Origin of the sequence: Frisingicoccus caecimuris (assembly GCF_004340975.1) — a bacterium.
Taxonomy (GTDB): Bacteria; Bacillota; Clostridia; order Lachnospirales; family Lachnospiraceae; genus Frisingicoccus; species Frisingicoccus caecimuris.
In genome coordinates, this window is sequence record NZ_SLXA01000002.1 from 172,542 (window position 1) to 228,857 (window position 56,316).

Consider the following 56,316-nt stretch of genomic DNA (forward strand, 5'->3'; position numbering starts at 1 on the left):
TCATCAGCGGAACCAGAGGCAATCTCTGGAACACCACATAAAATATACATATGAGACCTGCTGTTGAAAAATCGAGAGTCACCATAATATTTCTTTTATTTACCCGGTCAGCAATAACACCCCCAAAAAAAGAAAATATGACCATTGGTATAAATGAACATGCCGTAACCATGCCAAAGAGTGCTGACGATTCTGTTTCCCTCAAAAGATATAATGGCAATGCAAACCGAAGGATTCCATTGCCAAACAGGGAAATAATCTGTCCGATAACAACCATTGTAAAATCTCGTTGAAATAATTTTGTCTTTTCCATTGTCTTCTCCTCCTTTTCAAACCGACCGTCGGTTTGTATATGTGTTAAATGAAACTGCCCATCACTGAGCAGTTCACTCTACCACATTTCTTATGTTTTATTCCGGGAAGCTATGCCGCATTCGACTGTAATTTACAAAAACTTCTATCATTTCTTCGTCTAATATATCCAGTCCAATAGCATGCGTCATCGTCATAAAGACCCGACATCTTTCCCGCACCTCTTCCGGTGTGGACGGCTGAACCATCGGATTCACCCATATATCGATCATCAACAGAAGTACCTCCGCTGTGGCCCGGGTATTTTCCACCTGTATCGAACCATCCGCCACACCCTCATCTAAAATCGGCTGAATAAATTCCGGTGCGACTAAATTCAGTATGTCACGAATTTCAATCGCCAAAAACCGTGGGTTATCCAGAAGATAAGGGATAATACGAAGTACCGTCTCCTGATTCGGATGAAGCAGGGAAGACCTGAAAATTTCTTTAAGCTTTTCCCGTCCATTCAAGTGTTTGTCATCTCGTATGCCTGCCAGTCTTGCAGAATTTGCCTCACCAATCTGTCCGCAGATACGTTCAAAAATCTCTTCTTTTGACGAAAAATGATGATAGATAGCCCCCTTGGACAATTTTGTTTCATTAATAATATCCTGCAGAGATGTTCCGTCATACCCTTTTTCAACAAATAATTTACTGGCGGCATCCAAAATCAGCTTAACGGTCTCTTCCGGATGTTTATTTCTTGCCATCCAATTTCTCTCCTTTTTACAGACCAACGGTCTGTTTCTATTGTATCAAATGCAAAAGTCTGTGTCAATAATCTTACCATCTGATCTTAACATATTCCCCATCTTTTGTGGTATGCTAGTAATCAACAACCTTAAATTTTTAAAAAAGGAGTTTAAACATGCCCGATATAAATCATACATTCATGAATCTTCGAGAACAGATTTTATCCTGCCGCCAATGCCAATCCGATTTTGGTTTTGAACCCCATCCTATTGTCTTCGGCAATCCCGGCGCTAAAATTATGCAGATCAGCCAGGCGCCTTCCCGGACGGTCCATAATACAGGAAAGCCTTTCAATGATGCCAGCGGTCGAAGGCTCCGCTCCGAATGGTACCGAATCTCCGATGAAATTTTTTATAATCCGGACAACTTTTACATTGTATCCATCGCCCACTGTTATCCCGGTAAAAATCCAAAGGGTGGAGACAACCGCCCACCAAAATGCTGTGCAGACAAATGGCTGTCCCAAGAACTTAGACTTGTACAGAATGAAATATACATTCTCATTGGCAGTTCAGCAGCTTCATACTTTTTCCCAAAGCAAAAACTTACTGACCTTGTTTTTCAGGATCTGACGCTTAATGAAAAAAAAACCTTTGTCCTCCCTCACCCCTCACCACTCAATATGAAATGGTTTCGAGATTATCCTGAGTTTATGGAAAAACGCATCATTGAAATAGAAAAGGCGGTACATAAGACATTGGGAATATCCCGGTTTTCCTGTACCGCTCTATAGATTTGTAATATCTCCTAAATCAATATAAATATTTTTCCTGTTTGTTTCCGGCATTTGACTCCAACCTTGTTAAATATGAATTTCTATGCCTTAATGGCCCACCGCATTTTCGTCGACCGTGCCCGGCTGTTTCTCGCACATTCTTCGGCAGAAGGACGTATAACCTCTTCTGAAATTTCCTGATAAAGTCCTTCCTTTTTCAGACGTTTAAACGATTTTTTGACCAATCGGTCCTCACCGGAATGGAAGGTGAGAATAGCAACCCGACCCCCCGGAACCAGAACATCCGGAAGTTTTTCCAGAAAATCATAAAGCACTTCAAATTCACTGTTCACATCAATACGCAATGCCTGAAAAGTTCTCTGACAGGATTTCTTAACCGCTTCTTTACGCTCACTCGCCGGCAGAAAAGCAAGCGTTTCTTCAATAACGTTTTTTAACTGAGTTGTCGTCTCAATCTTCTGTCCTCGTTTCAATCGGGAGACTACCGATCTTGCAATCTCATCCGCATAAGGTTCATCCGAGTTTTCAACCAGCATCCCCCGAAGTTCTTCCTGGGAAAGTTCTTTTAGCCTCTCGGCCGCACTTGTTCCCTTCTGCGGATTCATTCGAAGATCCAGCGGTCCTTCATTTTTATAAGAAAATCCACGCTCCGGATTGTCAATCTGCATAGATGAGACACCCAGATCTGCCAATACAAAATCAAACTTTCCGGCCTGTTCGGCCACCTGATCAATATTGGCAAAATTTTGTAACAGTACCGTCAAGATATCCTCACCATAGCCCAACCGTTTTAACCGTTCCGTTGTCTTTGCTGATTCAATCGGATCCACATCCAGTGCATAAATATGGCCCTCAGATTTGAGACATTTTAACATCTCCAGGGTATGTCCGCCATAGCCCAGCGTTGCATCCAATCCATTTTGTCCCGGCTGAATCTGTAAAAAATCCAAAATCTCTTTTACACAAATGGAAATATGCATTCCCGCTGGTGTGCTTCCTTTTTGAATAACTTTAGATATCGTATCCGCATATTTTTCCGGCTGAAGCTCCTTATATTTTTCACTATATTTTCTCGGATGGGTACCTGAATACCTCACCCGACGTCTATGTTCTTTCTCTTGAACCATCATTTTCATCCTTTCTCAAAGATTCTATATTAAAAAAATAATTTCCAGATAGTCTACTATTTGATTATAATAGAAATTACATAGATTTAAAAGAGCAATTTCGGCTGTCAATAATCGGTATGTGGGCATTTTCAATATATGCCCGCCTTTCTTTTGAAGTGGGGATTCATTTCCTGCTCTTCTTTCATGAGAAAAGCGGCGGGACAGGTGTCATTCATACACCTGCCTCGCCGCTAGTCTCATTATCTCTTACAGTGTTTTCCTCTATATTTGCGTTTATTGACCAGCAATGCAGCAATCATGCCCATACCAGAAATTCCTAAAAGTGCCGACCACAGAATTAAATTTGTTTCATCCCCTGTCTTTGGAACATTGTCAATCGGCTTACCCGGGTCAATAGGTTCATCTGGATCGGTTGGTTTGTCTGGATCAGTAGGCTTATCATCGTTTATGATAGTAAAGGTCATACCGCTCTGATCCACCTTCGCTATAAAACCGTCCGGCACATTCACTTCGGCCACTGTCCAAGTATACCCGTCGCTGAGTCCAGTCCAAGTGAATGTCCAGTTATTTCGGTCGCTTAGTTCGACTTTCTCATATTCTTTGCCATCTCTCAGCAGGACAACCGGTACAGAATCCGTCGCCTTGCCCCCATCATCCAGTATTCACTCTTTTTTCGCCGTGAGGCTGGAATCATCGGGATCCGGTTCGATCGGCGTTACATCTTTGGTGTTGGTAAACGCTGCTGTCGATGTAGCATCTTTCCCGATCGTTCCGATATCGCCAGTCTTGGTTGTCACGTAGCCGTCACCTGAATAATCCTCCTCGGTCACCGTATATTTTGCGCCCAAGGGCAGACCCGTAATGGTAACTTGCTGGCCGTGCTTCAGCGTAATGGTTCCTTCGCCATTGTCGTTCAGGGTCAGCACATCATTTTCCGGCCCGGTCACACCATCCATAATACTGCCGCCGATATAGGCATATCCGCCTGTCAGCGGCATGTCGCCCTCATCAGTGATCTTTACTGTGAACTGGAATTCTTTGTCCAGATCGATCTGTTCTGCATTATTCCCCGCTACCTCTTTGGAAATGGTGAAGCTGTAGGGGTTTGGCATGTTCAGACGGCCGTTGTTTCCTAAGAACGCGGTCATCTGATTATTCTCCATCCATGGAACAAAAGAATAGGTTGCCGTTTCAGTCGCATTTTGCTCTTTATTCCGGCTGAAATAATCCAAACGTCCAATACGGGCAGCGCCAATTTTCGTATAAACATTTCCGTCAATGGCTTCCACAGCTCCTGTCAGCTGGTCAGCCGTTCTCTCAACAACCGTCTCCGTATAGCCGGTGTGATCGCCGGTATAGCCATGGTCTTTATCATCATCTACATAATAGTCGATCTTTAAATAGTAATTGCCTTCCGGAAGGCTGTTGTCCGTTACCTGATCTGCAGTTACCGGCACTGTACACTCTTCATTCGAATAGATCTGCCGGTTCTTTTGGAAGAAGTAGTACCGGTTATTCGAGTTAGGGGTGAACTGGACAGTGGTATCGCCAATAGCACCATCATCAAATCGGTCATCACCGGTCGGATTCAGCTGCCGCTCATATCGGTTGCTGTAAAACCGGATGTTTCCGTCTGCGGTGATATTCTTAGCCTTGTAAGTAGCATCAATTTTGGACAGATCAAGGGCTCCGCCCTCTTTCTCATCAATCTTGACCCCATTCTGGATACCCACGGTATAGAGTACACGTAAAGGCATTGTTTCAAATCTTGAAGAGATATAGTCCGTCATTTGGCCATTTTCTACCGTAATCTCATCATGGCGCAGCGGCAGGCACGAATTTGGGATTTCCACCACAAGGGTCTCTGTTGTTTTCCCGTTCTTTATCTCTTGTTCGACCTTTACCGTCATCTGACTGATATCAATATCTGCGCCGGTGATGGGATTCTTCGGTGTTGTTTCACCTGCGGCCAAGGTCAAAGAATAAGTTCCATCTTCATTATTTTTGGTGGCATCATACAGTGTTCCGCCCCACAGCACGCCTTTGATGTCCTTGACCTCCATGTACTCACCTATCGGATCACGATAAACTACGGCGCTCTGCTTTCCGCCGGTACTCTCCTCTGTAGCATAAAAGGCGTCACTTTGAACTTCTCCCATGATCTCAGTAAAAATATCATTTAAGTTTTCAGTGGTAGTGTGATAGTAATTATCCACATAATTCAGGTCTGCTTCTGTCACATCATCTGTAGCAGGATGATTGAACATCCGCATGTTTCCGCCTTGATCGGGAAGCGAAACATTCAGTCCTTCTTTATAGATCTCCCACGCATTATATGCATATCCAGCCGCATCATTATAGGTTGGACTGTCCAGAATAGTAATTCCGTTAATCGTGTCATTTTTCTTAAATCCTGTACCCGGATTTAAAACAGCCTGATAATAGAGTCCCTCAGGGTCACCTATATCAGCTCCGATCGTGTATATTTTCGGAGCGATCTGAAAGTTCTTCTGAATCTGTTTTTTCCAATAAGCGCCTGTCAGAACTGTGCTCAGAGCCGAGGCCGGCCTTCCCTTAACGTTTCCCCTCTGATAACCATCAGGCTCCCACCAGTTATCCGCCTGAAACTGCTGAGGCTGTCCATCTGTGACAAGAATCACCACAGGTTGACGCGTAACGTAATTACCCTGGCTGTCCCTGAATTTCGTATCTGATACCTGCGACATTTGCTTCATGCTTTCATACAGACTGCCCTGCGTAAATGTTCCGCTTTGGGTAGAAAAGTTCTTTCCGGCCTTTTTGCCGTCTTGATCCGTACAATTGATCGTTACATCCTAATAAGCCACATCATTGCTTGGCTCAACCAGTGAAGTACTCAACAAATCCCCTTCCCAGGTATACGTGCCAAGCGGAAGAGCCGTCACTACCTGTCTGGAATACGCCACAAGCGCAATACGGGAATCCTTACTATGCTCCTTTACCTGCTGAAACAACCCATTAAGAGCCGTCACTGCGTTTTTCATACGATTATTAGGAGTTGTGTTGTCATTAGCATCATAATCATTAGCCATAGACGAAGAGCGATCCAAAATGACCATGAGATCGACTGGCAAAGGTTCGCTGCCTATGACCGACCGCGTACTGCCCAGAAAAGATGCGGAAACGAGAAAATCCGAATCATTTGTAAATTTTTTGCCATCCCTCTCTATGGTCTCATCCGCAAATACCGACTTATCCGCCCAAATACGCCCGGCATACCGACTTGTTGTGGCGTTGGGATATTCTTCATTTGCCATGAGGTTGGTGTAGCCGTCGCTGGCGTCAATATCCGCTACCTTTGTCGCTGTGGGCTCTCCTTCCGCCGCCATCGCAGTAATAGAGCCGTTTCCGATTCCTGTGCCAAGCAACGCAATACAAAGTGCCGCACTGGCAACTATACGCCAAAAATCAGACCTGTACTTGTGTGATTTCATTGATATAAACCTCCTTTTTTCCCTTTTTCTCTTTTCACTTCCTAAATATAAGCACCATAGCGATAAAAGGAACTAAAAGATAAAAAAGGAGCCCTCGTGTTTTGCATTAAAGCTATAATCAAAAGGTACACTTTCGGCCAGTTTTAACAACCTGAAATTCTCCACCATTTCCAATAACCTCTCTAATTTAGCAAGTTTATTTTGAGTTTCTTTATATTCTTTTACGGATACCAATACTGCTATTGGCTGGTTATAATTCTATGATTCTCTTTATCTCGGAATCTGTTGCCCTTAAAGCGGCATAATAGACAGCCTCCGGTTCAAATATCAACCGCATTTCATATAAGTCTTTCGCATTGACCTTTATTTTTGACAACTGTTCTATATCCTGTTGCTTCTTAAACGCATTCTCTTTTACATACGTTCCTTTTCCCCTTTGAATTTCCAATATATCCAGAGCAACTAAAATTCTGATTGCTTGTCGCAGCGTAGTATCGAAAGAACTCTATCATAAAAATAAAACCTGTCTTATATCATAAACATTACCAGTTATATTGTAATAAGTGAATTTTTTTCCATCGGGTGCAGTCCACTCATTTTTACGATGAAATTTGAACTTTGTATATACAACAACTTTACAATGCTGTTTTTCTAAAAGATTGTCATAAATATTCTTATTTGTAAAATAAATTTCTACTACAATACGTTTGTTCTTTTCTTCCGAGACACTTTCATATTTCAAACAAAATTTCTGTTCCTGATACTCACTTACCGATTTAACAAAACCTACTATACAAATTGGATGATATACTTTTTCATTAGTAAGATATTTCAACAATCGATTATACTCTCCGTCCTTTTCTGAATCAAAATAGAAATTTTTCCACGGAACAACATATGGCATATCTTTCCAATCACGATACTGTAAGTTTATTTTATCCTCTAAATCAGAATTATCCTCAACTATCGCTCTCAGTTTCATAATTTGATTCATAGTCGACAAATATGCTATTTTCTTACCTGATGGGATATAATTATGCTGTCTTTTCCCATGTCCAGATTTTTCAAAAAAAGTAGAACTTTTTTGACTATCAGTTTCCTCTGACGATAGCATCAATCTTACCACATACTTATTGTCTTGCTTTGACATCAACTCATTATCGGCACAAGCTGCATATATATTTGATACTGCACCATCAACAGTATACCTACATCCCTTTTCGTGTTCCTGTCCGCTCTTTAGCCGAAAATATCTTTGTACTATAATTTTTCTTTCACCTAAGTTCTTTTCATAAGAATTAACAAAACTTACATCTGCATTACAATAGTAACATTTCAAACAACCATATGTTTTGTTTGTGTCATATTCAGTAATTTTAAGTTCCTTTCCATCACATCTTACTTTGTCCATTTTAATTCCCATAAACAACACTCCTCTAAATATAACGATTATTTTAATAGAATATGGACAAGGACTTTATTTTCTTGTATCTCCCCACTCTATATCAACCACTACCGATACATTAATATAATCATTAATCTCCCTATTCCTCATTTTCTCACCTTCATCTGTAAACACAATATGTTTATGAAAGTGCCTAAAATAAAGGATTTCTACGAGTCTTTCCTTTGTATCAACACAATACTTTCGACGGTATTACCTTTTTCCCACAAAACATATACAAATCCTACTTTATTTTAAATTCCTCTTTTAATTTCAATTCGTCTACCAACTTATTATTTGCATTCATAAATTCTTCTTTATTTGCTTCATAATCAGTTAAGCGCATTTGAAACCATAACTCAGGACTTACGGAAATTTCCGTGACATCATACTTAATTTGAGTTGCCAATAAAACATATGATGACATCATTCTATACTTATCTAAGGACGTAGTTTTCTCATTTGCAGCATAATTTTCTTTTTGCATTAAGGATACTATCTTTATGGACTTTTCCGTTCCATAAGAATATATCGTATTCATAATCCCTTTAAAATGTTTAAAATTTTGTTCTATTGTTTTCTTCTTTTGAGTTTCATTTTTTATCTTCCCTGACTCTATCATTTCGTCCATTAGAACAAGTACTTCATATGGCATCGTGGACATTTTCTCTAAAGCTACGCTATCTCGTTGCCGCTTTAATTCGTTTTTGAAATTTTTCTTCATAGAAGCATTTGTTACAATAAACCCAACAATTGAAATCATTCCTGTCACCAAAGCGGTAATAATTGCTCCTTTTAAATCATCACTCATGCCACTGCTTTCCTTTGCCAAATAAGCAGTCATGCTTAACAAACCCATATATTTCATGCTACTCCTCTATATTTTCCTGTTTCTTTTGCATCTCCATTCCTAATTTTGGAAAGCTATTTAAACTTACTGTTTCCAATGTTTGTAATTGTTGTACCGCCAACTGCCGTAACAATTCCATACGCTCTTTTTGACTTTTCCCCTGATTAATCAAAACAGCATTATAGCTTTCCAGATTCGCAAGTACCAGTAATTGATTCAGAGTTGCTACGTCCCGCATATTTCCTTTTACCGTTGGATTTTCATCTTTCCATTGCTTCGCCGTCTTTCCAAACAAAACAACATTCAACATATCTGCTTCATTAGCATAGGTATACGCCACCTGTGCGGGCGTTAATTCTGGCGGAATCAGATTTTCTTTAATTGCATCTGTATGTATCCTATAATTCAACTTAGAAATTTCTCTATTTAAATTCCAATTCAAAGACAACCGACTGTTTTCATCTGTCTTTAAACGTCTATAGTCTTTCATGATATATAACTGGAACTCAGGGGAAATCCAGGTTGCAAAGGACATGGCTATATCGCTATGGGCATATGTTCCTCCGTAGCGTCCTGCTTTTGAAACAATACCGATAGCATCTGTCGCTTCAATCCACTTCTTTGGCGACATAGTAAAGGCGTTTGCTCCTGCCTGCTTTTTAAACCCCTCGAATTCGAGGGGTTTAAAATCTGGATTATGCAGCCTTTCCCATAGTCCCAGAAATTCTATCACATCTCGATTTCTCATCCAATTTTGAATAACCGCAGTTGGGTCATCGCTCTTATACCGTGCAATATCTGTCAATGAAATAAATTCATTTTCAAAATCCTGCGTATAAATCCCAATATCTATTCCATTTGCATGAATTGTTTCTTTAATTATTTTCCCCATTGTTCCTCCTACAATCACATCTTAATCCTTTTAAAACACCTTATCCTCTTTCCCATCAAGAATGTTCTGCCGAATAACTATCTTCATCTTCTGACACGGTTCTGCTACGCACATCTTCAACCAATGGCAAATAAACCCCATAGGCTTTTTGATGTATTTCAACTATCTGCTCTGCAATCTGATAAATCCTTGCATCCATTAAATTACCTCAAAATATTTAAGTGCCTCCGTTATCGCTTCCATCTTTTCCTTCGGCGGATGTTTTCTCGGCTGTTTTAACTCTTCCACCACATTAGGAGCATCATACATTGTCAATCCCAAATACCTCTTTACTTCTGCGATATATGCGGTATGTACTTTAAATCCATTTTTCTTCTCGACATATTCCTGTATCATTTTATATGTGATTTTCGGTTTCGGCTGATATTTCTTTGCACGTTCTGCGATTGCATCCAAAGGCACCTTTCCCGCACCTTCTCCAAATTCCACTTTCACATTGATAACACTATCTGGTGATTTGTGGGACAAAAGCACGATACTTTCCACATGAGTATCAAATCAAAACATATCCCCACAAATTCACGAAAATATCAGCAATATTTGTGTAATACCAATACCGTTCGTGCAACCCTTTTCCCACAAAATTACAAGCAATATATTTAGACTACTTGGCAATAAGCAAAAAAGAAAGCACTATGCAACCTGATATTGTTTTAAAAAATCTATTAAACTTTGTGGAGTATCAGCATAATCCTGCATAGTTGATAATATATTAACATTCGGGTCGATATGTACAGACGTATATTTTTGCGAGAAATATCCTCCTGTTTTATTTTTCATTTTCAGTGAATCAATAATTTTTTTCAAAAATTCTACTTCAAATTTTCCTCTAAACCACTGCCCCATGTTACCACTTTTAAAGTAATTCATTTTTTCTTCAATATCACTTTCCTCTATATTGATTGAATCAGGAAATAATTCTTTTAATTTTTCACGATTTATTTCTTCTTTGCAAATAATACTATCAATCGATAGCTCTAAAAATAATTTAGAAATTTTAAAGCCTGATAAAACTATTCTGAGACTTTCCACAGTTTCTTCTTGCAATCTCTGACATGCCAACCATGAATTTATATAGATAGTTTTATCATGAAACTCTTGCTGTCTTTTTGAATAGTCAGAGCAACATTTTAAGAAATCTTTTTCTGTTGTATTAATTCCAAATTCTCTATTTAACATCTTAGAAAAAGCTTCCTTACTTGTGTAAAAGTTTTCTATAGAATAGCATGGCGTTTGATATAATAAATCATTATTATATTTTGTCGTATCATAATCACTATCAATAAAAAATGCCTTCGCTACAAAAATTTCATCTCTATTTTTTTCAACAAGGTTCAATGCTTTCAATACGCCCTTTTTTCCGCCACAATTATAATGAATTATTTTGTTATATTCATAGCCACTATACTTTTCTATTCGTGGGGAATAGTACTTTACATCTTCTCCCTCAAAAAAGCAAAACAAATAGTCTTGGTATTTCTTTTTCTCTTGACAATACCGTGAAAAAGCCACCACGCCCTTGTTTCTTGCATCTTTAACCTTTTGTATATCCATATATTTTCTCCCTCATTCATTCTCAGATAAACAGTTTCCCATATCCTTTGCTAAATCATCAAATTCATTATCAAAAATAAAAGGAGAGTGTGTTACCGCTATTAAAGTTGAGCACTTTCCAGAATTAACAACATCTGGAAGAAACATATTCTGCCACTTTATAGACAACGATAATTCTGGTTCGTCAAACAAGATAATACAATTTTCTATATTTTCAATATATAATTTTGAAAAAACTGAAATAATTTGTTTCTCACCTGATGATAAGTTTTGAATACTAATTGGTTTTTTTGTTTTTTCTTTGTAAATTCCTAGTTCTACATTGGTTTCATCGTATATATATTTCTTGCCATTCAAATAATTGTTACATATTAAAGCAAATGTCTTTACTCTTTCATCGTACTTATTTTGCCGTTCATAACTATCTATCAAATTTTTAATCAGGTTTAAAAGATACCTATTTTCACTATTATAGATATCTAAGCTATTCACTAATTCAATTATTCTTTGTTTGTCCTGATCTTCTATTTCGTCTCCTATTCTTGCCAAAGCAATAACCAATTTATTTTGTTCAACTTTATAATTCTCAACATCAGATAATTCACCATTTAAATATTGTTTTAAAAGGACGCCTGTCATTTTTGCAAAACCCGTAATTGCAACCGACTTTATCGTCTGTAAAAGTGCTTCTATGTTTTTCTCTACATCCGTCATTCCAAACTGTATAAGTCTACTTTTCACACGGTCTTTTTCTATATCAATACCTAAATTAGACATATCCTCTTCAATTCTTCTATATGTAGGAAAGTATAAAATTTCCTCATCGATTTTTTCACTTACGTTTTTCTTAAATGTAATCACCTTATTAAAGTCCGCTTTTGTAGTCATATTTTTTTGAAATTGTTGCACCATATATCGCTCTAACTCTCGTCGAGCCATATATGGTGACATGCCAAACACATCACTTACTCTAAAATAATACTTCTTTAATTCCTCCTCATTCGCTCCTTCCCTAATTAGTTTACTTATATTTTCTAATTCTTTTATCGTAAATAAACTTTCAAATTGTACTTTACGCCTTCTATACGGTGGATTACCATACATATAGTCTTCCACATATGATGAAATATCATTATGATCAATGCTAAATTTTTCGCCATCAACAAATGTCAATGAAATACTATCAAAAATTATACTATTTAACTTTTCAATATTTCCGCTCAATACATAATACAAACAATTCAAAATAGTAGTTTTTCCCATACCATTTTCACCTAAAAATATATTTACTTTTTCATCTAATGGTAGGCTTACATTGAACTGATTAAAAAGATTGGTTATTTCAAATAACTTCAACTTTGATTCCATAAAACTGTCCTCCACTTCCTTATTTGTATTATTTTAGTATATCAAAATATTTCAAAGCATCCTTTATAGCTTCCACTTTCTCCGCTGTCGGATGTTTCCTCGGCTGTTTCAATTCCTCCACCGCATTAGGAACATCATACATCGGCAATCCTAAATCCCGTTTTACCTCTGCGATATATGCGGTATGTACTTTGAAGCCGTATTTTGCTTCTATGTACTCCTTAATCATTTTGTAGGTAACTCGCTCTTTCGGCTTGTATGCTTCGGCTCTTTTGGCGATATTGTCAAGCGGTACTTTACCCTCGCCCTCGCCAAACTCCACTTTTACATTGATTACGCTGTCGGGTTTTTTGTGGGAAAGCATTACAACCGTCTCCACATGCACTGTGGCCGGGAACATATCAACGCACTGGACTCGCTCCACCCGGTAACCGCCGGCCAAAAGGATTTCCAAATCTCTGGCGAGGCTTGAAGGTTTACAGGAAATATACACCATTTTAGGCACCTGATACTGAATGATTTTTTCCAGCGCCTTTGGATGGATACCGTCCCGCGGCGGATCAAGAACGATAAAATCGGGTTTTTCTTCCACATCATCGAGGACTTTAAGGACATCACCCGCAATGAATTCACAATTGTCCAAATGATTCAGCACCGCATTTTCTCTGGCCGCTTCCACAGCTTCCTCGACGATTTCCACGCCAATAACCTTTTTTGAAACATCCGCAAGAATCTGAGCAATGGTACCGGTTCCGCTGTACAAGTCAAAAACGGTCATATCCTTTGTGCTGCCAATATAATTGCGCGCCGCAGAATAGAGGACTTCCGCTCCGAGAGAATTGGTCTGAAAGAAAGAAAAAGGCGTGATTTTAAATTTCAAACCGAGAATGGTCTCATAAAAATAGTCTTTTCCATAGAGAATCCGGGTCTCATCACTTTGGACCACATCCGCCAGAGAATCGTTGATAATATGCAGAATGCCGGTTATATGGCCTTCCAGTTCAAGCTTCAAAAGTTCTTCGACCAGTTCCGTAAAGTCGTGTTCTGCCTGACTGGACGTTACCAGGTTGACGAGGATATCCCCTGTTGTCTGGGCCCGACGTACCAGCAGATGGCGCAGATAGCCCTCATGGCTCATCTTGCGATAATAGCTAAGTTTCTGCTCACGGCAATATTCCAGAACACATTTCAAAATCTTTGTAAAATCCTCATGGACAATTTTACAGTCCCCGGTTGTCAGCACGTCATAGGTACTGCCCTTCTTATGAAGTCCAAGTGTCAGAGGACCGTCTTTGACCGCGTCGCCAAAGGAGAACTCCATTTTATTCCGGTAACCGAATTCCAAAGGACTTCCCTGAATTCCTTCAAATACATAATCAGCCTCTTCCGGTGCATCGGCTTTGACCTGTCCGCCACGAACCAGGGCATCTTCAATCAACGCCCGGACCTGTCCGGCCTTCATAGACAACTGATCTTTATACGCCATTGTCTGATACATGCAGCCGCCGCAGGCCGGAAACGCATCGCACACCGGCTCCCGTACTTCCCTCTCTGATTTTTCGAGCACCTCAAGAAGACGTCCTTCACATCGATTTTTACGTTTTTTATTAATCTGAAACCGGACTTTTTGTCCCGGCATACCATTCTTGACAATCACACGGACAGTCTCTCCGACTGACTCATCTTTAACCCACACGATACCTTTGTTCGGGAATTCTATCGTCTCAATCATTCCCTCATAAATTTCACCTTTTTTCATAATTTCACATTTCCTTCTAAAAATTTGTGGAGTAAAAAAGGGATGCTGAATCTGGATTCAACATCCCCATTTTGCTGGCATTAAAAATATTATTCTGCATCCTCAGCCGCTGCTTCAACAGCATCTTTAACTTTCTCAACAGTTTCATCTACAAAATCTTCACATTCATCTTCGAAATCATCAAAATCATCTTCAAAGTCATCATCAAAATCGTCGAAGTCATCAAAATCATCCATATTATCTTTAGAAAGATATTTATACACTGCAAAAGCTACCACTGCGAGAATAACTACACCAATCAGAGCAATACCCCATTTGCAAATACATTTTTTCTTTTCTTCTTCGTCTTTTTTATGAAGAAGTTCGCCGACCTTTGCGATGTTCTTTAATTCTTCGAGTTTCACTGCACTTACAATATCTTCTATACGATTCATTTTACAATCCGTCCTTTCAATAAATATTTGAATATAGTATACCACCATTTAAATAAAAATACCATCATAAATTTGGCAAATTTAATCTATCAACTTTAACTTTGCAAAGCTGGCAAACATTTTTTTAACACCGGATTTTTCAAAATCCACAGTCACTTCGTAATCCTTGCCGCCATCCACAATGTTAATGACCGTTCCAACTCCAAACTTAATATGGCGTACCATATCTCCTACCGTATAATCCAGTGCGGCCGCCTTGTTGACCTGAAATGCTTTTCCATAAGCCGTCGCCACTTTTGTCGTCTGCTTTCTCGAAAAATCCGAAGGCCGCTGAATACGGGATTCCTGTTTTGTCTTTTCCGGTTTAGCTCCCAGATCAAACAGCTCAGGAGAAATCTCTTTGACAAAACGGGATAGCATATTGTACTGGGTTGACCCCCGAACCATACGGCTTTTAGCATAAGTCATAGTCAATCGTTTTTTTGCGCGGGTAATACCCACATAACAAAGACGCCGCTCCTCTTCGATTTCTTCTGGGTCATCGTTGACAATGGTCATATAACTCGGAAATAAACCATCTTCCATACCACACATATAGACATAAGGAAATTCCAGTCCTTTGGCGCTGTGGAGCGTCATCAGCATAACATAATCTTCTGCCTCATCAAGACTGTCGATATCTGAAACCAGGGCCACATTTTCAAGAAAGCCACTCAGCGTTGGTTCTTCTTCTTCCTCTTCGTAGGCAACAATTTTATTCATCAGTTCATCAATATTTTCAATACGCCCCTGAGCCACTTCCGTATCTTCCTCTTCCAGTTCTTTTATGTAACCCGTTTCCTCTAAAACATTTGTCAGAAGCTCTGCAAGGGTTATGTACTCACTCTGGGCCCGGAAAACTTCGATCATATTGACGAATCCTTTAATCTTCTCTCCGGTCTTTCCGATTCTCGGAATATCATCGCAGCACTCCAGCGCATCAAAAAAACTCATATCCCGCGCTTCACCATACTCTATGACACGATTCAGCGTCGTCATTCCGATCCCCCGCTTCGGTACATTGATGATTCTCCGTACAGCCAAATCATCCCGCCCATTATCGATTGTCTTCAAATAGGCCAGAATATCTTTAATTTCCCGGCGCTGATAGAAATTAATACCGCCCACAATTTTGTAAGGAATACTGCGGGCGACAAACTTTTCTTCCAGTACACGGGACTGGGCATTTGTCCGATAGAGAATCGCATAGTCATTATAATGGGCCTTGCCCTGAGATACGACCCGGCTGATTTCCTCTACCACCTGATAGGCCTCATCATACTCATTCTGATACTGATGAAAAACAATTTTATCGCCGACTTCGTTGGCTGTCCAGAGGGTCTTTTCCTTACGTCCTTTATTATGTCGAATGACCGAGTTGGCCGCATCCAAAATCGTTTGGGTTGAACGATAATTTTGTTCCAGCTTAATAACTTTGGCATCCGAAAATTCCTTTTCAAAATTCAGGATATTATAAATGTTCGCTCCCCGGAATTTATAAATTGACTGATCGTCATCTCCTACGACACAAAGGTTTCGGTATTTTCCCGCCAACAGACTGACCAGGCGGAACTGAACCGTATTTGTGTCCTGATATTCATCTACCATGATATATTTGAAACGCTCCTGATAATAATTCAGGACATCTTCATTATTTCTCAGAACCTCCACGGTTTTCACAAGCAGATCGTCAAAATCCATGGCATTATTCTTGTATAAGACTTTCTCATATTCACCATAAACATCTGCTATCCTCTGTTTTCCAAAATCACCGGAAACATTCAAAGCATACGCTTTTGCATCGATCATTTCATTTTTCGCCGATGAAATAGCAGAAAGAAGCGCCCGCTCTTTATAAATTTTTGTATCAATATTCAGGCGTTTACAGATTTCCTTAATAACACTTTTCTGATCATCTGTATCATAGATGACAAAATTCCGCTCATAACCCAAATGGTCCGCAAATCGCCGCAAAATACGTACACAAGCCGAATGAAAAGTACTTACCCAAATCTGCTCCGAACCAAAACCAACAATATCATCCACCCGTTCCCGCATTTCTCCGGCTGCCTTGTTTGTAAACGTGATCGCCAGAATATTCCACGGATTTACGCCTTTTTCATCAATCAACCAGGCAATGCGGTGGGTCAACACACGGGTTTTTCCCGAACCGGCACCAGCCAGAATAAGCAGCGGTCCCTCCGTATGACAGACCGCCTCTTGCTGCATTGGATTTAACGTTTCATATATACTCATCTACAATAACCTTCCTATCCCAGTTTTGCACCGCAATTCGAGCAAAACTTATCATTAGCAGCAATCGGATTGCCGCACTGAGAGCAAAATTTAGCTCTTCCGCCATTTCCTCCGGCCTGAGAATTGTTTTCCGGCACCGGCGCACTATTCTGAGGCGCCCCGTTCTGCATATTGGTCATTTGAGGCTGTGCCATAGAATTCATCATATTTCCCATCTGTCCGGCCATCGCCATACCAGCAGCCATCTGCATCCCCATTCCGGCCATACTGTTCATGCCGCCGTTTGGATTCTTTGCCATAGACACCATTGCTTCTGTCTGGGCATCCACCTGTTTTTTGAAAGCATATGCCTGCATACCGCCCATGGCTCCCATGGTCGCACGCTCATCAATCGCTTTCAGAACGGCCTCCGGCAGAGCAATCTGAACATTCATAGCCTTCACAGTAATACCATAATCCTTCAGGAATTCGCCAAGCTTGTCCTTCATCCGTTCCGAAGCCTCTCCACAATACCCCTGAATATCAAAAAAGTTCATAGGTACGTCCGTGACGATTTCTTTAAAGATCATGGAAATATGAGAGGTCAAAAATCCCTTTAAATCTTCAACCGTGTAACGGCGTTTTGTCCCCATCAGTTTATTGATAAATGCGGCTGAATCCGTGATCGCAAAGGAATATTTACCATTCGCTCCCAGATTTACCATTCCAAAAGTCTGATCCGGAATGGTCAGCTTTCCGCTTGTTCCCCATGGAATATCTATAATATCATTCTTATTAACAAAGATTGCCTCTACTATAAATGTTTCATCAAAGCCATATTTCCATTCCTTTAACGAGGTCGTGATCGGCATATTTTCTGTTGACAACTCATATCTTCCCGGCTCGAAAATATCCGTTAAAACCCCTTCATTGACAAGTACCGCTTCCTGGCCCGGCTGAACCGTCAATATAGACTCATGCATCATCCGTCGACCTTCACGGTCAAAGACCTGTGCCAGTTCCCAGGCTTCCGTGGCCCGGTAATTAATACTTAATAAACACTGTCCCTTAAATAATTTTCCCAGTCCCATAACGTTCTCCTTATTTACTACAATATATTTATGGTTAATATCCCTTACAGCCAGTAAGGAATTATCCATCTTGTTGCTTAAGCTGTATAATGATGGAGCAATAGGTATGTCGGCTTCCTTTCCTGGACTTCGCGTCCGTAAAAAAGACTGATAACCAGCTCCTCATTCGCAGCGTTCGTTTTATGCAGGTTGAATCGCCATAGGCGCATTCGTGTCACACCACAGTAGATTGAATAGGCAATGAGTAAAACTGGTTTTTAACCATTGCAATAATTCTTAAGGAGTGACAAATTTTATGAACGCAGTAGGTATCGATGTTTCTAAAGGAAAAAGCATGGTGGCAATCATGCGCCCATTTAGCGAGATTGTCTCCCCACCTTTTGAAATCAAACACACAACCAGTGATATCAATTCACTTGTAGATCTCATCAACTCTATTGAGGGCGAATCCCGAATTGTAATGGAGCATACTGGACGTTATTACGAAGTCCTTGCCCATCAGCTTTCCGAGGCAAATCTTTTCGTCAGCGCCATTAACCCAAAGCTTATCAAGGATTTTGATAATGATTCCCTTCGCAAAGTCAAATCTGACAAAGCTGACGCCGTTAAGATTGCCCGATATGCACTTGACAAGTGGCAAAATCTCAAACAATATAGTGTTATGGATGAATTACGTAATCAGCTTAAAACTATGAACCGTCAGTTTGGCTTTTACATGAAACATAAGACGGCTATGAAGAATAACCTCATTGGAATCCTTGACCAAACCTATCCTAGTGTGAATGCTTACTTTGACAGTCCTGCACGCAGTGACGGCAGCCAGAAATGGGTTGATTTTGCATCTACATACTGGCATGTGGACTGTGTCCGTAAAATGTCTCAAAATGCCTTTACCTGCCATTATCAAAACTGGTGCAAACGTAAGAAGTACAACTTCAGCCAGTCAAAGGCTGAAGAAATCTATGGAAAAGCAAAGGAACTTGTTCCTGTACTTCCAAAGGATGACATTACAAAACTTATTATCAGGCAGGCCGTTGACCAACTTAATAGTGCCTCTACAACCGTTGAGTCACTGCGTACCTTAATGAATGAAACCGCATCGAAACTCCCAGAGTATCCTATCGTTATGGCTATGAAAGGGGTTGGACCTTCACTTGGTCCTCAGCTCATGGCTGAGATTGGCGATGTTTCACGATTCACTCATAAAGGTGCTATTACTGCATTTGCCGGTGTAGATCCCGGTGTTAATGGATCCGGTACCTATGAGCAAAAAAGTGTTCCAACTTCAAAGCGTGGTTCTTCTGACCTCAGGAAAACCTTATTTCAGGTAATGGATGCTTTGATTAAAACCAAACCACAGGATGACCCTGTATATCAGTTTTTAGATAAGAAACGTGCTGAAGGTAAGCCTTACTACGTCTATATGACTGCTGGTGCCAACAAGTTTCTAAGAATCTACTATGGTCGAGTGAAAGAATATCTTGCATCTCTTCCAAAATCCTAATTATCCACTACAATTTTCAGGCCAGCACTGACGTGGTGGTCTTATTTTGATACCCAATTTTCAACCTGTATAAAATTTTCAATGTTCTTTCAATTTAGCCTTGACTTTTTATTTGCAGGCTTTATTATTTTGCTCTGTTCACAGTAAGTTCGAAAATACCTCGCTAACTGTTCACAGTATATCATGAACTAAATTTTGACGCAATTATTCCAGCCTTACCGGTATAGGCGAATCTCCCTCCAGGGAATTTTCCGTGACGATACAGTCAAAGGCTAAAATTTCCACGCCTGCCCGGACGGCCATTAAAAGGGCCTCCGCAAACTCAGGATGGGTGATCCGATTGGGTTCAAATACGTGCACACTCTTCATCTGAATTATAAAAATAATACTCGCCAGATATCCCTGACTTCGAGCCTTCACCAGTTCATTGATATGTTTGATTCCCCTTTCCGTCGACGCATCCGGAAACCGGGCGATACCGTCGACTTCCAGTGTCACACCCTTTACCTCGATATAATGCTTTTGCCCGTCATGTTCCACATATAGGTCAAATCGGGAATTACCGAAAGTTTTTTCCCTTTTCACATAAGTAATATCAGAAAAGAGACGGCCCGCCCGGACCATCTCTTCAACAATCTGATTTGGCGCAGTAGAATCCACATTCACCCACTGACCATTTTTTTGAACACAGACAAGGGAATACCGGGTCTTTCGCTCCGGATTCAACGACAGTTCCAACAGCACCCGTGCGTCCGGCACGAGCAGCTCCTTTAACCGTCCCGTATTCCGCACATGGACAGCTTCTGCCGTGCCTTCGATCATCACTTCCGCAACGAAGCGATTGCATCGACGGATAAACCTTCCCTCGGTCATTCTTTCATATTTCATCGGCTTAACCCACCGAACCAATTACAATATTATCCCAAATCGGATCATTTGTAACGGTATATTCACCTTTCCATGTTTCATACATCTCTTCAAAGCTTCTCGCCAGAGCTTCATCTGAGCTATCCTCCGCCGTTTCAGCAAGTCTTTCCAATGCCGTATTATAAACTTTGGTTGAAAGCGCCTGTTTTTCATTTTTAATACGAATGCCCTCTTCTGTCAAAGCAAAATCCTGAGCGATTGCCGCGCCAAGCTCATCCATATAAGCTTTCGCTTCGTCCGCACACTGCCGTTTTTCTTCATCCGATAAAGATACGCCGTATTCTTCGGCCTTACTGTTTAAAATCTCCGTCCGGACTAAGCCGTTATAGAGTTCCTCTTTCGCATACTCATGAAGCTTTCTGCCATCTTCCATTTCCGTGTTCCATGGCGATTCACCGTACTGGGATGTATAGAAATCTCTCAGCTGATACAGATAAACATTTACTTCCTTCATCGTAACTTCACGGTCATTCACCTTTATAACGGCAATATTCATCTCATCTGTCGGAATCGGATCGTTCGCCGTTGAATCATCAAAAGTTTCTCCCGCCGGCTGCGACTCTGCTGCGGTCTCCTGCTTTGTTGACGGCTGAGTTTCTTTTACTCCTGCGCCATTCTTATTCAGCAGTGTCATCACGATCACTGATGCGATCACACCTATCACTATTCCGCATATGATCAATAATACGATCAAACCTGTTTTATTCTTTTTCTTAGCCATTTTAGTCTCCTTTCTTCGTTACATACGACAACAGTATACCACATTTTGAGAAATCTGCATACTATAAGAATATACACATTTTAAAGGAGGATTCTATGAAACCTTTGTTGGATGTCCATGACGTAAGCTACTCTTATCACACATTATCCGGAGAAACAAAGGCATTGAATCGTCTGTCCTTTCAGGTTCAATTTAATGAATTTTTAGGTATTGTAGGACCCAGCGGCTGCGGAAAATCGACAATTCTGTCCTTAATCTTCGGCCTGCTTTCTCCAGAGTCCGGTGAAATTAAAATTCACGAGGCCCTCTGTAAGGATCACACAATGCCTATTGGTTATATGCTGCAAAAAGACCATCTGCTGGAATGGCGGACAATTTATGAAAATGCACTGCTTGGACTGGAAATCAACCATCAGATGACTCCGGCACGTCTCAAAGCCGTGGATCAGATGTTCAGAGATTATGGTCTGGAACACTTTAAAAATGCAAAGCCTTCACAGTTGTCTGGCGGTATGCGCCAGCGCGCTGCTCTGATACGGACCCTTGCCCTAAATCCGGGACTTTTGCTGCTGGATGAGCCCTTTTCGGCACTGGATTATCAGACCCGCTTAAATGTTTCAGAAGATATTTATACCATTTTAAAGAAAAAACACAAGAGTGCTATTCTTGTGACCCATGATATTTCCGAAGCTATCAGTTTTTGTGACCGGATTGTCGTCCTGACAAACCGTCCCGCAACTATAAAGGAAATTGTTCCGATTCATTTGTCCATTGAGGAAAAAACACCGTTGAAAGCCCGCTCCGCTAAAGAATTTCAAGACTATTTTAACCGATTGTGGGGTGATTTAAATGACTGAGCCCGTCAGCACTTATCAACAGGCTTTTATAAATAATGATCGGCGCCGCCGCCGACTTGTTGCCTTCTGTCAGATTCTTATACTTGTACTCTTTGTTTCTCTTTGGGAAGGTACCACCCGGCTTGGCATTCTCAATGATTTTATTTTCAGCAGCCCTTCCAGAATTGTCAAAACCTTTGTTACTATGGCCGGTGACGGAACCGTTTTTTATCATATAGGTATTACCTTGTTTGAAACTTTTCTGAGTTTTTTTATTGTTCTGGTGGCCGGCATCCTGCTCTCGGTTCTTTTGTGGTGGAACCGGAGTATTTCTTCCGTTCTGGAGCCTTATTTGATCACGCTGAACAGCCTTCCCAAAACGGCTCTGGCACCCATTTTTATTGTATGGCTTGGCAATAATATGAAAACCATTATCGTCTGTGCCATCTCTCTGGCCATTTTTGGTACGGTCATCAACCTGACGACCAGCTTTACCCAAATGGACCCGGATAAGCTATTGCTCATAAAAACCCTTGGAGGAAGCCGAAAGGATATGCTCAGCAAGGTGATCATTCCCGGAAGTGTGCCGAATATCATCAGCAACATGAAGGTCAACATCGGCCTTTGTCTGGTCGGCGTTATCATCGGCGAATTTCTCTCCGCCAACGCCGGACTGGGATACCTGATCGTTTATGGCAGTCAGGTTTTCAAGCTGGACTGGGTACTGATGTCTATTGTAATTTTGTGTATTATAGCTACTGCTCTTTACGCCCTGTTGAATTTGATTGAAAAAGTTTACCTGAAACGCCATACCCAATAAAAAGCCGCAGCCCTGTTTCTGCCCAGGCGGACCCGTTTTCTATTGTCCGTCGCCGAAGCAGGGCTGCGGTTATAAATAAAATTCTTATTTATAAAAAACTCTGTTCTACTGTGACCACAGCATAAAAGCTTTGATCAGCATCATGAATCTTTTCTTTCATCCACCGCTCAATTTCCTGTTTTCTGCAAAGTTCTTCCGGCGCTACCACCAGATCAAAAATCAGGTTTGTATGCGAACTTCCCCGGACCATCCGAAAATCATGAATTTGCCATCCGGCATTTTCAGCCGCCACCATATCCTCTACCATTTTCCTGGCTTTATTCATTTCTTCATCGTCGGTTATCACCGGATCCATGTGAATCGTAGCATCGCACTGAAATTTTTTCATTAAATCTCGCTCAATATTATCAATCAAATCATGAGCTTCCAGAATATCTTCTTTATATGACACCTCGGCATGAAGCGAAATCATACGTCTTCCCGGTCCATAGTCATGAATGATCAGATCGTGAACACCGAGAATCTTTTCCTCGCTCAATACCCGCTCCTTAATTTTCTTCACCAGTTCCGGATCCGGCGCCTGACCAAGCAATGGCTGTATCGTATCTCTGGCCGCAGTAAATCCGGCAAAGCATACAAAGAGTGCCACCAGAGCGCCAATCCATCCGTCCGGATTTTTTCCCGTAGCCATAGCAATAAATACACCGATCAAAACAGCGGATGTAGATATACAATCACACAGACTATCAGCAGCCGTCGCTTTCATTGCCTCGGATTGAATCCGTTTTCCAAGTTTAAGATTAAACCTGCACATCCACAATTTCAATAAAATAGAGGCAACCAAAATGACGATGGACGCCACGCCAAAATCGGGAGCTTCGGGATGAAGAATTTTTTCCACCGAGGACTTCATAAGTTCCACCCCTGTCATCAAGATCGCCGCGGCAATAAAGAGCCCTGAAAGATATTCAATCCGGCCGTGCCCGTAAGGATGCCCCGGGTCTGCCGGCTTTCCTGCCATATGAAACCCGATCAATGTCACTACTGACGACGCTGCATCGGACAGATTGTTAAAGGCATCCGCCATGATTGACACGGCCCCCGTCGCCAGCCCGGCAAACAACTTCAATGCAAATAAAATAACATTACAGCAGATTCCAACAAAGCCCGACAATCTTCCATAAGACTGCCGGACTTTCGTATCATTAATATTCTCTTTATCCTTAATAAACCATCTTACTAATAATTCTGTCATCTACAGGTCCCTCCTGTCTCCGTATATATACGGTCGATTATACCTGTATCTTATGCAAAAGTCAAAGCTAACTATTACTGCCGGCCTGTTTCTTTTCAGATACGTCAATTTTCGGAGATTTACTCCGCCGCCTATGGACAGCCGCTCCGCAAACTCGCTGCGCTCAGACAATGCTTCGCGTCTGTCGCTATGCTCGTAAATCTCTGAAAATCTTCCTACCATCTGTAATCGAATAAACAGCACCACGTCAGTGTTTTAATTAAATATCCCCATTTGTTTCATTTGGAAATTCCACCATAATACATGTGCCTTCCCCGGGTTTGCTGTCGATGGTCACCAGGGCCCGGTGGAGGTTCGCTCCGTGTTTAACGATGGCAAGTCCAAGGCCGGTGCCGCCGGTTTCTCTGGAATGGCTTTTATCCACCCGGTAAAACCGTTCGAAGATGCGTTCCTGTTCCTCCTCCGGCACGCCGATGCCCGTATCCCAAACGGACCAGCGGACAGCATAGCCCTCCTTTGGCGAAGGTTCCATAAGTATATGGACCGAACCGCCGTCCCGGTTGTATTTCACCGCGTTGTCGCAGAGATTATAGATCATTTCATAGATGACCTGGCGAACGCCGTTGATCTCTGGAACGTCCCCGTCGATCGTCATGGTGATTTTCCGTTGTCTAGCCACGGCCTGGAGGCTGTCCACAACTTCCTTTGTCACCCGATTCAGATCCACCGGTTCAAAAGGCATCATATCCGACTGTTCATCCAACCGGGACAGTTTTATGATATCTTCAATCAGTGTTGTCATCCGGGTGGCCTCTTTATAGATTCGGCCTGCAAACTCGGGAATATCTTCTTTTTTAACCATATTTCGACTGATGATCTCCGCATAGCCGGAAATGGCCATCAGCGGCGTTTTCAGTTCATGGGAAACATTCGCCGAAAATTCCCGCCGCATTCCTTCAGCCTGCTTCAACTCTTCCAGCTGCATACGGATTCGTTCATTCTGATGATCCATTCGGGTGAGCAGCGGCATAAATTCTTCATATGTCGGCTCTTCCAATGGCTTGTCCAGATTAATCTCATTGATTGGGCGGACCATACGCTCCGTTTCTATATATATGATAACGACAGAAATGCCGATAATCGCCGCAATAAGCAGCGCCATAAAAGGCGCCATAGAAAATATCATCTGATAGATACTGTCCATCGAGCTGCTGACCCTGAGAATATTTCCGTCATCCAGAGTGACCGCATAATAATACACCTTTTTATCAAGCGTATCTGAATCTCTGAGAGAGGCGCCGGTGGACTGATAAAGAGCCTGTGTAATCTCAGGACGTGCTTTATGGTTATCCATCGACGAGGCGTCGGCTACCGAATCATACAACACTTCTCCTTCCCGGTTGACAATCGTAATCCTCCGACTATCCTGAAACAATGTCTCCGTTTCCAGAAAATCCGTCCCCTCCGCATCGATGGCTGCTTTCAGCGTTTCGGCTTCATTTTCTGTTCCCAGTTTCAGTAAGTCCACCGAATGAGTATACATAAGGAAGGTTACCGACAGGAAAGTCAAAATGACTGCGGCCGCAACAATGACCAGCGTATTTCGAATTATTTTTCTTTTCATCTTCAGCCTCCGATACGATAACCTACGCCGCGCACAGTCTCAATATATTTGCCGTACTCCCCAAGCTTCTGCCGAAGCGTCCGTATATGTACATCCACTGTCCGCGTTTCACCGTCAAAATCATAGCCCCACACCCGGCCCAGGATTTGGTTCCGCGTCAGGACAATGTCCTGATTTTCAATTAAATATTTCAGTAATTCATATTCTTTTAAAGTCAATACGATTTCTTCGTCATCTGCAAATACCTGATGACGTTCGGAACGAATACGCAGATTTTTATATATAAGTTCCGAAGGTCCTCCCTTTGGACCGCCCCGCCGTAGTACTGCCCGCACTCTGGCAATAAACTCCATCATACCGAAAGGCTTTGCAATGTAATCATCCGCCCCCATATCAAGCCCGGTCACCTTATCAAATTCGGACCCCTTCGCCGTCACCATAATGACCGGAATATCCTTTGTCACCATGGAGCTTTTCAGTTTCTTTAAGATGGACAGACCATTTTCCTTCGGCAGCATAATATCCAATAATATTAACTCCGGTTTTTCACCGGCGATCGCATTAAAAAGATCCGTACCATTGGAAAAACCAGCGGCGTGAAAGCCACTGGACTCCAGAGTATATACAATAAGCTCCCGAATATTTCTTTCGTCTTCCAGACAATAAATCATAAATTTTCGTCCCCTCTGTGTTTTCCGGTGATGGAAAATTCCACCCATTCGGAAATATTGGTCGCATGATCGCCAATCCGTTCATAATATTTGGCAATCAGTAAAATATCCATTACATGTTCATGTATCTCAGGATCTGAATCCATCTGCCGTATGAGCAGATCTTTTACTTCAAGGAAAAGATTGTCTACCACATCATCATACTCGATCACTTTTTGGGCCGTATCCAAATCCTGCCATACATAGGCGTTCACGCTGTCTGTCACCATCCGTACGGTAGCCTCTGCCATCCGGCCGATCGGTATATCCAGTCCCGGCGCTTTGATATTGGATGTTAAAATAATTTCCGCAATATCCGCAGCCTGGTCGCCAATCCGCTCCATATCCGTGATCATTTTCAACGCAGCGGAAACCTTTCTCAAATCTGAAGCCACCGGCTGCTGCTGAAGCAGAAGTTTCAAACACAGCCCCTCAATATCTCTTTCCTTTAAGTCGATCCGACTGTCCTTTTCGATGAGTTCTCTGGCGGCTTCGTAATCCTCATCCACCAATACTTTATACGTCATCGAGATGACCTGTTCACATAGATTCCCCATCTCAATGAGCTTTTGATGAAGCTGCTCCAACTGAGCGTCAAAACGGTTTCTCATATCAACCAAACCTCCCTGTAATATAATCTTCTGTCCGCTTATCCTTTGGAAGAGAAAAAAGTGTTTCCGTATCATTGTACTCAATCACCTGACCTAAAAGGAAAAAAGCTGTCTTATCTGAAATACGGGCGGCCTGCTGCATATTATGAGTCACCATGATGATAGTATAACTTTTCTTCAGCTCCACTGCAAGGTCTTCGATTTTGGAAGTTGAAATCGGGTCCAGCGCCGACGTCGGCTCATCCATCAAGAGGACCTCCGGCTTTACAGCCAATGCCCTTGCAATACAAAGCCGCTGCTGCTGTCCGCCGGACATGCCGAGGGCGCTCTTTTTCAGCCGGTCCTTTACCTCGTCCCAGATAGCCGCATTCCTAAGCGACGTCTCCACGATTTCGTCCAGTTTGGCTTTCGAATGAATTCCGTGGGTTCTCGGCCCATAGGCGATATTATCATAAATACTCATTGGAAAGGGATTTGGTTTCTGGAATACCATACCGACCCGTTTGCGCAGAAGATTTACATCCATATCGCCGTAAATATCTTCCCCATCCAGGCGGATATCTCCATCAATCTTACACCCCGGAATTAAGTCATTCATCCGGTTAAGGGATTTTAAAAGAGTAGATTTGCCGCAGCCGCTCGGCCCGATGAAAGCCGTAATCTCTCTGGCGCCAATATTTAAATTCACATCTTTCAGAGCATGAAATTCACTATAATGCAAATTCATGTCTTTAATTGTCATTTTATCGTTCATATTAATCATACCTCATGCCTTTGTAAATTTTCCTGCGATCACATTTGACAGGCCATTAATAAGCAACACGAGCACCAGTAATACCACCGCTGTCGCATAAGCTTCATTCACATGAAGCCCTTCATTTGACAAAGCATACATATGCAGTGCCAGAGTACGTCCCGACCCAAAAAGACTGGACGGGATTTGGGCCACCGTTCCTGCCGTAAACAGGAGGGCTGCCGTTTCTCCGACGATACGTCCCGTAGCAAGAATCACTCCGGCCAGAATCCCCGGAACTGCTGCAGGAAGGACGATTTTAAAAATGGTCCGCAGTTTGCCCGCTCCCAATCCAAAACTGGCTTCTCTGTAGGCATCCGGCACAGCCTTGAGTGCTTCCTCTGTTGTCCGCATGATCAATGGTAAAATCATGATGACCATGGTAAAGGCGCCGGATAAAATGCACAGCCCCCACCCCAGTGTTGTCGCAAAAAACATCAGTCCAAAAAGGCCGTAAACAATCGATGGAATACCGGATAAAGTCTCCGCTGTCATACGAATGATCTGAACAATCTTACTCCCTTTTCCCGAATACTCTACCAGAAAAACAGCGGCAAACACGCCGATTGGCACCGCGATCAGCAGGGTGAGAACCGTCATGACTACCGTATTGACTGCCGCCGGAATAAGAGAGACATTTTCTGAAGTATACTCCCACGCAAAAAGACCTGGTTTCAGATAAGCCACACCCTTGACCAGTATAAAGGCAATCAGAAAAACAAGTACTGCAAAGGTAAGAACGGCACATACCATGACCAGGGTCTTTAAAATAGCCGACAAAGCACGGCCGCTATGCATATCACTTTTATTATTCATGGAAAGTCCTCCTGTTCAGCATGGATACGGCCAGATTAATAATCAGAATAAAAACAAAAAGCACAACGCCGGTAGCGATCAGCGCCTCCCTGTGAAGGTCCGCCGCATATCCCATTTCCAGAACGATATTTGCCGTCATTGTCCGCAGTCCCTTAAAGAGTCCGGCCGGCATTCGCGGCTGATTTCCGGCAACCATGACTACGGCCATCGTCTCTCCGATAGCACGGCCAATGCCAAGAACAATTCCCGCGATCACCCCTGATTTTGCCGCCGGAAGCACCACAAAAAACAAACTTCTCTCTTTGGTTGCCCCCAGGGCCAACGAGCCTTCATAATAACTGTCCGGCACACTTCGCAGTGATGTTTCCGCCTGGGCAATGATTGTCGGAAGAATCATGATAGCCAATACAATAGAGGCCGTCAGCATCGTACTTCCGTCCTTCCCGGTCAAAGAATTCATCAACGGTACAATTAACACAAGACCAAAAAAACCATAGACAATGGATGGGATGCCCGCCATCAGATTAATTGCCGCCTGACAGACACGATAAATCTTTTTCGGACAGTAGGCCGCCATAAAAACGGACGTAAACAACCCAACCGGTACGCCGATTGCCAGGGATACTCCGGTCACACAGACACTTCCCATGATCATTGGAAAAATACCGAATATGTTATTTCCCGGTTTCCATTTCCGGCCAAAGATAAAATCTCCAAACCCTATTTTTGCCATGGCCGGCAGCCCTCCTGCAAAAAGGAAGATACAGATGAGGGCTACGGCCAATACAGAGGTCAGAGCAGCCAAAAAGAAAACCAATTTCATTCCATTTTCTTTATTCAGCTTCATATTGGATTATTTTACATCCTCCCAGGTTGTGATTTCTCCAGTGTAAATGGATTTAATCTGTTCGCTTGTCAATTCTTTGATACCGCTGCCATTGTTTACGATAATGGCAATACCGTCCTGAGCAATAACTGTCGCGGTAAGACCTGCTTCTGTTTCACTGTCTTTTAATTCCCGGGAAGCCATACCGATATCACAGAGACCGTCAATAGCAGACTGCATGCCTGTTGTAGAGTCACTCTGCTGAACCTCTATTTCAACGTTTGGATTTACGGCTTCATAAGCTTCTTTTAATTTCTCCATAACCGGTGTTACTGAAGAAGAACCGGCCACAACGATTTTACCTTTAACGTCGGCCGCTTCATATTCCGGCTGATCGCCAACAGCAATATATCCATTTTCCACCACAACAGCCTGGCCTTCTCTGCTCATAATGAAATTAATGAAATCCTGAGCCGCATCACCTGGTGTCCCGTTTGTTGCAATATTAAATGGACGCTGAACCTTATATGTACCTGCAGCAACATTGTCAGCAGTCGCTTCCGCACCATCCACTTTAACAGCTGTAACAGATTCATTTAAAGAACCAAGGGAAATGTAACCAATCGCATTAACGTCTCCCTCGACTGTTGTCATCATGACAGACGTGCTGTTTGTAATTTTCGCATCCTCGGTCGTCATATCCATTTTTTCACCGTCGACTTCTTCTTCAATACCAAGCAATTCGACAAAAGCCCCTCTCGTTCCCGAACCATCTTCTCTGGAAACAACCGTTATTTCCCCCGAAGCGCCTTTCACTGCGCCGGCTGCCGAATCTGTTTCTGTCTGCGTTGTTGTTTCTGCTGATGTCTGTGCCGTTGTTTCTGTTTTTTCTGTTCCGCACCCTGTCAGCATAAGTGTTCCGAGCATCAGTGCAGATAATGTCATTAATAAACTTTTTTTCATCTCTTTAATCTCCTTAGCTTAAAAATGTTGTTTACGTTTGAAATGTTAAACATTCAATGTAAAATCCTTAAGGCAGACTTTGTAAATTTTACGTAAAATATTTTTCTTGTTTTAAAAGAATTTTGAAATGCTTTATTTTACCATTTTCTTGAATATAAGGAAGATTATCGGATTGATTGACACCCCTTTAAAAGGCTGACTAAAATAAATTTCAAAAGGAGGCCGCCTATGAAGAATCCATTGATTGGCGAACGATTAAGATTCTATCGAGAACAGAATAATCTGACAGTAAAACAGGTATCAGAAATATTGTCAGAAACTCATCCTGTTGCTGATAAAACCATTTACGGATGGGAAAACGGCCGTACCCAACCGGATGCGGATACACTTCTGCGTCTTTGCTGTATTTATGAAGTCAATGATATTTTAGAAGGTTTTTACTACAAAACACCAAAGAAAACCGTATTTAAACTGACGCCGCAGGAAAAAACTCTTATTGAAGAATACAGAAAACATCCGGACATGCAGACAGCTATTCAAAAATTGCTTGATATTGAGTGAGACCGCTCATCTGCTCTTTTGAAAAGAATTTTTTCTTTTATTTTCGCTATATTTCTTTTTATACGGGAATATTTTGGGATTCGTTGACATACTTTTATATGGATAGCTAAAATGAGGTTCAAAAGGAGAATGGCCATGAAAAATCCGCTGATCGCCGAGCGACTGAAATTCTATAGAAAAAAGAACAATCTGACCATACCGCAAGTATGTGAATTACTATCGGAAACTCGGCCTGTGGCCGTTAAAACAATCTATGGGTGGGAAAGCGGGCATACGCAGCCCGACGCAGATACATTGATGCGCCTTTGCTGTATTTACCATATTGATAATATCCTGGAAATCTTTGGTTATAAAGCTACCAAAAAATCCGTATTTAATTTAACACCTCAGGAGAAAAATCTTATCGAAGAATACCGTAAACACCCGGATATGCAGAAAGCTGTTCAAAGACTACTGGAAATTGAAAAAGACACCTGAAAAGATGATTGGTCTTTCGGCAGAGGCTCATAAGGAAAAAATTTATAAGTAAAATACGTGTTCTGAGTATGTTGAGATTTTCCTTCAAATCCCGATTCTCCTATTCAGAAAACTGAAATCTATTGTATTAGAGATACCAGACCAAACCATTTTCTGTTACCTGAATCATTGCCCCTTTCGGTACTTTTTGCAATATGATTAATACATCCATATAATCGGGTGCTGGTGAAATTAATCCCATAATCGAAGACACCATGCATATTGTCATCAACCACTTCATCGTAATCGGGCAGACCAAGAATACAGCAAGTAAGACTATCCCCGGAATCAAAGGTGCCAATGACATCATTATATATCGTTCTCTGCTAAGTGCGGCGGAAGATGCAGCATATGCTCTCAACTGTTTTAAAGATACTCCTATATAAACTTTTGCTCCCTTTGGATAAATTATAGCATGAAGAAATTCATGTAACGGCATTGCAACAAAGCATACAATGCAAGAGAGAATCATATATGGTTGAACAACAAAGGCACCACTGAACTAATCAGCTGAATTTGGTTCAATTTGGACTTTTTCTTTTATGTAGGGTATACTTATCATAATACGCCTTATTATCTGTTTTACTCTGTCAACATATTTGGAGGTACTCATTATGCAAGCAACCTATATTCTGAAACCAATCGCCCATATTCACAGTGATTTTCCTGATAAATTCGGTATCCCCCGTCAAAGCGGGCTCATTGATTCTCTGAAGGCAGAAATTATTTTTGAGCCTGAATATCGAAACCCGGACGCGTTCCGGGGTTTGGAGACCTATTCTCATATATGGCTCATATGGGGATTTTCTGAAAGTATCCGCAGTGACTGGTCGCCTACCGTACGCCCGCCCCGTCTCGGCGGCAATACACGTATGGGTGTTTTTGCCACCCGCTCCCCATTCCGGCCAAATCCCATCGGGCTTTCCTCAGTCCGCCTGGAGACCGTCAAGACCCATTCCGAACATGGTCCGGTACTTTATATCTCTGGCGCAGACTTAATGGACGGCACACCGATTTTTGATATCAAACCCTATCTCTCCTACGTGGATAGCCATCCGGAAGCTTCCGAAGGATTCGCCGGCTCACTCAAAAGCTATAAGCCTTAATATTGAATGCCCCGCCAAACTTTCAGAACAAATCCCAAAGGATAAACGCGAGGCCCTTTTTGCCCTTCTGTCCCAGGACCCCAGACCATCTTACCAGAACGATGCAGAACGCATCTATCGCCTTCGTTTTGCCGGAATGGAGATTGAATTTCGAGTAAAGAATGAGACAGCATATATTATTTCGATATGGAAGAATATTTAACCACTTATCACTCTACCATATAAAATCATTATCCAATATGAAATCGAACTTCTTACAGTCTTTAATCTGTCTGACAAGATGATTCTCTGTAATCATAGAATCTATATCCAGAACTATCATCTGAATTTGTCCGTTCTGTTTTTCCGTCATAAAATAAAAATAATCTTCCGAAATTAATATAATAATTATACCATACAAAGGTTGCCTTTTTAATCAGGTAGTGGACATCTAATTACCGTGGCAGACTTTCCCTCACGCAAAGGGTTCCCGAGGATGTCAAGTCATTGTTACAAAATGGGTGGGGAGAATGTTATGTCAGTGTCACAAAACAAATGTGGATTATCTTTGCTTTTTCCAGAACTTCTTCATTCAGCTTATCCTCAAATTTGTTCTTCCTTAGTATCCCTCATTTTTCTCAGCATATTCCTGTTCCAGTTCCTCTGCCAGATACGCGTCACTCATGCAGTGCATATCCGATACACCGTCACGAATCAGCTGATAGGTCTCGGAATGGTAAAAGAAATCCAATGCCGTATCCAGTGAAAATCCCTGCTGTTTAGCAAAGCACTCAATGACACGGCTGTATTTTTTCTGAAGTAAGATCGGATTAGCTGTCATAATATTTCACTCCCTTCAAAATGCATCAGAGACAATGCCTTCTCTGTGCGGAAACAAATTTGCAGGTTCGGCTTTTCATATCGCAGACGGTTGATGGCTTCCATCTTATCAATCAATCCGTCAAAAAACAGTTCTACCGTATTGAATACCTTATCATTGGCAACACCGCCCACAACAAGGTCATAATTTGTCGAATCTTTTCCGCTACGGCAGTTCAGAATGAAATCCAGCCATTCCTCGGAATACGAATCGAATTTCAAAATTTTCAGTTCAACTTTCCGGCTTTCATCATACTCATATCGAGAAATAATACCGTCTTTTCCACGACGTTTGAACTTTCCGCACCACTTTTCAGCCTGCGCATGCAGTGGCGTAACATAGAAGCCACGTCCGAAGTCAACATTATGACGGGAATGGACCAAATCCGGCTTGGCAATCTCTAAAAAGGAACCATGATAAAGAGTCATACTTTCACACCCCTTTCTTTCATCACGTCAAGAATGTCGTCTACGATATATTCCCGGCTCTGAGTATGCAGCACTTCATATTCCGGCACGATATACCCGTTCAGAATATCACTCTTTTCAGTAAATGCTTGATAGACATGCTCTGCATCTACACCCAGCTTTGCCGCCACATTTTCAATGCAAAACACGACGAACTCCAGCTCACTGGAATTTTTTATTTTTTCATCCTGCATCACAAATTCGACCTTCCTTTACTTAATATTTGTTGCAATTTTAGAACGAACTACGTTAATTGATTTTTTCTTTTCTTCCTTACTTAAAACTGTATTTGATAATCTTGAATCAAAAATATTATGTTTCACTTCATTACCTCCTCTATATCCCCTTCTTATTTGCATTGCGTCTTTATCTCTTCTATAAAATCTTTCAATTCACGCATTTTTGTCACAATTTCAAAGTTTTCACCATTTAATTTCCAAATATCAATTGAGCTAATTGTTGTTGCCAACTCTTACAATCTCTTTCGTATCAACTAACTGAGACACAGCTCCAGATATTTGGCCACGTGTAACATCTTTCCCACTATTTACTACTATATACTCTTTAAAATCTGGTGCAGTGTACATACCACCCTGCCTAACACATTCTTTTATTAACATTTTAATCTCAGCTGTTGATATTCTCATTCCACTCTGTCTCCTTTGTTCTGTTTTATTAATTTATTTATTATTTTTATTTATTTTTTTATTTATATTTAATTGATTACATTTTTAATCTTCGTATTAAAATTGTAATACATGTCAATATCTTTTTCAATGCTTTTAAATTATTGTATAATTTCATTTTTTCTAAAGCATTATCCCGTCCACAGCATTTTGTAATTTTTCGTTTCTTTTTAACTTCATTTCTTAGGCAGGCTTTCGCTCACGCATAATGCCCCCCAACCGATCAGCGGATTCGGATATTCCGTAATTCCCGGCAGCGGCTGAGCGCCGTAGCGCAGGTAGGCCTTGACTTTCTCCCCATAGAGAAATGGATCGTTGCCGTCCACAATCCCATATTGCATGAGGAGAGCGCTGCTTCCTGTCACAAAGGGCGCCGCAAAAGAAGTCCCATCCACAGTGACGTACTGATTTCCCGGAGCAGCCGTCCGGATACCAACCCCGGGGGCCGCCAAATCCGGCTTTCCAATACCGTTAATGTTATTTCCACGCCCGGAAAAGTCCGCATACACATTTCTTATACTATCATAAGCAGCCACAGAAATTGCTCTCAGCGCAGTCGAAGGAATGGTCAATGTATGCTCCGGCGACGGATAGAGAAATCGTGTCCCGCTATTCAATATAGTGTGCGTCGGCATCCAGAAGTTGACCCGTCCGTCGGCAATCCGCTCCGGTATGAGACGAAAACGCCACTGTCCGCTGTCCAGATAATTCTGCTTTGGAATAAAATCCACAAAAATTTCCTGATACATACTAAAAGGACTCGGTTCTCCATAATAAATTAAAATCTCCGTCTGTCCCAATGTAAAACGCTGTGGTCCCAATACAGGCTGGAAGTACCCGACTCTCTGCCCCTCCGGACTGATCAGTTCCAACAGGATATTATCGACATAGGATTTCCAGATTTGAATATTCAACGACGTCTCATAGGACTGAATAAGAAACGGAACTTCCGTATCCCTTCCCATTGGAAGAATCACTTCCGTATGTCCTGCTGCATTTCCCTCGTTTCCCGTACCGATGACCAGAACACTTTTCCAAAAATTCGACATATCATCCAGATAAGTTTCCACCAGACTATTTCCGGCATGGGAACCGTAAGTATTGCCAAAACTCAGATTGATCGCCACCGGGCGGCCAATCTCCACCGCCTTCTCAATCACATAATTTACTGCCTGCATAAGTTCCGTTGTTCTCGGGAAAGATTCCGTCCGAGGCTGTCCCAGACGAACAACGATCAGTTCACTCTCATAGGCCACCCCCGAATTGCCCGCGGCAATCGCCGCCACGGCCGTACCATGCCCGGACGTATCTGCAGTGACAGCGTCTCTGTCCTCGGACAAAGACTGATTTAAGTCCTCCTGTGTAAATTCCCGCCCCATTGTATATCCCGTTGGCGGCGTTCCAACCGCCATCTGATCCCACAAATACAAAATTCTGGAAGAACCATCCGGATTCAGAAATTCCTGATGTTTATAATCAATACCAGAATCAATAACGGCAACCAATACGCCCCGTCCGGTCAGACTCAATGGTGGAACCTGCACCAATGAAATACAGGAGGCCCTCTTTCCCTGGGCCACTTGAAAATACAGTCGTTTTGGTTTTTCGATGTATTCGACTTCCGGCCAATCCGACACGGCCTCTACCAGATTTTCCGGCACCGTTATTATGGCATATTCATTATACAGCTCGACAATCTGAACAATGTCACTGGCATATTTCTGCAAACTGCCCGTATACTTTACGATCAAATCCCAGGCCTTTGTTTCCTCAGAATATCCCACATTCAAAATATATGACTTTTCCCGCTCTTTCGGCGTGGCAGAAAGAGCCAGATTTAAAAGATTTTCTATTTTTTGATCTTCCATGAAAAGCTCCCGGTAGTTTTTTACATATCTATTCTGTTTTTTTCATTTCCATGTGCTTTTTCTTTACAAGACCGCAAAAAAGTTCTATGATATTTATATTGAAAAACTCAGGAAAAGGAGCAACCCCTTATGAAACGCATATTGGCCATTATCGGCATTATTCTTCTGGTCGGACTTTATTTATCGACCCTGATTTTCGCTTTAATCGATTCCCCGCTGGCATCTACGCTATTCAAAGCATCTGTATTGCTTACAATTGCTGTTCCATGCCTGCTTTACGCCATGATACTTGTTTATAAATATTTAAAAAAATAAACAAACTATAAATTTCTAAATTTGAAACTTTAGAATTCTTTAATTTTAAGGACAAATTTTGGACACATTTTCTTACTATAATAAAACCATAGTAATTAATCATTACTATAAAGTGATTTGATTTTTTCATAACATCTGCCTGGCAGATTGCCAACTGCCAGGCCCCCTCGTCTTCCCCTATATTCATATATAGTTACAAATAATAAACTCATAAAAAAATCGATATTCAAAAATATCGATTTTTTTATACCCATTCGGGCATACTTTTAATCCATAAAATATTTACAGCATTAAAAAAGAGGCACAGAAACCCTCTTCTGTACCTCAAATTTTATACTCTGTTCCGTTTTTATAAGTCCGAACCCAGAGAAGCCAGTATTGCTTTCAATGCTGTCTCTTCATCTTCGCCGTCACAAATGATTTCAAATTCCGAATTCTGCTTAATTCCCAGACTGAGAATACTTAAAAGACTTTTCCCATTCACCGTCCGACCGCCGCATGAAAGATAAACTTCGCATTTTTTAAACTTAATCGCTGCTTCGGCAATATCACCTGCCGGTCTTAAATGTACACCAATCGGATTCTTAACAAGCACTTTTTCTTTTACCATAATTACTGCCCCCAACATTGTCTTAATCAAGTGTAGTCTTATTTTTATTATAACATACTTTATTATGAAAACTCCATATTATTTTCAGAATTTTCACATACACTTTTCATCTCGTATGTGGCGATATTTCTCCCGTGTCGCCATGCCGCCGCGAATATGTCTCTCGGACTTATTGACGTCAAGTACCATCCGGGCCTGTCTGGCCAAAACCGGATTAATTGTCAGAAGTCGTTCCGTGACATCCTTATGTACCGTCGATTTACTGATTCCAAACTGCCCGGCCGTCTGCCTCACCGTGGCATTATGTTCTATAATGTAGGTTGCAATCTCAATCGCCCGCTCTTCAATATAATCTTTCAAGGGAACCCCCGGAAATATCTGTTTTTACAGTGTATGCAGGATTGATACCAAGTATGCGGGTGCTTCTTTTGTCAAAAAAGTCTTATTTATTTCATCATCTCCAGCGGCTTTCCCGTCATCGCAAAAGGTTCTAATAGTACTTCCACTTCTCTTTCTGAAAGCAAACCTTTTTTCAAAACGAGTTCCTTGACCGGCGTTCCTGTTTTTAAAGATTCCTTTGCTATGCTCGCCGCTGCCGCATAGCCAATGGCCGGGCATAGCGCGGTGGATATACCCACGCTGGCATCCACCAGTTCGGCGCAATGCTTCGGATTGGCCGTAATTCCTTCGATGCAATTGTCATTCAACGTCCCGGCGGCACGGCCCAATGTCTCGATAGATTCGAAAAGATTATAGAAAACCACCGGCTCAAAGGCATTTAATTCAAGCTGGCCAGCCTCCGCCGCCATAGTGATTGTAAAATCATTTCCAATAATATTAAAGGCTACCTGGGATACGACCTCCGGAATGACCGGATTAATTTTTCCAGGCATGATCGACGAGCCATTTTGCCGGGCCGGAAGATTAATCTCTTCAAATCCAGTCTTTGGCCCACTGCTTAGAAGCCGCAGATCATTGCACATTTTTGACAGATTTACAGCACAGGTTTTAAGCGCCGCAGATACACTTACAAACCCGTCCAGATTTTGGGTTGCATCAAACAAGTCATCGGCCATCACAAAATTTTCGCCGGTCACTTTACTGATATTGCCACATATATTTTCAAGATATAAGGGACTGACATTAATACAGGATCCAATAGCCGTTCCACCCATATTTAAAATGCGCATAAACTGTTTTGTTGATTCAATCCTCTGAATGTCCCGTTTCAGCACAGAGGCATATGCATGGAAAGACTGTCCAAGACGCATCGGTACCGCATCCTGAAGCTGAGTTCTGCCCATTTTTAAAATCGGATCAAATTCTCTGGACTTAGCCATCAGACTGTCATACAATCGCTGAAGCTGAAACAGCATTTTCTCCATCAAAACAAGGGTAGTCAGTTTTCCCGCACTTGGAATAACGTCATTGGTTGACTGGGCCATATTGACATGATCGTTCGGATGAACCAGGCCATAATCGCCCTTTTCTCCGCCTAACCATTCGATTGCCCGATTGGCGATGACTTCATTGGCATTCATATTGGCCGAAGTCCCGGCACCGCCCTGGATGGCATCCACTATAAATTCTTTTTTGAAAAGCCCACCAATAATCTCATCACAGGCTTTTATAATGGCTTCGGAAATTGTTTCTGAAAGCTGTCCCGCATCCCGATTAGTCATCGCCGATGCTTTTTTAAGTTTTGCCATACTTTTAATAAATTCCGGATGTAAAGGCCGATAGGTAATTGGAAAATTCTGCCTTGCACGCAGTGCCTGAACCCCATAATAGGCCGTCGCCGGAACATCCATTTCCCCGATAGAATCCGCTTCCGTCCGTATCTTTTTCATTGAATTTTTCCTCCCGTGATTTCAAATAATCCTTTTTATGCCATCAAGATACACCCAAAAATCCATAAAGTAAACATCTTTTCAAAAGATATGAAAATAAAATGGATTGTCCCGATTTTAACTTTTATTTTTTAAGTTGAACAAAAAAAGACCTTATTTTCTAAAGTTTGATTGATAAATTTATTGTGTTTTCGACCATATGCGCATATACTTATTAAGTAGACACATTATAATTCCACGAATGAAAAAAGGAGATTTTATTTATGGATCAGATTGATGCAAAACTGATCATGCTGCTGCAGCAAAACGCCCGAGTGTCTTTAAAAGAACTGGCAAAAGAAGTTTTTCTCACCACTCCGGCCGTATCCGCCCGAATCGAAAAGCTGGAAAAAGAAGGTATCATCACCGGATATAGTGCGAAAATCAATCCCATCAAGCTGGGCTATCACATTACAGCCTTTGTCAACCTGGAATTACAACCGACACAAAAAAAAATATTCTACCCTTTTATTGAGAAAATTCCAAATGTGATTGAATGTAATTGTGTCACCGGCACTTATTCCATGTTGATGAAAGTTGCATTTCCAAGTACAATAGAATTGGAAACTTTTATCGGAAGACTTCAAAAATTTGGAAAGACCCAGACCCAGATTGTCTTCTCAACCCCGGTACAACCAAGAGGATTAAATATTCAACAAAAGAATTAAGGAGGAACTTATGAAAAAATTTATTGAAGAATTTAAAACATTTGCTCTGCGCGGGAATGTCATGGACATGGCCATCGGTGTTTTGATCGGCGGCGCTTTCTCAGGTATCATCACATCGCTCACCGATAATTTTATTCAGCCAATCATTGATGTGATCATGGGCCGGGCAGCCTACACTTTAGAGGACGTGGCCTTATTCGGCTCCAATTTTATCTCTGCTGTCATCAATTTTATTATCACGGCTCTCATCCTGTTCTGCCTGTTAAAGGCAATGAATAAACTATTGTCTGTTGGTCGTAAGGAAGAAGCTCCGGCTGCCCCGACAACCAAAACATGTCCATACTGCAAAAGTGAAATTTCCATTGATGCAACACGCTGTCCGCATTGCACATCTGAACTTTCCTAAAAAGGCTAAAGGGCTTCGGAAATCTCCAAAGCCCTTTTACCCTTTTATCCAAAATCTCTGTTTCCACAGTAAAAATTATTTTCCTCCAGGTTTTCGATATTTTCACTGACCCAGGGCTGACCCCGCATAACACGGGACAACTGCATTTCAAACTTTTCCCCCTGATATACAAAGGTCAGTGCATCTTCAACCCTTCCCTTTTTTACCTTGAAATCCGTAATATATTCCCATGGAATCAGCGCCGCGTCTCCCTGCAGTTTTTTCCCATTCGTCTCAAAAACGCCAAAATACTCTCTGGAAAAATAAAACAGATAACTTCGTGTCTCATTGAAAGACACATGGTGAAAAGCTGCCAAAAGCAGTGTTTTTTTCCAGTTCACCTTCACCTTCGTATGTCCCGGCACAATATTGTGATGATAGTACAGATTCCTTTCGGAAACAAGTTGGTTTATCAAATCCTGCATCTGCCCTTGCCCCTTTCAAACCTCTATGCCTGAACCGGCCGACCAATCTTCAATGGAAGATTGACACCGATTGGATTGACCAGCACACCTGCTGCATCCTTCGGAAGAAATCCAAGTATTTTTTCCGGTTTCACCATGGCCGTACCGAATTTTGAATTCTGATTCATCATCTGAAACTTCTGAAATTCCTGCACATCGGTAAAAATCGGCAGCAGAGTTTTTCCATCCTTCTGTTTCATGATAGCAATGCCTTTATCCTCCCGAACAGCAAGGATAAATGTTCCCTCACTGTAATGGGCAAGCAATTCCTCCTGAAGTTCTTTCAGCATTTCTGTCAGTTGATTGTGTGGTTTTCTGCGCAGTTCCTGCATGAAATACAAAGCTGTCAAATGAAATTCTCTGTTCTCAATCCGGACGGTTCCCTCCGGAAGCTTCTGATTCTCCGGTCTGCGTACTAACTCTTCCAGCTGTATGGCTATTTCCGAATCTGTTCCCTTATTCACAACCAGACAATTGACTCCCATCGGATATAATCCGGAATAAAATGGCAGAAAGTTCTTTTTTTCGATTTTTACCATTTGGACCGGATTCCCTGACTCATTGAACTGTTCGGATTCCTGAGCACCATCCGCTTCGTCGAAGAAAATAAAAACCTCGTCGTCATAAGTTTCCGAATCACACAACACAAACGGCATCCGGGTACATTTTGAATACATCACATAGACATTTTCCCTCTGACGCAGCTGAACCAGTACCTCATTTTTATTTACACTCATTTTTGTCTACCCCTCTTTAATCTGCAAGTAATTTTTTCGTCAGTTTTTTCACTTTTTTCTTACATTTACCACAGGCTTTTCCAGCCTTCGTCGCCTTTTTTATATCTTTAAATGAAGTTGCTCCATCCGCTACGGCATCGGCAATATCGCCTTTGGTCACATGATAACAGGAACAGATTTCTTTTTTACGATTCATTATGTTCATACCTCTATAATAACTCTTTTAGCTTGCCGATCAAATCTATATCTGCCGGCAGCCAGTCCACACTTTCCAGAGTATCTTTTGTCAGCCATCTTGCTGCCTCATGCTCTTTCAACACTAATCGGCCAGAAAGCACTTCGCACAAATAGCAATACATCGTCAGGTGGAATTGGGAATAATCATATTCTACCACATATATTAATTTTCTGATAGTGATTTCCGTATCCAGTTCTTCTTTAATCTCCCGCGCCAATGCTTCTTCCGGCGTCTCGCCCGGTTCAATCTTCCCACCTGGAAATTCCCATCCATCCTTAAAATCGCCATATCCCCGCTGAGTGGCAAAAACTTGATTTCCTTTTTGAATAATGGCCGCTGCCACTTTTACTGTTTTCATACATTCTCACCCAAATTCTGAACACGAATTCTTTCCAGCAGATGAAATACAGGCCCCATATTCTGCTTTACGAGTTGTTTCTGGGTCTGATATAACTCCCGATATTTTTCCGTATTTTCCTTTTCCGGATAATAAGTCTTTTTAACTTCTAAATACCCTTCCAGACGTTCTTTAATTTCATGAATGTCCTCAACTGCATAGGCTCCGAACATACAGTTGATAACTACAGCGCCGCCCGCATTTTTAAATGTGATGACTTTACTGTCCAACATATCTGATTTCATCTGATTCCACAGATCATCTCTGCTGCCGCCCTCGGTAATGGCAATGCGGCTCAAATCCACACCAGCGCCCCGATAAATATCTGTGATTTCCATATAATCATATCCAATGGCTTCCAGTACCGCTCGCCAAAGCACTGTCTGATCCGTATCCATCGTCATATTCAAAAAGCATCCGCAGGCGTTGGCGATTTCTCCCATACCGCCGGTCAGATAAGGCAAAAACAATACGCCATTGGCACCGACAGGTACTGCCCTGGCCCCTGCACTCAAATCCTGATAATAATCCCCGTCTTCCTCTTTTTTACATATATTATCCTTATACCAGCGCAGAGCAAGTCCTCCGGTCCGGATAAATCCCCAATAGAAATAGGTTCCCGGCAGTGTGCCGCTATTAAAAATCAACCCGCTGCCCTTTCGGCTCAGCTCCGGTACGATTCCATCCGTTGACACGCAAAACATAGAACAGGTTCCGGCCACATCCACCGCATGTCCCGCCTCCAGAATACCGCTGCCGATCATGGACTGCATCGTATCTCCGGCACCGGCGCAAATTGGAATTCCCGCCGGGAGACCGGTTTCTTCCGCTGCCTCTTCCGTCAATTTGCCAATAATATCCCACGGTTTCACAATTTTCGGCATATATTTCATATCCAGTTTAAGAAGGTCCAACTGCTCTTTTGACCATTCTTTCGTGTATACATTATAGCCAAGTCCCCATCCGGACATGGCGCCCCAGTCAATAAACATCTCCTCAGCGGAAAGCCCTGCCAGATGGGCCAAAATATAAGGGGCATTATGGATAAACTTCGCACCTTTTTCCTGAAATGCTTTACTATTTTCCAGAAACCACCGGGCAAACATGGCTGGAAACATGCAATTTGCTTCCGCATTTCCCGTCTCTTTCCCCCATATATCCAAATTCATTGCATTTATCGCCTGTACATCCCTGGCTGTCCGCGAATCCAGATAATTAATATACGGAGTGATCGCATGCCCCTCTCTGTCCACGCCGGCAATGCCGCAGATAATACCGTCACCCATGATTGATTGAATTCCTTCCACAGCAAGCCCCTTCGCCCTCATCTGCTCCGCGCACTCTTTCATACACGCCTTTGTCAGGCGCAGATATTCATCCACATCCATTTCCACCCATCCCGGATTTGGATAATAAATCGTCGTCGGTTTACTGGCTGAAGCCACACACTCCATTCTTTCATTACAAATCACAACTTTAACGCTCTGTGTTCCCGCATCAAACCCCACATAATATTTTTCCATTTCAGGCTGCTCCTTCCTGCAACACAAAAAGCTCCAAATACATACATATTCAGAGCTTTTAAATATCAAAAATAAACACTACATTTACTTTCTTCTCTCATCCAGACTATACTGTCGGTTTCGGAATCACACCGAATCATGCCTTATGGCTCGCGGACTTTACCGCCGGTAGGGACTTTCACCCTGCCCTGAAGAAATTTAACTGTCTTTATTATACACTACCTTTACGGCATTGGCAAGCAGTTCAGCACAGCCGGTCACTTCACTGTCATAGTAAGCTTTAAAACGTTCATCCGCCACGTACATCGCTGCAATACCCTTATGAATTTCCGGTGAATATTGGCTCAAAGTCATGCTTAGCCATTCCCTGTGAAGTTCCACGATTCTCCTGGCCGCGTCACTCTCCGGACCGGCACCGTCCAAAACAGCTTTTTTCAAAGCAAGCTTTATTTCATCCTCCAATGCTTTAAAATGCTGCCATTCCTCTTCTGACATATTCATCATTTTCCGGTTTGACGCATTCACCGCATCATCTCCGTATTTCGCGCGAATTTCCCTGCCATATCTTTCTTCGTTTTTATGGACAAGCTCATCCTTAAATGCCTGAAACTTTTCACTATCTTTCATTTCACATTCTCCTTTTATTGACCCTATCGTTTGCTTTACTGTCCAAATGAGAGAATCCACATGTTTCCTCTGATTTTCTAACACGACCAGATGTTCTTCCAACGCCTTTACAATATCAAAGTTCTCTTCATAAATGATTTTCCGAATCTGTTTCAGATCAAAACCTCGCTCTCTGTAAAACAGAATCTGCTGTAAAACAGCCACCTCTGAATCCCCATAAAAACGATATCCGGCATCACTTACATACAGGGGTTTTAAAAGTCCAATTTCATCATAATAACGCAGAGTGCGTGCACTCACTCCGGCCAGCTCCGATAATTCTCTGATACTATAAGCCATTTTTCTCTCCTCCTTTGGTACAAATTGAGCATAACACCTGACGCAGCGTCAAAGTCAAGAAGAAATTTCAAGCATTTTTTATATGTATCATCCTCTTTTACGATTATTTTTTGCTGACATACTTGAATATGTCATCATCCGCTCGTATCTCTGTTTATTTAACAAAGCAATGTCTTTTAATTCAGTTTTATAACTATCTTTATTTAATATATGAATTTTTCGATGACAATTTGGACAAACCGCTACTACATTATCAATTTCATCTTTTCCGCCGTTTGCTAATTCCTGCACGTGATGTTCTTCCAAATAGGGCTCACCATAATTATCTATAAAAGGGGCTTCTGCTTTACACCATTGACATTTTCCCATCGCTATTCGTTTCACTAATGCTTTCAAATATGGATTTCTATAATATACTGTTGTTTCCGCCTTCTTAGGTCCCTTAGCAGAAGCATTTATTTCAAAACGTCTACCTAATTCTTTATTGGGTAATTTTACAATATCTCTTTCGTATGCCTCTTTAATTTTTTTTTCAAAAGTATCTACCAATTTAAGCGGAAATATCCATACATCGCGCATATTACCATGATCATCTGGCTGCCTTGTTTGATATGGTTCTCTCGCTAAAACGACCACACCTCTATACGTATAAACTGTTTTCTCCATAACTTCAAATAGATGCACTTCTACTCCATTAGAATTTGAATAATATAATGTGCCATTTTGGTTACCATTCAAAACTTGATTTCCCACTTTTCCCATGCCCGTATAATATAGAACTCCCTCTCGCCATTCATCTCGATACAACCCTTTTGTCTCATCTGAAATTATAACTAAAGTCCCCGTTTTTTTAGACCGACGCATGCCTCCCATATTACCACAAGCAAAAATTTTTACAACATCTGCATTTGTTATCTTATCTCCCAGTTCAAGTCCTGGATCAAATGACATAAAAACCGCCTCCTTTGTAACTTTACATTATATTATCACATTAAACAAAAATTCGGAATTCCATCTTATCCCTTTGCTCAAGGAATTTTCTCTTCTAATAAACACTCCAGCAAGAAACGAAAGCACCTCTACCCTCAACAGCTAGGTGCCCTTTTTCAAGCAGAATCTACGCCAAAATCACCATGGTAATGACAGGAACCAACCAAATATACACGCTTGTACGATATCTTCATTTTTTAAAAACAAGCCGCCCTACGAAATCACATTTCGCAGGGCAGCCCGTCTCATCAAGTCTACGCTTCATCTCTGTCATTGGTCAGTTTTAATTTATCAAGTACATAAAATATAAGACTTAATCCCATCGCCACGATACAGGCCAATACCATTCCCGTCAATTGGATGTTGCCAAATTGTACGGCAATGCCGGAAAGGCCGGTAACAAAAACAACGGAAGTCAGGGTCAGGTTCCTTGAACGGCCATAATCTACCTGAGAATCCACCAGAATACGAATACCCGAAGCGCCGATCATGCCGTAGAGCAGGAAAGAAATACCTCCGATCACCGGCCCCGGAATGGTCTGAATCAGCATGGAAAGTTTGCCTACAAAGGAACAGACAATCGACAGTATAGCCGCTCCGGCAATCACCTGCACACTGTATACTTTTGTTACTGCCATAACGCCGATATTTTCACCATAGGTTGTCGTCGGTACGGAACCGATCAAACCTGAGATCATCGTCGACAGATTATCTCCCAAAAGGGACCGATGCAGCCCCGGGTCCTTCAGCAAATCCCGTCCGACAATTTTGCTCGTAACAACCTGATGGCCGATGTGCTCCGACGCAATTACAAGAATGACGGGCAAAATCGTAATGATTGCCTCGGCACTGAACCTCGGTGTCTGAAAATTTGGTACGGCAAACCAGGGTGCCGCGGCAATTTCCGCAAAATTCACGATACCGCAGGCCAAAGCAGCCACATATCCGGCAATGACCGCAATCAAAATCGGTATAACGGATAAAAATCCACGGAATACAATATTGCCAAAAATAGCCACGCCTAAAGTCACCAGAAATACGATCACATTCTCAGGTATGATCACCTCATCCAACAGCCCCGCATTGCTCGCCGCATTTCCGGACAATTCAAGACCGATCAGGGCGACCACCGGCCCCATTGCCGCCGGAGGCAGCACAATGTCAATCCAGTCCGAGCCGAATTTATAAATGATCAACGCCAGCACACAACCGCAGAATCCGACGGCTACAAAGCCGCCCAGGGCATATTCATATCCCATCTTACTGATAACGATTCCCGCCGGCGCCAGGAAAGCAAAGCTTGAGCCCAGATAAGCCGGAGCCTTCCCCTTCGTAATAGCAATAAACAACAGGGTTCCCACACCATTCATAAACAGAACGATGGCCGGACTGATTCCAAACAAAAACGGTACTAACACTGAGGCGCCAAACATGGCGAACATATGCTGAATGCTCAGCGGAACCAGTAAATTAAAAGGTACCTTCTCCTCCACCTGGATAATTCTTCTGCTTTCCATTTATTTTCCTCCCTTGTTCAATTTCTGTTCACAGTATATCACACAAAAGAAGAGATTGGAATCGCAGGATTTTTATTTTCAAATATTGGAAGCCAGAAAATTTTTCATTTCCTGTAGATGCCTCTGTGCATCCTGACGGCCTAACTGGTACACTCGTTTGAGTTTTTCCGGATCTTTTTCCGTCCGTCCAATGGTAATCGGTTCACTCGGCTGAAGCAGAAATACTTCGCCCCGTTCCTCCAGTTTTTTTACCGCTTTCAGAGAACCATTATAATTCCGATGCCGCCTTTTCATAGCTTTTGCAATCTCCGGATATTTCCTCATAAACACTTTAAACATCGGAATCATTCGGGTTGGCTTTTTTCTATAACCGGCCGGCTGAGTTAAAACAACAATATTTTTCTTATAGCCCTGCTTTAAGAACCATCGAATCGGAATAGAATCAGAAATACCGCCGTCCAGCAGATCATAACCGCCGACAGACACAATCCGGGATACCAGCGGCATGGAAGCTGAAGCCCGCATCCACTGAATATCTTCCGCATCGCCCCTGTTACACAGATGATATACCGGGCGGCCCGTGTGTACATCCGTACATGTCACATAAAAATCTACCGGATTCTCCTGATATGTTTTCACATCAAAGGGATCCAGACGGGTCGGAAGCTCATTGTAACAGAATTCCGCCCCATACAAATCTCCGGTTTTAATTAAAGATTTCAGGCTGACATAACGTTCATCGGAACAGTATTTTGTATTATAACGAATGACTCTTCCAATCTGTTTCGACTTATAATTACACCCAAAAACGGCTCCGGCGGAAACTCCGATCACGCCGTCCACTTCCACATGATTTTCCATCATGACATCCAACACTCCGGCGGTGTACATGCCGCGCATGGCCCCGCCCTCTAATACCAATCCTGTTTTCATTCATCTGTCCCTTTCATATTATTTTTATCAATAAACAACGGCTCCAAAAGGCATCAGCGCCAGCTTTGCTAATTTAAAATGCTGCAATCCGAAAGGAATTCCGATAATCGTCACACACAGAACAGCCCCGAGCGCCGCATGTTCCAATGCCAGCGGTAAGCCGGAAACAATAAGCCAGACAACATTTAAAAGAAAAGAACAAGCTCCGCCGCCATACGCTACTTCTTTGCCAAAAGGAAAAAAACTCAGTCCTGCAAATTTAAAGCACTGCATTCCGACAGGAATACCAACAATCGTGATACACCAGAGACATCCGGCCAGACACCAGCTCAGTCCGGAAATAGCTCCACCGCACAAAAACCATAAAATATTACCTAAACATCCCATAAAATAACCACCTTTCTATATACCCTATCGCGCGAAGCCAGACGGAGCGCGCCCATGCGGACATCTGACATACGGTATGCCAGAATGGGTATACCTTACCATGGATGACTTTCCATATTTTTTAAATCCATCAATATACTCTCCACCCGGAAAATCGCATCTTCAACCTGATCTCTGGCTTCTGCGATTTTACTCTGAACCATATAGTCCACCAACAGGTTATCAAAAAATATATCCGCAAACGAAAGGAAATCGCTGACTTCCAGCTTTAAGTCCATTGGAACATGAATATCCCCGAGTTCCTTCCGCAGCCTTTTCAAATCCTGTTTTGCCCTTTCCATACATTCAGACGCCCCGTCCATCTGGGAACGTTTCATCAAGCTTGAAAAGAAACCTCCCCCGATCATATCGAAAAAGCCCCAATTTCTCGCACTGTTTAATTTAGCCTGTGCTGCTTTCAGACTTGTAAGGGCTCTTTCACCAGCATCAATTGCTTCTCTGATTTCCCGGTTCATTAATTCGTTACTCATTTTACTCCTCACTTTCTGCGCAATCTCTTGCGGCAGTCCGTCGTAATCTTCCTATCCGTCTGATAAAAAAAGACCTTTATCATGACGTCTGCCACAATAAAAGTCTTGCTATCTCATTTGATACGGATACTTCTTAAGTATCGGTTGACGATTTCAAACCCACCCTCGCGGGTGTTCAGCTACTCCCTTTTTTGCTTAATACTAATATATCACCTTATCGACATTTCCGCAAGAGATTTTTTCCCTTCCAGTCATGTATTGCGGTCTGCCCGGAAGGGCATACCGTATGTCAGATGCTCCGCATGGGCGCGCTCCGTCAAGCTTCGCGCGATATAGTATCATTTTTTAGATCTTCGACATCGATAACCCGATATCCGGCCTGAATGAGCGCCTCAGCTAAAATTCCCCGGCCTTCAATCAGTTTCTTTGAAAACGTACCATCATAAATCTGCTTCACACCACAGGTTGGACTTCGGGACTGCAGCACTGCATATTCAATATCCTCATTCTGAATCTGCTCCATCACTCTGGCAACCCCCTGACGATACAAAACATCGACATTTTTCCCATGAATGTCTGTAACAACGCCTTCCACAATTTCCACAGGCGGTCTTGGAACCGGCATACCGGCAGCCACCTCCGGACATACCTCGATGACCGCTTTTCCATTTAGAAAATCCTGAAGTTCAACGCTGTAATTGTTGCCTCCGTTATATTTACAATTCCTGCCCATCAGACAGGCGCTCACTAATACTTTCATGCACGACATCCCTTTATTCATTCTCCTCGGCCAGATATGCATTGATAGAAGTTACCGTTTGGTCCACATTAAGGCCATGGACGGTACAGGCCATTTCCAAAGATTCACTCGTTGCCGAAGCACAGGTCACACAGTGCATCCCTGCCTGCATCAAAAAATCCCCCATACCCTTATCCATGGCAAGAATCTGCCCCATTTTTGTATCTCTGGTCACCATGAAATCTTTATTATCCTTTGCGGCCGTTATTTCTCCATTGGCCTCTTTGGCGTACATTTCATCCCGCATCACCGTACCAACACAATAAGCAATCATAGGTACAGCAATAATAAGAATTCCGATAATTATTGTCTGCATATTTCCTCCGCCTTTCTTTCCTGAAATAATGCCTGCGCATTACAGAGCACATGAAATATCATACCATATAATATCGGAATTCTCCATAAAATATCAAATTTTTACTGTTTTTTCACCACCGGAATCCACACTTCAAACTTAGCATTCTGGGGATCCGGACTGATATACAGTTCCACATCCGGCCCATTGTCGTATTCGTAACCAGAAGTTGGCAGCCATTCGGTGACAATCCGCTGCTCCAATTGCTGGATCGCCTGCGGGCAAATACCTTCGCCCGGAAAAATTGCCCATGTAAACGACGGGACTGTATACGCTTCAAAAACACCATCTGCGGTCATTGAACTTGCGACCGCAATAAAATATTTCCATTCTTCATCTGAGTTACAGGCGCTCACACCCAGAACCCCCTTCACCGGTGTATCCATCATACCCGCCAGCTTTGGAATCGTCCCGTCCACAGCGGCGTCCTGCCACATCTTCGGAACAATGGCAAAGTTCTTTTCAATCTCTTTGTACAATGGCCGAGATACGCCGACAATCCGAAAGGCTTCTTTCTTCTCAATTCGATAATTCATTTCTTCGACTCCCTTCACAGTGATCTTAAATGTCATCGGAGGGAAGGATTTCACAGAAACCCCTTGACTCCGCACAAGGGATGGTGCAATTCCATGAATCGTCTGAAAGGCCCGGTTAAAAGCCGTCGGCGAACTGTAACCATACTTCAGGGCTACATCAATTATCTTTGCATCGCCGCCCTGCAGGTCCACTGCGGCCAAAGACATTTTACGCCGCCGGATATACTCAGACAAAGAAACATTTGCCATATATGCGAACATCCTCTGAAAATGATAGGTCGAACAGCCGGCTATTTTTGCAAGTTCCTCATAATCAATCTCATCGGCCAAATGCTCTTCAATATAGTTTATCGCTTCATTTAATCTCTCAATCCATTCCATGAATTTGTCCTCCCTGTGATTATCATTATAGGTAAATTTTTTTATTTTTTCCTCTCTTTTCATGCACAGATTTGAGAGATACGAAGCATCATTTTCGTAACATCTGGAGCAGCATTATATGATATTCTTCGTCCTGAATAATCCGTGCCAGCACCGCATTGACACAGGAATCACTGATCATCTTCATATGCATCCGATACTGATTGATCGTGGCTTTCTCAGCCTCGATATCCGCCATTAACATTTTTTCCTCATTTTCCGGAATCGTCATATATTCCGGCGTCCACATACGCTGACGCCCATCCTGATGTCTCGCTACAAAATCAATGGAACCGCCCAACAGAAAGATTAATTCGGCCAGTTTTTGGAGATGTATCATTTCCGCCATGGCAATCCCCAAAATTGTCCGCGCCACTGGACATCTTTCACAGGATAAACGATTTTCATTATTGATGTACTGGGTAATGGCTGTCATTTCAGAAACAGCGCCGCAATAATCAATGCTGAGTAAATTGGCATAGATCCGATTTTTCTCTTTCACCTGGATCGGCGGATACGGTAAATCCGCCATGACTGGCTTCACACCTATAAAATCGCAGGAATTCACTAAAAGCTTTGACTTTTCTTCCATTATAAGATTTGCTCCTCCATATATTTCTATATCTAATAGTATGAAGGAGCTGCCATGATGTGCATACTCAGGCTTTACCCTTTATAGATTTCAGTTCTTCCATCAATTTTTTATATCTTGTATCTTCTTTTATAAAATCAAGTTCTTTATCATCCTCAAAGCATTTTTTTAACATTAATCCCACATTTTCAGGCGCTGTCTCTGAAAAAGACAGATGGGGATATAATTCCGATTCCTCTAAAAAATATTTGTTTTTAATATTAAGTATCAATTTGGACAGAACATCAAAAATAATCTCTTTGTTTTTTGTACGGAGCGCTTCTTTCATAGCCGACGTATCCACATAAACGCCGATTTCCATGATTTTCATCAGAGCTTTCAGCTTCTGCTCCATGCGTTCTGCCTTTTCCGGGTTGCCTTCCATTCTGGACAATCCCTGAATCCCATTCAGGCCAATACTGATATCCACATAACCGAAGTAGGCCAGTTCCTCAAAACATTTATAGGCTTCCGCCAATTTCCCCTGGGCCTGAAACAGAAACGCCTGCATTTGCTTCGGGTTCATGACATTCTTTGGAATCTTATCCAAACATTTCTGAGCTATGTCATAGTTTTTCCTCTGCATGGAAAAATAAAACAGCGACATGGCAGCTGTCTGTGCGACCATATCGTCCATACTGTCCAGAAAACGGGTATAGATGGCACAAATCCTTCCGTCATACTGTTCCGGGTCCGCCACCCGGACAACATACCGATAATTATCCAGTGTTTGCGTCATCATCACGATAAATTTACCGCAATTTGGATATTCCTGCATCTGCTTTTCCGCCCATGTGTAACCCGCATCATAGCCCTCAGATTTAATTTTCAGAATCGCCGTTTCAATCAACTGGTTGATTTCTTTATCGCTCAAATCTTCTTTATAGGAAAGCAGCATATCCGTACTTATACCCAGCAGCCGTGCGATGGGAGCCAGAAGGGCAATATCCGGGTAAGAACTGCCTGTCTCCCACTTGCTCACCGCAGGTACCGTTACTCCCAGACAATTTGCCATTTCTTCCTGGGTCAAATACTTTTCTTTTCTATATTTTCGTATGACTTGCCCTATTTCCATTTTATCGTCCTCCAATCGTTTTTTACGCATTGGCCTCTGCTGCTATTATCATACCAAAACGAAGGGAGGACCACAATTGAGCCCTGATTAACTATTTTTTAAATTTATTAACCAGCGCTCACAAAATCTTCGCCGTCTGCTCTCCCCATTCTTTTATAAAAGGTCCAGCATCTGCTTCGGATTGTCCACTGCCTTCACCTTTCCGAAAGCTTTCTCAATGACGCCTTCCTCATCGATCAGATAAGTTGTCCGCACGACGCCCATCGTTTTTTTGCCGTACATATTTTTCTCTTTCCACACATCATAGGCCTGAATCGCTGACAGTTCCGTATCTGAAAGCAGGGTAAAAGGCAGGCCGTACTTTTCCTCAAATTTTTTATGGGATGCCACACTGTCTTTGCTGATTCCAATAACGACCGCGCCCTTTTCCTGAAAATGCGGGTAAAGGTCGCCGAATCCACAGGCCTGTTTCGTACATCCGGCCGTATTATCCTTCGGATAAAAATACAGCACCACTTTTTTTCCTTTATATTCTTCCAGTGTATGAATTTCGCCATTCTGGTCCGGCAGTTCAAATGCCGGCGCCTTTGTTCCAATCTCTAACATATTTCATCCTCCTTGAATCATTTCACTCAACACCATGTTTTCCGCAAATATCCTGCAGACAGCACCGTTCACAATGGGGTTTTGTCCGTGCCGTGCAGACGTCCCTGCCATGAAATACAAGGCGATGGCAAAAGTCACTGCCTTCCTCCGGCGGAACCAGTTTCCACAGCGCCATTTCCACTTTTTTTGGTTCTTTAATCCCATCCACCAGCCCAATCCGATTGACCAGCCGGATACAATGGGTGTCGGTGACAATGGCCGGTTCTCCGAAAACATCGCCCATGATCAGGTTCGCGCTCTTGCGCCCCACTCCCGGCAACTTCAAGATGGCATTAAAATCTTTCGGAATATTACCGCCATAAGTATCCCTCAGCATCTTCATACAAGCGCTGATATCCCTGGCCTTACTTTTACCAAGCCCGCAGGGCCGGACAATCCGCTCGATATCTTCCACATCCGCCTCTGCCAGCGCATTAATATCCGGATATTTTGCATATAAATCTTCAACGACCACATTCACTCTTGCATCCGTACACTGGGCCGCCAGCCGGACACTGACCAACAATTTCCATGCCTGATCATAATCCAGGGTACACCCCGCGTCCGGATACTCCTTCCGAAGCCGTTCAATAACCTCTAAGGTCAATTCCTCTTTTGTCATTCTGCTCATTTCCTCCCTGTGCCGCGTTGCGGCAATCTGCCATTTAAGAAATTGTACAATAATATAAGGGATAATTCAATTGGATTATAGAAAAAACTCCATGCAGGCCTTTTATTCCCCGCACGGAGTCTCATATTTGTTTTATGAACTTCTATTTTTCTTCAACTGAAAACCAGATTTCACAATGAAAATCATTTCGATAAACCTCATCACTCGGATAAACTTCGATACAAAAGCCTCCGGCCGGCTGATATTTACTGGCTGGAAAAAATTCAGTATAAATCTTTTTCCAAAGCTCCGTAAATGCCTCCGGCATCTTTCCTGTACATGGAAAAATCGCCCATGTATTTGCCGGAATTTCTTCGATTGTCAATCCTTCTGCCACAGACCCACCCGTATAAGCCGCTGCGATGGCGTAGTCAAAATCTCCCGCATTACAGTCGGCAAAACTGATGCCAACGATTGCACCGCCAAAGACATTTTTCGGATTGACATAACCGGCCAGTGTCTGAATTGTTCCGTCCTTTATACACGTTTCCCATGTGTTATGGATATTTTTAGAAGCGATTTCACCGCCGCCCTCATAACTCGCCCGCTTTGCGATCACCTGAAATGCTTCTCGCTTCTCAATCCTGTAATCCATTGCTGTTCCTCCTTCTAATATGAGTTTTACGGAAATTCTGGAAAAGGATTTCAGATTGACATTTCCATTCTTTGCCTGCGCAGGCGTAATCCCATGAAATTTTGTAAATGCCCTGCTGAAGCTCTCCGGGCTGTTATATCCATACTTCAGGGCCACATCGATAACCTTCACATTCTCTGTAGATAACTCCACTCCGGCCAGCGTCAGTCTCCGGTTACGAATATATTCGCCGACAGAATAACCACTAATCATATGGAACACACGCTGAAAATGAAAGCTGGAAGAATAAGCCTGTCGGCCAATCTCTTCGTAATCGATGGCATCTTCCAAATGTTCCTCCATATAATCGATGGCCCGCTGGAGACACTTCACCCACTCCATCCTTTCCCCTCCTTCCGTAAACTCAGTATACCGAAATCCGAACCTTCTTTCATGACTTTCTGTGCGGTTGCCTGTCAGTCTCTGAGTAGTGCACACATACAGTAATCATAGATTTTTCCTTTCTTACAGACACCTTTTCGCATAATGGGCTACATCCGCAACATCTTCCAGCTGCCATTTTCTCAACTCAAATTTTCTCATCTTCGATCACCATATCCTTTCGAATAATATTTTCAATTGCTTTTTAGGTCATCGTCCCCGGTAACACTCATGTTTCTTTTCATTATGCGATACATATGTCGTTTTATCAACTGAAAATTGTCTAGACCTGTATATCCAGGAATATTATCCGGGAAATCTTCAAAAACTAAAGAATAAAAATCAAAGGAGGTTTATTCAATGACCAATAAAGATACGTTATGCTTACTGAAAGAATGTGACTCCGGGACCAAAATGGCGGTGTCTTCCATTGACGAAATACTGGATAAAACAGAAGATTCCAGATTAAAACAATTACTGTCTGAAACAAAAAATCACCACGAAAAACTTGGCAATGAAATTCATACCCTCCTCATTCAGCAGGGCAGTAAAGATCAGGAGCCGACACCTATGGCCAAAGGTATGTCCTGGCTGAAGACCAATATGAAAATGGGTATGGACAAAAGTGACGCGACCATTGCCGATCTGATGACGGACGGGTGTAATATGGGCATTAAATACCTTCATAAATATTTAAACCAGTACACTGACGCGGACAGCAAGGCAAAAGATATCTGCAAACGCCTTATATCCATTGAAGAAACCCTGCGTCAGGACCTTCGCTGCTATCTGTAACTCCTGCCCATTTGAACATTTAAAAAAGCTCAGGGGCAAAACCTCCCATCGGCTTTGCCCCTAAACAGACATCTTTACTTTTTCCCAAATAATTCAAAATAAAAAATGTATTGCTGCATGATTCC

70 protein-coding genes and 1 riboswitch (2 of these 71 running past the window's edge) are annotated in these 56,316 nt (G+C 42.2%); of the genes, 12 read left to right on the forward strand and 58 right to left on the reverse strand.

Features of this window, described 5'->3' with window-relative positions; all coding sequences use genetic code 11:
• Positions 1-313 carry the 5' end (the start) of an MFS transporter gene (locus tag EV212_RS03225; RefSeq protein WP_132088796.1) on the reverse strand. It extends 926 nt beyond the left edge of the window, so only the first 313 of its 1,239 coding nucleotides appear in the window; the start codon lies at positions 311-313; the stop codon falls past the left edge of the window.
• A gap of 97 nt (positions 314-410) precedes the next feature.
• The gene (locus EV212_RS03230; RefSeq protein WP_132088798.1) at positions 411-1,064 is read right to left on the reverse strand and encodes a TetR/AcrR family transcriptional regulator; all 654 of its coding nucleotides are present in this window, start codon (positions 1,062-1,064) and stop codon (positions 411-413) included.
• A gap of 158 nt (positions 1,065-1,222) precedes the next feature.
• Here EV212_RS03230 and EV212_RS03235 point away from each other — a divergent pair, with 158 nt between their 5' ends.
• Complete coding sequence (locus EV212_RS03235) at positions 1,223-1,840, forward strand: uracil-DNA glycosylase family protein (protein WP_207669056.1); 618 nt, start codon at positions 1,223-1,225, stop codon at positions 1,838-1,840.
• A gap of 83 nt (positions 1,841-1,923) precedes the next feature.
• Here EV212_RS03235 and rsmH read toward each other — a convergent pair whose 3' ends face one another.
• The 16 genes from rsmH to EV212_RS03310 form a co-directional block, all read right to left on the reverse strand.
• Entirely contained in the window at positions 1,924-2,973 is a 1,050-nt protein-coding gene (gene rsmH / locus EV212_RS03240; RefSeq protein ID WP_132088801.1) for a 16S rRNA (cytosine(1402)-N(4))-methyltransferase RsmH, read from the reverse strand.
• Positions 2,974-3,212: 239 nt separating this feature from the next.
• Positions 3,213-3,635 (reverse strand): Cna B-type domain-containing protein, encoded by a 423-nt coding sequence (locus tag EV212_RS03245; RefSeq protein ID WP_132088804.1) that lies wholly within the window; start codon positions 3,633-3,635, stop codon positions 3,213-3,215.
• Positions 3,636-5,708, reverse strand: a complete 2,073-nt coding sequence (locus EV212_RS03250) for a DUF7601 domain-containing protein (protein ID WP_132088806.1) — start codon at positions 5,706-5,708, stop codon at positions 3,636-3,638.
• Positions 5,709-5,807: 99 nt separating this feature from the next.
• A complete protein-coding gene (locus EV212_RS03255) occupies positions 5,808-6,446 on the reverse strand; it encodes a vWA domain-containing protein (protein ID WP_132088809.1) in 639 nt (212 codons plus the stop codon).
• A 250-nt stretch (positions 6,447-6,696) separates the two neighbouring features.
• Entirely contained in the window at positions 6,697-6,894 is a 198-nt protein-coding gene (locus EV212_RS03260) for a hypothetical protein (RefSeq protein WP_330570436.1), read from the reverse strand.
• A 60-nt stretch (positions 6,895-6,954) separates the two neighbouring features.
• Complete coding sequence (locus EV212_RS03265; RefSeq protein WP_132088814.1) at positions 6,955-7,869, reverse strand: hypothetical protein; 915 nt, start codon at positions 7,867-7,869, stop codon at positions 6,955-6,957.
• A gap of 265 nt (positions 7,870-8,134) precedes the next feature.
• On the reverse strand, positions 8,135-8,758 hold the full coding sequence (locus tag EV212_RS03270; RefSeq protein WP_243115440.1) for a hypothetical protein: 624 nt from the start codon (positions 8,756-8,758) through the stop codon (positions 8,135-8,137).
• A gap of 1 nt (position 8,759) precedes the next feature.
• Positions 8,760-9,632, reverse strand: coding sequence for a KilA-N domain-containing protein (locus tag EV212_RS03275; RefSeq protein ID WP_132088816.1), 873 nt, complete (start codon positions 9,630-9,632; stop codon positions 8,760-8,762).
• A gap of 55 nt (positions 9,633-9,687) precedes the next feature.
• Positions 9,688-9,831, reverse strand: a complete 144-nt coding sequence (locus tag EV212_RS13405; RefSeq protein ID WP_165873269.1) for a hypothetical protein — start codon at positions 9,829-9,831, stop codon at positions 9,688-9,690.
• Positions 9,831-10,178 (reverse strand): hypothetical protein, encoded by a 348-nt coding sequence (locus tag EV212_RS03280; RefSeq protein WP_132088819.1) that lies wholly within the window; start codon positions 10,176-10,178, stop codon positions 9,831-9,833. The genes EV212_RS13405 and EV212_RS03280 overlap by 1 nt, the downstream gene beginning before the upstream one ends.
• A gap of 147 nt (positions 10,179-10,325) precedes the next feature.
• Complete coding sequence (locus EV212_RS03285) at positions 10,326-11,246, reverse strand: DUF4435 domain-containing protein (RefSeq protein ID WP_132088822.1); 921 nt, start codon at positions 11,244-11,246, stop codon at positions 10,326-10,328.
• A gap of 12 nt (positions 11,247-11,258) precedes the next feature.
• On the reverse strand, positions 11,259-12,614 hold the full coding sequence (locus EV212_RS03290; protein WP_132088825.1) for an AAA family ATPase: 1,356 nt from the start codon (positions 12,612-12,614) through the stop codon (positions 11,259-11,261).
• A gap of 28 nt (positions 12,615-12,642) precedes the next feature.
• Positions 12,643-14,373: a 23S rRNA (uracil(1939)-C(5))-methyltransferase RlmD gene (gene rlmD, locus EV212_RS03295; protein WP_132088827.1), complete on the reverse strand. Its 1,731-nt coding sequence runs from the start codon at positions 14,371-14,373 to the stop codon at positions 12,643-12,645.
• A gap of 89 nt (positions 14,374-14,462) precedes the next feature.
• On the reverse strand, positions 14,463-14,807 hold the full coding sequence (locus EV212_RS03300; RefSeq protein WP_132088830.1) for a DUF4366 domain-containing protein: 345 nt from the start codon (positions 14,805-14,807) through the stop codon (positions 14,463-14,465).
• Positions 14,808-14,888: 81 nt separating this feature from the next.
• The gene (gene pcrA, locus EV212_RS03305) at positions 14,889-17,102 is read right to left on the reverse strand and encodes a DNA helicase PcrA (protein ID WP_132088832.1); all 2,214 of its coding nucleotides are present in this window, start codon (positions 17,100-17,102) and stop codon (positions 14,889-14,891) included.
• 14 nt (positions 17,103-17,116) lie between these two features.
• On the reverse strand, positions 17,117-18,172 hold the full coding sequence (locus tag EV212_RS03310; RefSeq protein ID WP_165873280.1) for an SPFH domain-containing protein: 1,056 nt from the start codon (positions 18,170-18,172) through the stop codon (positions 17,117-17,119).
• A gap of 295 nt (positions 18,173-18,467) precedes the next feature.
• Between EV212_RS03310 and EV212_RS03315 the strand changes: the two genes are divergently transcribed.
• Positions 18,468-19,676, forward strand: coding sequence for an IS110 family RNA-guided transposase (locus EV212_RS03315; RefSeq protein WP_132088835.1), 1,209 nt, complete (start codon positions 18,468-18,470; stop codon positions 19,674-19,676).
• 204 nt (positions 19,677-19,880) lie between these two features.
• On the opposite strand, the gene sfsA is transcribed toward EV212_RS03315, so the two are convergent.
• Positions 19,881-20,564 carry a DNA/RNA nuclease SfsA gene (gene sfsA / locus EV212_RS03320; RefSeq protein ID WP_132088837.1) on the reverse strand — a complete coding sequence of 228 codons (684 nt, stop codon included), beginning with the start codon at positions 20,562-20,564 and terminating at the stop codon, positions 19,881-19,883.
• A gap of 4 nt (positions 20,565-20,568) precedes the next feature.
• Complete coding sequence (locus EV212_RS03325) at positions 20,569-21,324, reverse strand: SurA N-terminal domain-containing protein (RefSeq protein WP_132088840.1); 756 nt, start codon at positions 21,322-21,324, stop codon at positions 20,569-20,571.
• 95 nt (positions 21,325-21,419) lie between these two features.
• On the opposite strand from EV212_RS03325, the gene EV212_RS03330 reads away from it, so the two are divergent.
• Positions 21,420-22,181: an ABC transporter ATP-binding protein gene (locus EV212_RS03330; RefSeq protein WP_132088843.1), complete on the forward strand. Its 762-nt coding sequence runs from the start codon at positions 21,420-21,422 to the stop codon at positions 22,179-22,181.
• On the forward strand, positions 22,174-22,980 hold the full coding sequence (locus EV212_RS03335; protein WP_132088845.1) for an ABC transporter permease: 807 nt from the start codon (positions 22,174-22,176) through the stop codon (positions 22,978-22,980). Before EV212_RS03330 ends, EV212_RS03335 begins: the two co-directional genes overlap by 8 nt.
• An 88-nt stretch (positions 22,981-23,068) precedes the next feature.
• Here EV212_RS03335 and EV212_RS03340 read toward each other — a convergent pair whose 3' ends face one another.
• From EV212_RS03340 to EV212_RS03375, 8 genes are all read right to left on the reverse strand, one after another.
• On the reverse strand, positions 23,069-24,235 hold the full coding sequence (locus tag EV212_RS03340) for a cation diffusion facilitator family transporter (protein WP_132088848.1): 1,167 nt from the start codon (positions 24,233-24,235) through the stop codon (positions 23,069-23,071).
• A gap of 259 nt (positions 24,236-24,494) precedes the next feature.
• A complete protein-coding gene (locus EV212_RS03345; protein ID WP_132088850.1) occupies positions 24,495-25,859 on the reverse strand; it encodes a sensor histidine kinase in 1,365 nt (454 codons plus the stop codon).
• A 2-nt stretch (positions 25,860-25,861) separates the two neighbouring features.
• On the reverse strand, positions 25,862-26,530 hold the full coding sequence (locus EV212_RS03350) for a response regulator transcription factor (protein WP_132088853.1): 669 nt from the start codon (positions 26,528-26,530) through the stop codon (positions 25,862-25,864).
• A complete protein-coding gene (gene phoU, locus EV212_RS03355) occupies positions 26,527-27,180 on the reverse strand; it encodes a phosphate signaling complex protein PhoU (protein WP_132088856.1) in 654 nt (217 codons plus the stop codon). Before phoU ends, EV212_RS03350 begins: the two co-directional genes overlap by 4 nt.
• A 1-nt stretch (position 27,181) precedes the next feature.
• Complete coding sequence (gene pstB / locus EV212_RS03360) at positions 27,182-27,934, reverse strand: phosphate ABC transporter ATP-binding protein PstB (protein WP_132088859.1); 753 nt, start codon at positions 27,932-27,934, stop codon at positions 27,182-27,184.
• A gap of 12 nt (positions 27,935-27,946) precedes the next feature.
• Positions 27,947-28,789 carry a phosphate ABC transporter permease PstA gene (gene pstA, locus EV212_RS03365; protein ID WP_132088862.1) on the reverse strand — a complete coding sequence of 281 codons (843 nt, stop codon included), beginning with the start codon at positions 28,787-28,789 and terminating at the stop codon, positions 27,947-27,949.
• The gene (pstC, locus tag EV212_RS03370; RefSeq protein WP_132088865.1) at positions 28,782-29,636 is read right to left on the reverse strand and encodes a phosphate ABC transporter permease subunit PstC; all 855 of its coding nucleotides are present in this window, start codon (positions 29,634-29,636) and stop codon (positions 28,782-28,784) included. The genes pstA and pstC overlap by 8 nt, the downstream gene beginning before the upstream one ends.
• A 6-nt stretch (positions 29,637-29,642) precedes the next feature.
• Positions 29,643-30,578, reverse strand: a complete 936-nt coding sequence (locus EV212_RS03375) for a substrate-binding domain-containing protein (protein WP_132088867.1) — start codon at positions 30,576-30,578, stop codon at positions 29,643-29,645.
• A 228-nt stretch (positions 30,579-30,806) separates the two neighbouring features.
• Between EV212_RS03375 and EV212_RS03380 the strand changes: the two genes are divergently transcribed.
• Together EV212_RS03380 and EV212_RS03385 are read left to right on the forward strand one after the other, a co-directional pair.
• A complete protein-coding gene (locus EV212_RS03380; RefSeq protein WP_132088870.1) occupies positions 30,807-31,139 on the forward strand; it encodes a helix-turn-helix domain-containing protein in 333 nt (110 codons plus the stop codon).
• A gap of 135 nt (positions 31,140-31,274) precedes the next feature.
• Complete coding sequence (locus EV212_RS03385; protein ID WP_132088872.1) at positions 31,275-31,616, forward strand: helix-turn-helix domain-containing protein; 342 nt, start codon at positions 31,275-31,277, stop codon at positions 31,614-31,616.
• 127 nt (positions 31,617-31,743) lie between these two features.
• Here the strand turns inward: EV212_RS03385 and EV212_RS14005 are convergent, their stop codons facing one another.
• On the reverse strand, positions 31,744-32,127 hold the full coding sequence (locus EV212_RS14005; RefSeq protein ID WP_132088875.1) for a DUF3267 domain-containing protein: 384 nt from the start codon (positions 32,125-32,127) through the stop codon (positions 31,744-31,746).
• Positions 32,128-32,269: 142 nt separating this feature from the next.
• On the opposite strand from EV212_RS14005, the gene tsaA reads away from it, so the two are divergent.
• On the forward strand, positions 32,270-32,761 hold the full coding sequence (tsaA, locus tag EV212_RS03395; RefSeq protein ID WP_330570438.1) for a tRNA (N6-threonylcarbamoyladenosine(37)-N6)-methyltransferase TrmO: 492 nt from the start codon (positions 32,270-32,272) through the stop codon (positions 32,759-32,761).
• Positions 32,673-32,963, forward strand: a complete 291-nt coding sequence (locus tag EV212_RS13920; protein ID WP_334295605.1) for a hypothetical protein — start codon at positions 32,673-32,675, stop codon at positions 32,961-32,963. Before tsaA ends, EV212_RS13920 begins: the two co-directional genes overlap by 89 nt.
• Positions 32,964-32,975: 12 nt before the next feature.
• On the opposite strand, the gene EV212_RS13410 is transcribed toward EV212_RS13920, so the two are convergent.
• From EV212_RS13410 to EV212_RS03420, 6 genes are all read right to left on the reverse strand, one after another.
• Positions 32,976-33,113 carry a hypothetical protein gene (locus tag EV212_RS13410; RefSeq protein ID WP_165873282.1) on the reverse strand — a complete coding sequence of 46 codons (138 nt, stop codon included), beginning with the start codon at positions 33,111-33,113 and terminating at the stop codon, positions 32,976-32,978.
• Between the two features lie 246 nt (positions 33,114-33,359).
• Positions 33,360-33,581 (reverse strand): DUF3791 domain-containing protein, encoded by a 222-nt coding sequence (locus EV212_RS03400; protein WP_132088878.1) that lies wholly within the window; start codon positions 33,579-33,581, stop codon positions 33,360-33,362.
• On the reverse strand, positions 33,578-34,048 hold the full coding sequence (locus EV212_RS03405) for a DUF3990 domain-containing protein (RefSeq protein WP_132088881.1): 471 nt from the start codon (positions 34,046-34,048) through the stop codon (positions 33,578-33,580). Before EV212_RS03405 ends, EV212_RS03400 begins: the two co-directional genes overlap by 4 nt.
• Positions 34,045-34,284 (reverse strand): DUF3791 domain-containing protein, encoded by a 240-nt coding sequence (locus EV212_RS03410; protein WP_132088884.1) that lies wholly within the window; start codon positions 34,282-34,284, stop codon positions 34,045-34,047. Before EV212_RS03410 ends, EV212_RS03405 begins: the two co-directional genes overlap by 4 nt.
• Positions 34,285-34,539: 255 nt before the next feature.
• Complete coding sequence (locus EV212_RS03415; RefSeq protein WP_243115441.1) at positions 34,540-34,734, reverse strand: hypothetical protein; 195 nt, start codon at positions 34,732-34,734, stop codon at positions 34,540-34,542.
• Between the two features lie 215 nt (positions 34,735-34,949).
• Positions 34,950-36,641 (reverse strand): S8 family peptidase, encoded by a 1,692-nt coding sequence (locus EV212_RS03420; protein WP_132088887.1) that lies wholly within the window; start codon positions 36,639-36,641, stop codon positions 34,950-34,952.
• A 129-nt stretch (positions 36,642-36,770) separates the two neighbouring features.
• Between EV212_RS03420 and EV212_RS03425 the strand changes: the two genes are divergently transcribed.
• Entirely contained in the window at positions 36,771-36,956 is a 186-nt protein-coding gene (locus tag EV212_RS03425) for a hypothetical protein (protein ID WP_132088890.1), read from the forward strand.
• A 349-nt stretch (positions 36,957-37,305) separates the two neighbouring features.
• On the opposite strand, the gene EV212_RS03430 is transcribed toward EV212_RS03425, so the two are convergent.
• The 3 genes from EV212_RS03430 to EV212_RS03440 form a co-directional block, all read right to left on the reverse strand.
• Complete coding sequence (locus EV212_RS03430; protein ID WP_165873283.1) at positions 37,306-37,566, reverse strand: HPr family phosphocarrier protein; 261 nt, start codon at positions 37,564-37,566, stop codon at positions 37,306-37,308.
• 93 nt (positions 37,567-37,659) lie between these two features.
• Entirely contained in the window at positions 37,660-37,926 is a 267-nt protein-coding gene (spoIIID, locus tag EV212_RS03435; RefSeq protein WP_132088896.1) for a sporulation transcriptional regulator SpoIIID, read from the reverse strand.
• 86 nt (positions 37,927-38,012) lie between these two features.
• Positions 38,013-39,416, reverse strand: a complete 1,404-nt coding sequence (locus tag EV212_RS03440; RefSeq protein WP_132088899.1) for an aspartate ammonia-lyase — start codon at positions 39,414-39,416, stop codon at positions 38,013-38,015.
• A 263-nt stretch (positions 39,417-39,679) separates the two neighbouring features.
• Here EV212_RS03440 and EV212_RS03445 point away from each other — a divergent pair, with 263 nt between their 5' ends.
• Positions 39,680-40,123, forward strand: coding sequence for an Lrp/AsnC family transcriptional regulator (locus EV212_RS03445; protein WP_132088902.1), 444 nt, complete (start codon positions 39,680-39,682; stop codon positions 40,121-40,123).
• A 10-nt stretch (positions 40,124-40,133) separates the two neighbouring features.
• Positions 40,134-40,529, forward strand: coding sequence for a large conductance mechanosensitive channel protein MscL (gene mscL, locus EV212_RS03450; RefSeq protein WP_132088905.1), 396 nt, complete (start codon positions 40,134-40,136; stop codon positions 40,527-40,529).
• 44 nt (positions 40,530-40,573) lie between these two features.
• Here mscL and EV212_RS03455 read toward each other — a convergent pair whose 3' ends face one another.
• From EV212_RS03455 to EV212_RS03545, 19 genes are all read right to left on the reverse strand, one after another.
• Positions 40,574-40,993 (reverse strand): hypothetical protein, encoded by a 420-nt coding sequence (locus EV212_RS03455; protein WP_132088908.1) that lies wholly within the window; start codon positions 40,991-40,993, stop codon positions 40,574-40,576.
• 23 nt (positions 40,994-41,016) lie between these two features.
• Positions 41,017-41,769, reverse strand: a complete 753-nt coding sequence (locus EV212_RS03460) for an SseB family protein (RefSeq protein WP_132088911.1) — start codon at positions 41,767-41,769, stop codon at positions 41,017-41,019.
• 16 nt (positions 41,770-41,785) lie between these two features.
• Positions 41,786-41,965, reverse strand: coding sequence for a (2Fe-2S)-binding protein (locus tag EV212_RS03465; protein ID WP_132088914.1), 180 nt, complete (start codon positions 41,963-41,965; stop codon positions 41,786-41,788).
• A 13-nt stretch (positions 41,966-41,978) separates the two neighbouring features.
• Positions 41,979-42,365, reverse strand: coding sequence for an 8-oxo-dGTP diphosphatase MutT (gene mutT / locus EV212_RS03470; RefSeq protein WP_132088917.1), 387 nt, complete (start codon positions 42,363-42,365; stop codon positions 41,979-41,981).
• Positions 42,362-43,927 (reverse strand): FGGY-family carbohydrate kinase, encoded by a 1,566-nt coding sequence (locus EV212_RS03475; RefSeq protein ID WP_132088920.1) that lies wholly within the window; start codon positions 43,925-43,927, stop codon positions 42,362-42,364. The genes mutT and EV212_RS03475 overlap by 4 nt, the downstream gene beginning before the upstream one ends.
• 85 nt (positions 43,928-44,012) lie before the next feature.
• A riboswitch (FMN riboswitch) is annotated at positions 44,013-44,127 on the reverse strand.
• Positions 44,126-44,893, reverse strand: coding sequence for a MerR family transcriptional regulator (locus tag EV212_RS03480; RefSeq protein ID WP_132088922.1), 768 nt, complete (start codon positions 44,891-44,893; stop codon positions 44,126-44,128). (Overlaps the previous riboswitch by 2 nt.)
• Positions 44,894-44,980: 87 nt before the next feature.
• Positions 44,981-45,844, reverse strand: coding sequence for an HNH endonuclease (locus EV212_RS03485; protein WP_132088925.1), 864 nt, complete (start codon positions 45,842-45,844; stop codon positions 44,981-44,983).
• A 293-nt stretch (positions 45,845-46,137) separates the two neighbouring features.
• The gene (gene uraA / locus EV212_RS03490; protein ID WP_132088928.1) at positions 46,138-47,400 is read right to left on the reverse strand and encodes a uracil permease; all 1,263 of its coding nucleotides are present in this window, start codon (positions 47,398-47,400) and stop codon (positions 46,138-46,140) included.
• Between the two features lie 78 nt (positions 47,401-47,478).
• Positions 47,479-48,333: a patatin-like phospholipase family protein gene (locus EV212_RS03495; RefSeq protein WP_132088931.1), complete on the reverse strand. Its 855-nt coding sequence runs from the start codon at positions 48,331-48,333 to the stop codon at positions 47,479-47,481.
• Positions 48,334-48,360: 27 nt separating this feature from the next.
• Positions 48,361-48,720: a YccF domain-containing protein gene (locus EV212_RS03500; protein ID WP_132088934.1), complete on the reverse strand. Its 360-nt coding sequence runs from the start codon at positions 48,718-48,720 to the stop codon at positions 48,361-48,363.
• Between the two features lie 95 nt (positions 48,721-48,815).
• Positions 48,816-49,250 carry a hypothetical protein gene (locus EV212_RS03505; RefSeq protein ID WP_132088937.1) on the reverse strand — a complete coding sequence of 145 codons (435 nt, stop codon included), beginning with the start codon at positions 49,248-49,250 and terminating at the stop codon, positions 48,816-48,818.
• Between the two features lie 316 nt (positions 49,251-49,566).
• A complete protein-coding gene (locus tag EV212_RS03510; RefSeq protein ID WP_132088940.1) occupies positions 49,567-50,010 on the reverse strand; it encodes a DUF523 domain-containing protein in 444 nt (147 codons plus the stop codon).
• 13 nt (positions 50,011-50,023) lie between these two features.
• A complete protein-coding gene (locus EV212_RS13640; RefSeq protein WP_243115442.1) occupies positions 50,024-50,365 on the reverse strand; it encodes a DUF1858 domain-containing protein in 342 nt (113 codons plus the stop codon).
• Between the two features lie 101 nt (positions 50,366-50,466).
• On the reverse strand, positions 50,467-51,321 hold the full coding sequence (locus tag EV212_RS03520) for an AraC family transcriptional regulator (RefSeq protein WP_132088943.1): 855 nt from the start codon (positions 51,319-51,321) through the stop codon (positions 50,467-50,469).
• A gap of 88 nt (positions 51,322-51,409) precedes the next feature.
• On the reverse strand, positions 51,410-51,952 hold the full coding sequence (locus EV212_RS03525; protein WP_132088946.1) for a ferritin-like domain-containing protein: 543 nt from the start codon (positions 51,950-51,952) through the stop codon (positions 51,410-51,412).
• A gap of 67 nt (positions 51,953-52,019) precedes the next feature.
• Positions 52,020-53,066: a helix-turn-helix domain-containing protein gene (locus EV212_RS03530; RefSeq protein WP_165873284.1), complete on the reverse strand. Its 1,047-nt coding sequence runs from the start codon at positions 53,064-53,066 to the stop codon at positions 52,020-52,022.
• A gap of 153 nt (positions 53,067-53,219) precedes the next feature.
• Complete coding sequence (gene bcp / locus EV212_RS03535) at positions 53,220-53,672, reverse strand: thioredoxin-dependent thiol peroxidase (protein WP_132088951.1); 453 nt, start codon at positions 53,670-53,672, stop codon at positions 53,220-53,222.
• A gap of 22 nt (positions 53,673-53,694) precedes the next feature.
• On the reverse strand, positions 53,695-54,333 hold the full coding sequence (locus EV212_RS03540; protein ID WP_132089280.1) for an endonuclease III domain-containing protein: 639 nt from the start codon (positions 54,331-54,333) through the stop codon (positions 53,695-53,697).
• Positions 54,334-54,484: 151 nt separating this feature from the next.
• Positions 54,485-55,357: an AraC family transcriptional regulator gene (locus EV212_RS03545; RefSeq protein WP_132088954.1), complete on the reverse strand. Its 873-nt coding sequence runs from the start codon at positions 55,355-55,357 to the stop codon at positions 54,485-54,487.
• Positions 55,358-55,756: 399 nt separating this feature from the next.
• Between EV212_RS03545 and EV212_RS03550 the strand changes: the two genes are divergently transcribed.
• Positions 55,757-56,191 (forward strand): hypothetical protein, encoded by a 435-nt coding sequence (locus EV212_RS03550; RefSeq protein ID WP_132088956.1) that lies wholly within the window; start codon positions 55,757-55,759, stop codon positions 56,189-56,191.
• A 74-nt stretch (positions 56,192-56,265) separates the two neighbouring features.
• On the opposite strand, the gene EV212_RS03555 is transcribed toward EV212_RS03550, so the two are convergent.
• On the reverse strand, positions 56,266-56,316 hold the final stretch of the coding sequence (locus EV212_RS03555; protein WP_132088959.1) for a DNA-3-methyladenine glycosylase family protein. Its footprint extends 768 nt past the window's final position; the window shows 51 of its 819 coding nt (coding positions 769-819); its start codon lies off the right edge, out of view; the stop codon is at positions 56,266-56,268.

Excerpts from the sequence above, each read along its gene's own strand:
- EV212_RS03230 (WP_132088798.1), bottom strand. The coding sequence starts at position 1,064 with ATGGCAAGAAATAAACATCCGGAAGAGACCGTTAAGCTGATTTTGGAT.
- EV212_RS03235 (WP_207669056.1), top strand. The coding sequence starts at position 1,223 with ATGCCCGATATAAATCATACATTCATGAATCTTCGAGAACAGATTTTA.
- rsmH (WP_132088801.1), bottom strand. The coding sequence starts at position 2,973 with ATGATGGTTCAAGAGAAAGAACATAGACGTCGGGTGAGGTATTCAGGT.
- EV212_RS03250 (WP_132088806.1), bottom strand. The coding sequence starts at position 5,708 with ATGAAGCAAATGTCGCAGGTATCAGATACGAAATTCAGGGACAGCCAG.
- EV212_RS03255 (WP_132088809.1), bottom strand. The coding sequence starts at position 6,446 with ATGAAATCACACAAGTACAGGTCTGATTTTTGGCGTATAGTTGCCAGT.
- EV212_RS03265 (WP_132088814.1), bottom strand. The coding sequence starts at position 7,869 with ATGGGAATTAAAATGGACAAAGTAAGATGTGATGGAAAGGAACTTAAA.
- EV212_RS03270 (WP_243115440.1), bottom strand. The coding sequence starts at position 8,758 with ATGAAATATATGGGTTTGTTAAGCATGACTGCTTATTTGGCAAAGGAA.
- EV212_RS03275 (WP_132088816.1), bottom strand. The coding sequence starts at position 9,632 with ATGGGGAAAATAATTAAAGAAACAATTCATGCAAATGGAATAGATATT.
- EV212_RS13405 (WP_165873269.1), bottom strand. The coding sequence starts at position 9,831 with ATGGATGCAAGGATTTATCAGATTGCAGAGCAGATAGTTGAAATACAT.
- EV212_RS03285 (WP_132088822.1), bottom strand. The coding sequence starts at position 11,246 with ATGGATATACAAAAGGTTAAAGATGCAAGAAACAAGGGCGTGGTGGCT.
- EV212_RS03290 (WP_132088825.1), bottom strand. The coding sequence starts at position 12,614 with ATGGAATCAAAGTTGAAGTTATTTGAAATAACCAATCTTTTTAATCAG.
- rlmD (WP_132088827.1), bottom strand. The coding sequence starts at position 14,373 with ATGAAAAAAGGTGAAATTTATGAGGGAATGATTGAGACGATAGAATTC.
- EV212_RS03300 (WP_132088830.1), bottom strand. The coding sequence starts at position 14,807 with ATGAATCGTATAGAAGATATTGTAAGTGCAGTGAAACTCGAAGAATTA.
- pcrA (WP_132088832.1), bottom strand. The coding sequence starts at position 17,102 with ATGAGTATATATGAAACGTTAAATCCAATGCAGCAAGAGGCGGTCTGT.
- EV212_RS03310 (WP_165873280.1), bottom strand. The coding sequence starts at position 18,172 with ATGGGACTGGGAAAATTATTTAAGGGACAGTGTTTATTAAGTATTAAT.
- EV212_RS03315 (WP_132088835.1), top strand. The coding sequence starts at position 18,468 with ATGAACGCAGTAGGTATCGATGTTTCTAAAGGAAAAAGCATGGTGGCA.
- sfsA (WP_132088837.1), bottom strand. The coding sequence starts at position 20,564 with ATGAAATATGAAAGAATGACCGAGGGAAGGTTTATCCGTCGATGCAAT.
- EV212_RS03325 (WP_132088840.1), bottom strand. The coding sequence starts at position 21,324 with ATGGCTAAGAAAAAGAATAAAACAGGTTTGATCGTATTATTGATCATA.
- EV212_RS03330 (WP_132088843.1), top strand. The coding sequence starts at position 21,420 with ATGAAACCTTTGTTGGATGTCCATGACGTAAGCTACTCTTATCACACA.
- EV212_RS03335 (WP_132088845.1), top strand. The coding sequence starts at position 22,174 with ATGACTGAGCCCGTCAGCACTTATCAACAGGCTTTTATAAATAATGAT.
- EV212_RS03340 (WP_132088848.1), bottom strand. The coding sequence starts at position 24,235 with ATGACAGAATTATTAGTAAGATGGTTTATTAAGGATAAAGAGAATATT.
- EV212_RS03345 (WP_132088850.1), bottom strand. The coding sequence starts at position 25,859 with ATGAAAAGAAAAATAATTCGAAATACGCTGGTCATTGTTGCGGCCGCA.
- EV212_RS03350 (WP_132088853.1), bottom strand. The coding sequence starts at position 26,530 with ATGATTTATTGTCTGGAAGACGAAAGAAATATTCGGGAGCTTATTGTA.
- phoU (WP_132088856.1), bottom strand. The coding sequence starts at position 27,180 with ATGAGAAACCGTTTTGACGCTCAGTTGGAGCAGCTTCATCAAAAGCTC.
- pstB (WP_132088859.1), bottom strand. The coding sequence starts at position 27,934 with ATGAACGATAAAATGACAATTAAAGACATGAATTTGCATTATAGTGAA.
- pstA (WP_132088862.1), bottom strand. The coding sequence starts at position 28,789 with ATGAATAATAAAAGTGATATGCATAGCGGCCGTGCTTTGTCGGCTATT.
- pstC (WP_132088865.1), bottom strand. The coding sequence starts at position 29,636 with ATGAAGCTGAATAAAGAAAATGGAATGAAATTGGTTTTCTTTTTGGCT.
- EV212_RS03375 (WP_132088867.1), bottom strand. The coding sequence starts at position 30,578 with ATGAAAAAAAGTTTATTAATGACATTATCTGCACTGATGCTCGGAACA.
- EV212_RS03380 (WP_132088870.1), top strand. The coding sequence starts at position 30,807 with ATGAAGAATCCATTGATTGGCGAACGATTAAGATTCTATCGAGAACAG.
- EV212_RS03385 (WP_132088872.1), top strand. The coding sequence starts at position 31,275 with ATGAAAAATCCGCTGATCGCCGAGCGACTGAAATTCTATAGAAAAAAG.
- EV212_RS14005 (WP_132088875.1), bottom strand. The coding sequence starts at position 32,127 with ATGATTCTCTCTTGCATTGTATGCTTTGTTGCAATGCCGTTACATGAA.
- tsaA (WP_330570438.1), top strand. The coding sequence starts at position 32,270 with ATGCAAGCAACCTATATTCTGAAACCAATCGCCCATATTCACAGTGAT.
- EV212_RS13410 (WP_165873282.1), bottom strand. The coding sequence starts at position 33,113 with ATGACGGAAAAACAGAACGGACAAATTCAGATGATAGTTCTGGATATA.
- EV212_RS03400 (WP_132088878.1), bottom strand. The coding sequence starts at position 33,581 with ATGACAGCTAATCCGATCTTACTTCAGAAAAAATACAGCCGTGTCATT.
- EV212_RS03405 (WP_132088881.1), bottom strand. The coding sequence starts at position 34,048 with ATGACTCTTTATCATGGTTCCTTTTTAGAGATTGCCAAGCCGGATTTG.
- EV212_RS03415 (WP_243115441.1), bottom strand. The coding sequence starts at position 34,734 with ATGAGAATATCAACAGCTGAGATTAAAATGTTAATAAAAGAATGTGTT.
- EV212_RS03420 (WP_132088887.1), bottom strand. The coding sequence starts at position 36,641 with ATGGAAGATCAAAAAATAGAAAATCTTTTAAATCTGGCTCTTTCTGCC.
- EV212_RS03425 (WP_132088890.1), top strand. The coding sequence starts at position 36,771 with ATGAAACGCATATTGGCCATTATCGGCATTATTCTTCTGGTCGGACTT.
- EV212_RS03430 (WP_165873283.1), bottom strand. The coding sequence starts at position 37,566 with ATGGTAAAAGAAAAAGTGCTTGTTAAGAATCCGATTGGTGTACATTTA.
- EV212_RS03440 (WP_132088899.1), bottom strand. The coding sequence starts at position 39,416 with ATGAAAAAGATACGGACGGAAGCGGATTCTATCGGGGAAATGGATGTT.
- EV212_RS03445 (WP_132088902.1), top strand. The coding sequence starts at position 39,680 with ATGGATCAGATTGATGCAAAACTGATCATGCTGCTGCAGCAAAACGCC.
- mscL (WP_132088905.1), top strand. The coding sequence starts at position 40,134 with ATGAAAAAATTTATTGAAGAATTTAAAACATTTGCTCTGCGCGGGAAT.
- EV212_RS03455 (WP_132088908.1), bottom strand. The coding sequence starts at position 40,993 with ATGCAGGATTTGATAAACCAACTTGTTTCCGAAAGGAATCTGTACTAT.
- EV212_RS03460 (WP_132088911.1), bottom strand. The coding sequence starts at position 41,769 with ATGAGTGTAAATAAAAATGAGGTACTGGTTCAGCTGCGTCAGAGGGAA.
- EV212_RS03465 (WP_132088914.1), bottom strand. The coding sequence starts at position 41,965 with ATGAATCGTAAAAAAGAAATCTGTTCCTGTTATCATGTGACCAAAGGC.
- mutT (WP_132088917.1), bottom strand. The coding sequence starts at position 42,365 with ATGAAAACAGTAAAAGTGGCAGCGGCCATTATTCAAAAAGGAAATCAA.
- EV212_RS03475 (WP_132088920.1), bottom strand. The coding sequence starts at position 43,927 with ATGGAAAAATATTATGTGGGGTTTGATGCGGGAACACAGAGCGTTAAA.
- EV212_RS03480 (WP_132088922.1), bottom strand. The coding sequence starts at position 44,893 with ATGGCTTATAGTATCAGAGAATTATCGGAGCTGGCCGGAGTGAGTGCA.
- EV212_RS03485 (WP_132088925.1), bottom strand. The coding sequence starts at position 45,844 with ATGTCATTTGATCCAGGACTTGAACTGGGAGATAAGATAACAAATGCA.
- uraA (WP_132088928.1), bottom strand. The coding sequence starts at position 47,400 with ATGGAAAGCAGAAGAATTATCCAGGTGGAGGAGAAGGTACCTTTTAAT.
- EV212_RS03495 (WP_132088931.1), bottom strand. The coding sequence starts at position 48,333 with ATGAAAACAGGATTGGTATTAGAGGGCGGGGCCATGCGCGGCATGTAC.
- EV212_RS03500 (WP_132088934.1), bottom strand. The coding sequence starts at position 48,720 with ATGGGATGTTTAGGTAATATTTTATGGTTTTTGTGCGGTGGAGCTATT.
- EV212_RS03505 (WP_132088937.1), bottom strand. The coding sequence starts at position 49,250 with ATGAGTAACGAATTAATGAACCGGGAAATCAGAGAAGCAATTGATGCT.
- EV212_RS03510 (WP_132088940.1), bottom strand. The coding sequence starts at position 50,010 with ATGAAAGTATTAGTGAGCGCCTGTCTGATGGGCAGGAATTGTAAATAT.
- EV212_RS13640 (WP_243115442.1), bottom strand. The coding sequence starts at position 50,365 with ATGCAGACAATAATTATCGGAATTCTTATTATTGCTGTACCTATGATT.
- EV212_RS03520 (WP_132088943.1), bottom strand. The coding sequence starts at position 51,321 with ATGGAATGGATTGAGAGATTAAATGAAGCGATAAACTATATTGAAGAG.
- EV212_RS03525 (WP_132088946.1), bottom strand. The coding sequence starts at position 51,952 with ATGGAAGAAAAGTCAAAGCTTTTAGTGAATTCCTGCGATTTTATAGGT.
- EV212_RS03530 (WP_165873284.1), bottom strand. The coding sequence starts at position 53,066 with ATGGAAATAGGGCAAGTCATACGAAAATATAGAAAAGAAAAGTATTTG.
- bcp (WP_132088951.1), bottom strand. The coding sequence starts at position 53,672 with ATGTTAGAGATTGGAACAAAGGCGCCGGCATTTGAACTGCCGGACCAG.
- EV212_RS03540 (WP_132089280.1), bottom strand. The coding sequence starts at position 54,333 with ATGACAAAAGAGGAATTGACCTTAGAGGTTATTGAACGGCTTCGGAAG.
- EV212_RS03545 (WP_132088954.1), bottom strand. The coding sequence starts at position 55,357 with ATGGAGTGGGTGAAGTGTCTCCAGCGGGCCATCGATTATATGGAGGAA.
- EV212_RS03550 (WP_132088956.1), top strand. The coding sequence starts at position 55,757 with ATGACCAATAAAGATACGTTATGCTTACTGAAAGAATGTGACTCCGGG.